Here is a 55172-nt window from a genome sequence, read left to right as displayed (position 1 = left end):
ATGCGCTGGCGGATGCCGTCGCCGGGGCGCGTCTCGCGATCGATCCGAACCCGCGGTCGGGCATGCTCAGCGACCGCGCCGAGTTCGTCCGCGGCTTCGAGCGGCTGGCCGCGGATGCCGAGATCGTGAAGGTCGGCGGTGACGACGCCGGGCTGCTCTACGACGGCGACCTGGATGCGCTCCGAGAACGCCTGCGGGGGTTCGGCGTCGGCGCCGTGCTCGCCACAGCCGGCGCCGACGGCGCGACGTTGGAATCGGGTGCCGGGGCCGTGCACGCGCCGATCTCGTCACTCCCGGGGCGGGTGGTCGACACCGTCGGCGCCGGCGACGCGACGCTCGCCGCCGTGGCGGCCGGGCTGGTCGACGGGACCCCGACCGACCGAGAGGGCTGGGTCGCACTGCTCGAGCGGGCGATGGATGTCGCCGCTGCGACCGTCCGCGCCGAGGGCGGTCTGCTGCGCACGCCGGAGTCGCTGCGCGAGGGGGAGAAGGGCGTGCACGGCAGCTGACCGCTCGATTTCTCCGGCCCGCCGCATCCGGGTATGATTATGACTCGTGCCCCCGGTTGGCTGTCGAAGTCGGACGGGCGCGCAACGGCGAGTTACCCAAGCGGCCAAAGGGATCTGACTGTAAATCAGACTGCACTGCATTCGGGGGTTCGAATCCCTCACTCGCCACCACTTCGATTTGGCCCCTGACTCAGCGTTCTTCACACAGCGTCAGGGGCTCTTTCGCGTTCCTGAGGCGCGCCTAGTGGCGCGCCGAGCCTCGCGAGAGTGGCGCGGAGAAGCACGACGCTCGCGACCGCAGCGACGGACAACCCCACCGCGTCCAGCCGAGCGACGCGCTACGACTGTTTGCCAGCGTCCTTGCCGTGCCTGCTCTCGAACTCGCCTGTGGCAGCGTTGGCCCGGAGAAGATCCCGTATGCCGAGTCCGAGGCCAACGGCGAACAACGCCGCAGCAATCCATCCCCTCACATCACCGCCACTCGTGAAGAACAGCGTGACGCAGATGGCTCCGAGAACGATCGAGGAGCCGATCGTGTAGATAGCGAAGTTCCGCCGACGCTGCAGAGCCATGCGCTGTTGGACGAGGGACGGCTCGGCATCGGGTTCGCTCATGGGCAGAGCGTACTGGCAGAGCAGGGGGACGAGACGTGAATGCCGCGCTACGACCGCTTTCCGGCGCCCGGGCCGTGCTCAGCCTCGAATGCCCGGAGCTTCCTGCGAGCACTCAACAATGAGTGAACGCTCATCGCCACAACGATCACGAACAGACTGGCCAAGATCCAGGAGATCACCCCGCCGTTGTCAAGAGTTCCTCTCGCCAACCACCACGCCGCGTTGAACCCGAACACGATCAAGAAGATGATCGCCAGGTTCCTCTGTCGATCGAGCGCCATCCGCTGCTGGATCAGCGAAGGGGTCGGCTCAGCCGCGGGTTCACCCATGCGCTGGCGCAGCTGGCGCACGTCGTCGTCGTTCTGGCCGGACATGCGGACAGCGTATCCCGCCCCGTGATCCGACGGGAAGGAGCTGCCGATGCCTGAACCGAAGGAGTGGATCACTGCGAAAACTGCCGCGCTTATCGGCTGGCACGTCTCGCCGCTGACACGCCTTGCGGCCGCCGGATCGACGCCGGACGCTCCGGCACGCGGGTCTGCTCCGAGGGAGCGGCCGGTGTCCTGTCCAAGGCTCTTCTGAGCATGGACCGCCCAGGCCGAATAGCCCGTGGCATCCTTCCGCGAACTTCTCTGCACTTTCTCGACATTCGTCGAACTTCTTTGTGACGAATCGCGCACCTCGTGCGTCCTATCTATGAGCGACACACACGCTCCCGGCGACACCCTCGGGGATCGGCCGGCCGTCGATACAGATAGGACTCGTCATGGCAACGCAGGACCAGAAGAACACCTCCACCAGCCCCGCCGAGAAGGAGCTGGCTGACACCACCGCCGCGGTCACCCCCGCGCCGCGCGTCGACCGCTCGTCGTCGTTCTCGACGTCCCGAGTCCCCGCCGACGTCAACGCCGCGGGCACCACGACGATCGCCGACGGCGTCGTCGCGAAGGTCGCCGGTATCGCAGCCCGTGAGATCCCCGGTGTGTACGCGCTCGGCGGCGGCGGAGCCCGCGCGTTCGGCGCGATCCGCGACGTGATCAACGCGACCGACCTCGCGCAGGGCGTGAAGGTCGAGGTCGGGGAGACCCAGGCCGCCGCTGACATCACCATCGTCGTCGAGTACCCGGCCCCCATCCAGGAGGTCGCGAACAACGTCCGCGCCGCTGTCGCGGGTGCGATCACCCGCCTCGTCGGTCTCGAGGTCGTCGAGGTCAACGTCGAGGTCAACGACGTGCACGTGCCCGGCGACGACAGCACCGAGAATGAGGAGTCGCGCGTCTCATGAGCCCCACGTCCACCGGCGCCCTGATCGGTGCCCTCCTCGCGCTCGCCGCGCTGGCGTTCGGCTTCTGGGGATTCCTCCTTGTGGCCGTCCTCGCCGGCATCGGCGCGCTCGTGGGGCGCATCGTCTCCGGCAAGCTCGACGTCCGCAGCCTCGCCGACGTCTTCACGGGGCGGCGAACCTCCTGATGAGCGTCGACCAGAACGTCATCGCCGGTGGCGGCCCCTCGGGGCCGGCCACCGGCGGGGAGGCCGTCTCCGGCCGCGTCACCGTGCGGGAACGCGCGTATCGCACCGTCGTGGAGCAGGCCTCCGCGTCGATGATCGGCGTCTCCCGCGGTGATGTGAAGGCCGATGTCATCGAGCGGGCCGCGGGGATCTCCCTCCGCATCTCCAGCCCGCTCCCCGTCCCCGATCTCGACGACACCGTCGCGATCTCCCAGACCACCCCCGTCCTCGACCGCGCCAGAGAGCTGCAGGAGCAGCTGCAGCACCGCCTCACCGGCATCCTCGGGCGCGAGGTCAGCCGGATCGCGCTGACCATCACCGGAGCGACCATCCCCGAGAGGAGACGAGTGCGATGACCAGCCCGGCACTGCGTCGCGTCGTACGACGCGAGACCCACTCACCGCGCACCGTCGCGATGTTCGTCGCGGTCATCCTCCTCATCCTCGCCCTGGCCTACATCGGTCTCGAGATCGTGCTGAGCCTCCTGGCCCAGCCCGCGCTCCTGCTCGGTCCGGCCGCGGCGGCGGGGTGGCTCATCGGACTGCCGACGGCCCAGCCCGCCGGCCTCGTCATCGCCGGCAGCGTCGTGCTCGCGATCATCGGTCTCGTCTTCCTGTGGCTGGCCGTGACGCCGGGCAGGCTCTCCCGTCACACGATCGACGCGGGCGACCGGGCCGTGGTCGTCGACAACGGCGTGATCGCGAGCGCTCTCGCCCAGCACCTCGCCGAGGAGGCCGGGCTCGCCCGCGATGACATCACCGTCGGCGTCGGACACCGCAGCGTCGACGTCACCGTGCGGCCGGGCGTCGGCATCCCCGTCGACAAGGCAGCCGTGCAGGCGGCTGCCGAGGCCGAACTCGAGACCTACCGTCTCACCCGCAGCGTCCGCACCCGCGTGCGCATCGAACGCCCGACTCAGGAGGATGACGAGCTGTGAACAACACGAATCGTGTGCTGAACCGCATCCTGCTGTTCCTCATCGGCCTCCTGTTCCTGGCGCTCGGTGCCGTGGGCGTCGCCATCATGAGCTGGCCGACGGCCTCCGACATCTGGACCGAGGCCGCCAAGAACTCCGAGTCGTGGCTCGACCAGGCGCTCGCCGCGACGACCATCGCCGGGAGCAGCGCCTCCTGGGTCGCGATCGGCGCCGTCGCCGCCATCGTCGTCGTGATCGTGCTGCTGATCCTCGCGCTCACCAGTGTCGCCGGTCGCCGCTCGAAGACCGCGCTGCGCTCCTCGGGGTCGCAGAACCCGCTGGGGCGCGTGACCGTGACCGAGTCGTTCGTGTCGGATGCCGTCAAGAACTCGCTCGCGAATCGCGACGAGATCCTGTCGACGAGCGTCACGGCGAACGACATCCTCCGCGAGCCGGTGCTGCACGTCGCGGTCACGCCTCGGCAGAACACCGACCCCCGCGACCTCGTCGACCACCTCGACCGACTGCTGACCAACCTCGCCACTCTCACCGGGCGCGAGACGGCCACCTACGTGTCGATCCACACCGGACTCCGCGCGCGGCTCGCCCACGACCAGCGCCGACTGTCCTGATCCGAGGGCTGACGCGCATTCACAGACTTATCGTCGGGTGCTCACAGGCCGACGATAAGGCGGCGAGAGAGCATCTCGCCGTCACGATCCACCACCACGAAGGGACACATCATGGGACTCGACGACAAGATCAAGAACGCCGCTCAGGACATCGCCGGCAAGGCGAAGGAGACCGTCGGCAAGCTGACCGACAACGACAAGCTCGAGGCCGAGGGCAAGGCCGACCAGATCAAGGCCGACGCCAAGAAGGCCGGCGAGAACGTCAAGGACGCGTTCAAGAACTGAGCGCTCCGAGCACGGAGAAGGGCGGGAACCGGATGACGGTTCCCGCCCTTCTCGTGCGTCAGGCCGCCAGGAACGCGAAGAACGATCGACGCGCGGCGCTGGCGTCGGCATCCTCCCGCGTGGGGTTCACGCGGTTGAGCAGGAGGACTCCGTAGTCGCCGGTGCGGGGCGAGACCGCGAAGGCGGTACCGGTGAAGCCGGTGTGGCCGACGGCATCCGCCCGTCCCATCCAGTTCGCATCGCGAACCCGCAGGCCCACCGCCTGCTCGAAGCCGTCGGCCTGCACGACGGGCTCTCTCAGCAGCCGTGCGGATTCGGGAGACAGGACGCGGCCCCCCGCGCCCACGCCGTCGTCGCGCACGACGCGGGCCAGCGCTGCCACATCGTGGACGGTACCGAAGAGCCCGGCATGCCCGGCGGGGCGTTCGAGGGCCGCAGCGAGTTCGTCGTGCACCTCTCCGCGCACGAGACCCCGGTGGGGTTGCACCTCGGTCGCCACCGCACGAGCGGCGTCGGGTGTCCAGGTCAGCCACTCCGCACCGATCCGCGCGGCGGTCTCGCCGACAAGCGCGTCGAGCCGGCGGCCGGAGACGCGTTCCAGCAGTTCACCGATCGCGATGAACCCTAGGTCCGAGTACCGGTGGGTGTCTCCTGGCCGACTCAGCAGCGCCGAGCCGAGCACCGCGTCGCGCAGTTGCTCCCCGCGCATTCCGGTGCGCCAGAGTCGTCCCTCGGCGGGGAGTCCCGAGGTGTGCGTGAGCAGATGGCGCAGCGTGATCGTCTCGGCGTCGCGCCCCGAACCGACCGGAAGCACAGACACGACCGGTCCGTCGAGATCGATCGATCCGTCGTCGACCAGTCGCAGGGCCGTCACGGTCGTGAAAATCTTGGTCAGCGAGGCGAGGTCGAACAGGTGCTCCTCGGTCAGACGAGTCGGATCGTCGTGCGCAGGGGCTCCCGCGACCACGACCTCCTCGATCCCACCGGCCGAGGTCAGCGACGCCCACGCCGAACCGGGCGCCCCGTTCACCACGGCCGGCTCACTTGCTCATGCCGGAGGTCAGGCCGTTGATGATCTGCTTCGTGGCGAGCAGGAACAGCACCACGAGCGGGATGGTCGCGATCGTCAGACCTGCGAAGAGCTGCGGCCAATCGGTCGAGTACTCGCCGAAGAAGCGGGTGAGCCCCACCGGCAGCGTGTACGACCCCCGGTCGCGCAGCAGGATCAGCGGGTAGAAGAAGTCGTTCCACACCGGCACGAATCGGAACACGATCACCGTCGCGAGCGCCGGCCGCACGAGCGGCAGCAGGATCTGCAGGAACGTGCGGAACGGCCCTGCCCCGTCGATGCGCGCGGCCTCCTCGAGCTCGATCGGCAGAGCGCGGAAGAACACCGTCAGCACGAAGGTCGTGAACGGGATGCCGAGGGCGCCGTACACGAGGATCAGGCTGAACACGTTGCTCGTCATGCGCAGCGAGTCGAGCAGGTAGAACAGCGGCAGGATCGCGAGGTGCACCGGCAGCATGAGCCCGGACAGGAACACCGCCTCGATGCCACGGAAGAACTTCGCCCGAGCGCGGGCGAAGGCGTAGGCGGCGAGCACCGACACCGCGGTCGTCACGATCACCGAGCCGACCGTCACGGTGATCGAGTTGATGAAGTACGTGTCGAAGGATGCCGTGATCCACGCGTTCTGGAAGCTGGTGAACGTCGGCTGCAGGGGAAGGCCCAGCGGCTCGGTCGCGATCTGTTGCTGCGTGCGCAGCGAGTTGTTGACCATGAGCAGCAGCGGGCCGATCGCGACGAGCGCGTAGCCCCACAGGAAGACGTTCGCGAAGATCCGCCCGACCAGCGGGGTGTCGGACGTGCGGCTGCTGCGTCGTCGGCGGGCATCCGGGCGCCGGGAGACGATGGCCTCGGTGCTCGGCTCGGTGCGCGAATCGGTGAGGAGGCTCATCAGAACAGCTTTCGCTCGGCTCGACGCATGGTCGAGGTGATGACGACGGAGATCACCATGATGAAGAGGAAGAGCACGGTCGCGAGGGCGGAGGACACCCCGATGGAGTTCGGGTTCCCCGACTCGAACGCCGTGCGGTAGAAGAGCAGCATCATCACGTCGGTCGACCCGGCAGGGGCGCCGTTCGAGCCGGCGAGCGCGAACGGGATCGCCATCGCCTCCATGCTGCCGATGAACGTGAGCACGGTGATGATGCCGATCGTCGGCGTCAGCATCGGCAGGGTGATGTAGCGGAAGCGCTTGCCGGCTGTCGCGCCGTCGAGCGACGCAGCCTCTTCGATCTCCTCGGGGATGCCGCCGAGCGCCGCTCCGTAGAGGAGGATCGGGAAGCCGATCCACTGCCAGGCGCTCACGAGCACGATGACCCAGATCGCGAGCTGCGGGTCGCCGAGCCAGGGGAGGGCGAGGCTCTCGAGCCCGACACCGCGCAGGATCGCGTTCACCGGCCCGAAGAGCGGCGACAGCATGAGCGACCACAGGTACCCGATCACCATCGGGCTGACGAGGTACGGCAGGGCGAAGATCGTCTGGAAGAACCGCTTCGTGCGCTTGCGGCGGTGCAGCAGGGTGGCGATGCCGAGGCCGAGGGAGTTCTGGAAGACCAGCGCCCCGACGAACAGCAGCAGGTTGTGCCCGAATGCGTTCCACAGCTCAGAGGCGTACGGCTCGGTGGTGAGCAGGGTGATGTAGTTGCCGAAGCCGGCGAAGCCGCCCTGCTTGGTGCCCTGCCAGTCGAACAGCGAATAGCTGAGCGCGGCGAGCATCGGGTACAGGATCAGCACCGCGAACAGCACCGCCGCGGGCAGCACGAAGAGCAGCGCGGTGGGGGTGGTGAGCGCGATGCCGGTGCGGCTGCGGCGATTCGGCGTGGTGCGCCGGAGGGGGATGGTCAGTGCCATGTCGAGTCTTTCGCTCCGAGAGGGGGCGCCGCGGACGACGCCCCCTCGGTGCGGATGGTGCGGATCAGGAACCGGGCGTGAACCAGGTGGAGACGCCGGACTGCAGGTCGGTGCCGAGCTGCTCGGGCGTCTTGTCGCCGAGGAACATCGCCTGGATGTCCGGGCCGAGCACGGCGGTGCCGGTGGGGTCGCCGTAGCGGAAGTCGACGAGCAGCAGGTACGGAGCGGGGTTCTCGGTGTACTGCTCGTTCATCTCCTGCATGAGCGGGTCGGAGTACTCCACACCCGGGAGCGCGGAGAACTGGTCGACCTCGTCGGCGACGAGCTGGCCGAACTCGGTGGTGGTCATCCAGTTGAGCAGCTCGGCCGCGGCATCCTGCTTCTCGCTGGCGGCGTTGATGCCGAAGCTCCCGTCGGCGTAGCCGGGCGTGACCGCGTGGTCGAGCGCGCTGCCGGGAGCCGGCGGCACCTCGTACACGCCCCACTCGGTGTCGGGCGCCGAGCTCTGGAACGTCGGCAGGTCGAACGAGCCGCCCGGCCACTGCGCGGCCTGACCCGAGGTGAACTGCAGCACGGCATCGGCCACGGCGATGGCGTTGACGTTCTTGTCGAGGTACTTCTGCATGTCCTTCACGGTCTGCAGCGACGCGACGTAGGCGGGGTCGGTGAAGTCGACGTCGCCCGCGAGCACCTTCTCCTCGAAGTCGGATCCGCCGTACTGGGCCGACCCCACGATGTCGTGGAACATCGGCAGCACCCAGTCCTCGCGGGCGCCGAGGGCCATGGGGGTGACGCCCTCCTCGAGCAGGGTCTCCTGCAGCTCGATGAACTCGTCCCAGTCCTTCGGCTCCTCGAGACCCATCTCGTCGAACATGGTCTTGTTGTAGAACATCTGCATGGTCTGGTACGCGAACGGGACGCCGTAGGTCGCGCCGTCGTCCTTGCCCTGCGCCGCACGGAGCACCGTGGGATCGAACTGGTCGAGGCCATCGACGATGTCGTCGATCGGCACGAGCTGCTCGGACTGGATCGCCGGCTGAATGCCGCCGTATGCGCGAAGCATCGCGAGGTCGGGTCCGTCGCTGCCCTCGAGGCCGGTGGCGAGGATCTGGTTGTACTCGGTCGGCTGGAAGCCCTCGAACTCGATCGTCACACCGGGGTGCGACTCCTCGTACTTGTCGAAGACGGCCTCCCACTTGGGAGAGGAGGACGCCTGCCACGACCAGATCTTGAGGGTGACGTTCTCACCGCCGTCTCCCTCTCCGCTGGAGGCCGCTGGCGCGCAGCCGGCCACGGCGAGGCCCGTGACGAGGATGCCGGCGGTGAGGGCGATACGTGTCGATGGGTGTCGCATGGGATTCCTCTCGGTGGTGAGAGCCGATGGGCGGCTTGCTCTGCTGTGCGACGGAGAGGCGACTGTCTCCGCACCGGGGTGCTGGTGCGGGGCCGTGCGACTGCTCTGTCGTGCTGCGGCCTCGGGGGAGTGCGGCGCGCACTAGACACTCTGGAGAATTACTTTCACAAATGCAAGAGGTTCCTGAAAATCTTTACCAAAACTCGCCGCACCTCTGTCATCATGTTCACGTGTCCAACAGCGTCGTGACCGCGATCCACCAGCGTCTGTCGGCGCTCACCCCCACCGAGCGCCGGGTCGCCGAGTACGTGCTCGCCCAACCGCAGGTCGTGGTCGATGCGTCGATCACGCAGCTCGCCGGGTCCTGCCAGACCTCGGTCGCGAGCGTCGCCCGGTTCACGAACAGCATCGGCTTCGCCGGCTACCCGGAGATGCGGATGGCGCTCGCCGCGGAGCTCAGCCGCAGCGATTCCGAGCGCGAACGGTTCCAGGTCTCGGGCGGAGACGTCGACCGCGACGACGACGCCGTCACCACGGTGCGCAAGATCGCCTTCTCCGAGGCCGCCGCGATCGAGCGCACCGCCCGCCAGCTCGACATCGACGAGCTGGAACGCTGCGTCGCTGCGCTCCGCGGTGCCAGACGCATCGACATCTACGGCACGGCGTCCAGCGGCCTGGCCGCCCTCGACCTCGAGCAGAAGCTGCACCGCGCGGGATTCTGGGCGCAGGCCCGCACCGACCTGCACCTCGCGCTCACCGGCGCGGCCCTCCTCGACGGTCGCGACGTCGCGATTGCGATCTCGCACTCCGGCCGGACGCTTGAGATCGTGCAGTCGGCGCAGACCGCCGCCAAAGCCGGTGCCGCCACCATCGCGATCACGAACAACCCGCGCTCGCCGCTCGCGCAGGTGTGCGACCTCGTGCTGGTCACCGCCGTATCGGAGTCGACCTTCCGCTCCGGCGCGATGGCGAGCCGCATCGCGCAGCTGGCCGTGCTCGACTTCCTCTTCACGCGCATCGCGCAGGCCGAGTACGACACGATCTCCGACAACCTGCAGCGCACGTTCCACGCCGTCACCGACCACAGAATCGACTGATCATGATCCTCGGCATCGACCGCCTCATCGCCCGCGACATCCCCGCAGAGCTCACCACCCGCCTGTCCGGCCAGCGGCTCGGAATGCTGACGAATGACCTCGCGCTGACGAGCGACCTCCGCCGGGGGCGCGAGTCTCTGGTCGAGGCCGGGTGGACGCTCGACCTGCTCTTCGGGCCCGAGCACGGACTCAGCGGTCGCGCGAGGGAGGGCGAGCTGGTCGGCGACGACAAAGACCCCGTCACCGGCATACCGGTGCGCAGCCTCTACGGCGAGCAGGTGCGCCCGTCGGCCGCCGACCTCGCGCGTATCGACGTGCTGCTCGTCGACCTGCCCGACGTCGGCGCGCGGTTCTACACCTATATCTGGACGCTCAGCCACGTGCTCGAGGCCTGTGCCGACGCAGGAGTGGCGGTCATCGTGCTCGACCGCCCGAACCCGATCGGCGGACGCCTCGACCAGGCCGAGGGGCCCATGCTCGACGAGAACGCCCAATCGCTCGTCGGACGCTGGACGATGCCGATCCGCCACGGACTCACGATCGGCGAGCTCGCCCGACACTGGGTGCGCACCCGCGGGATCGACGTGGAGCTGCATGTCGTCGAGGTCGCCGGGTGGAACCGCAGGCGCTCGGCGCTCGGTCGGCAGGAGCTCACCTGGATGCCCCCGTCGCCGAACCTGCCCTCGGCGGCCACGGCGCTGCTCTATCCGGGCACCTGCCTGGCCGAGGGCGTGAACGTCTCGGAGGGGCGCAGCACGGCCGTGCCGTTCCGCGTGATCGCGGCGCCGTTCATCGACGGTGAGGCGTACGCGAAGGCGATCGCTGCGGCCGACCTGCCCGGGCTGGCGGCGGTGCCGTACGGCTTCACCCCTCTGGTGCGTGACCATGCCGGGGACACGTGTGAGGGCGTCATCCTGCACGTGGCGGACCCCGACGCCTTCCGGCCCGTGCGTACCGGTGTGCGACTGCTGTCGCTGCTCGCCCAACTCCATCCCGGCGCCCTGGAGGAGCGCTCGCTCATGCCGATGCCGGGGGAATCGGACTGGACGCCGCTCGAGAAGCTGTTCGGCGTCAAGAATGCGTTCGCGCAGATCGTCGCGGGGGAGTGGGACGCGCCGGACGCGCTCGCCGTGCTCGAGTGGGCGGATGCCGTGGCATCCGACCTGCTCTACCGCTGACGCTCGCGGCTGTCAGTAGTCGGCGAGCAGCCGAAGCCGCGACGTGATCTCCGCGGTCTGCTGCTGCGGCGTCTGGTCGATCGCGACCTCGATCGCCTTCTCGTCCTCGCCCAGCGGTTCGAGCGTCGCGAACTGCGAGTCGAGCAGCGTCGTCGGCATGAAGTGTCCCTGACGGCGCAGCATCCGCTCCAGGATCAGCTCGCGGTCGCCGACGAAGTGCACGAAGGTCACCGCGTCGCGACGGAGCACGTCGCGGTAGCTCCGCTTGAGCGCCGAGCACGTGATGATCCCCGGCTCTCCGGCGGCGATGCGCTCGTCGATCCACTCCGCGATGCGGTCGAGCCACGGCCAGCGGTCGTCGTCGGTGAGCGGATCGCCCGACGCCATCTTCTTCACGTTCGCCTCGGGGTGCAGGTCGTCGCCCTCTTCGAACGTCCAGCCGAGCCGTCCCGCGAGCATCGCGGCGACCGTGGACTTGCCGGTACCGGCGACGCCCATGAGCACGAGAACGGGAGCCTGTGCAGCCATCATGGTCACACCACCATACTCAGGAGCAGCGTGCCGGCGAGGCCGGTCACCGAGATGAGGCACTCGAGCACGGTCCACGACTTCAGGGTCTGCGGGATGCTGAGGCCGAAGTACTCCTTGATGAGCCAGAACCCGGCGTCGTTCACGTGCGAGAGGAACACCGAGCCCGAACCGATGGCCAGCACGAGCAGCGCGACCATGGGCGAGTCGAGCGTCTCGGTGAGCGGCTGCAGGATGCCGGCCGCGGTGATCGTCGCGACTGTGGCCGAACCCGTCGCGATGCGGATCACGACGGCGACGAGCCAGGCGAGGATCAGCACCGACACCGAGGATCCGGACACGAACTGCGCGATGACCTCGCCGATGCCGGTGTCGACCAGCACCTGCTTGAACCCGCCTCCCGCGCCCACGATGAGCAGGATGCCGGCGATCGGCCCGAGCGACGAGCCGACGATGTCGTTGACCCTGTCGCGCGTGAATCCTGCGCCGCGACCGAGGATGAAGAAACCGGCGATGACCGCGATGAGCAGCGCGATGACGGGCGTGCCGAGGAAGTCGAGGGCGACCTTCCACGGCGCGTCGGACCCGGCGGCGGTGATGTCGGCGATGGCCTTGGTGAGCATGAGGAACACCGGCAGCAGGATGCTGGTGAGCGTGGCGCCGAACGACGGCCGGCGCTTCCGCTCGTCGCCGGAGTCCTCCGCCGAGACGAACAGCTCGGGCACGGGCACGTCGACCCAGCGGGCGGCGAACCGCGCGAAGAGCGGACCGGAGATGATCACGGCAGGGATGGCCACGATGACGCCGAATGCGAGGGTCAGGCCGAGGTTCGCGCCGAGGGCATCGATGGCGGCGAGGGGGCCGGGGTGCGGGGGCACCAGGCCGTGCATGGCGGAGAGACCGGCGAGGGTCGGGATCGCGATGCGCATGAGCGACTGTCCCGAGCGGCGGGCGACGAGGATGATGACGGGCACCAGCAGCACGAGTCCGACCTCGAAGAACATCGGCAGTCCGATGACGGCGCCGATCAGGCCCATGACCCAGGGGAGCGACCGGGCGCCGGCACGGGACACCAGCGTGTCGACGATGCGGTCGGCGCCGCCGGAGTCGGCGAGTAGCTTGCCGTAGATCGCGCCGAGGGCGATGAGGATTCCGACGCCGCCCATGGTGGAGCCGAATCCGGCGGAGAAGCTCGTCACCGAGGCGCCGATGTCCATGCCCGCGATCGCACCGGTCGCGAGGGCGCCGATGGTGAGGGACAGGAACGGGTGCAGTTTCACCCAGGTGATGAGGATGACGATGACGGCGATGCCGAGGACGGCGGCGGCGATGAGCTGGCCCGCCGGGCGGTCGGTCGGAGCGGCGTCGGAGACGGCGGCCGCGAGCGTGCTGAGGTACGGGGTGGGTGCCATGAGCTTCCTTGATCCGGGCGAACGGCTTTACGTCGTACATAATAAGCACGTTTGGGGGTCATGGTGGTCATGATCTGCGCCAGGTGGTAGTGATGTGCTGCGTGACGCCACCGTGCCGGGCATACTCGACCTATGACTGCTCCGCGCAACGGCAGCCCGCTGCATGATTCCCTCGTCGACGAGCTCGGTCGCGCCATCGTCGACGGCGTGCACGCTCCCGGTTCGCGGATGCTGACCGTCGAGATCGCCGAACGACGAGGCGTCTCCCGATCGGCCGCACGTGAGGCGGTGCGCGTCCTCGAGTCGTTCGGACTCGTGTGGGTGCGACGCAAGTCGGGGGTCGAGGTGCGGCCGCGCGCCGACTGGAACGTCTACGCACCAGAGGTGATCGCCTGGCGACTCGACGGCCCGGGCCGCGACGAACAGCTTCGCGAGCTCAGCCAGCTTCGATCCGCCATCGAGCCCCTGGCCGCGCGGCTCGCGGCCGGCGGCGCCACCGCGGCGCAGAAGGTCGACCTCGTCTCGCTGGTGGTGGAGATGGCGCAGGAGGATCACGAGGCCGACCGCGAGCGCTACCTCGCGGCGGACGTGCGCTTCCACCGACTGCTGCTCGAGGCATCGGGCAACGCGATGCTCGCAGCGCTCGGCGAGACGGTCGAGGCTGTGCTCCGCGGTCGCACCGAGCACGACCTCATGCCCCACGTCGCCGACCAGAACGCCGTGCAGTGGCACCGCGACGTCGCCTTCGCGGTCGCGAGCGGCGACGCAGACGCAGCGGCCGCCGCCATGCGCGACATCGTCTCGGAGGCGGATCAGGCGATGCAGCGCGCGGCGCGCTGACCAGCCGGATGCCACGGCATCCGGCGTCCCCGCCGAGGGCGCTGCTGCGCCTTATCCGCCAGGCGGAGCTCGATCGGGTGCGCGGAGCCGCCACCCGATGGTCTGCCTAGACTGGGCGGATGCGAGCGCTCACCGAGGCAGACGTCCGTGCGTCCTTCGTCAACGCCGATCCCGATGAACTGCGCGTCATGGAGATGCCGCACGATTTCCTGCTGATCGACTGGGACTACCTCGACTTCTTCGCCTGGCGCGATCCGGGCGCGGGGCGCCGCGGGTACGTGCTCGTGCAGCACGAAGGGGCCGTCGCAGGCATCGTGCTGCGCGTCTCGGAGCCGGGCCGCGCACGCTCCGGCATGTGCAACATCTGTCACACGATGCAGCCGGGCAACCAGGTGTCCCTGTTCTCCGCACGGCGCACGGGTGAGGCGGGTGCGCGAGGCGACTCGGTCGGCACCTACATCTGCGCCGATCTGTCGTGCCACGACAACGTGCGACTCGCGCATCCGCTCGCGCCGAACGAGATCCGCGCCGCCGGGCAGGTGGACTTCCGCCTTGACGGCACGCGTCGCCGCATGGAGGCGTTCACGGCGCGCGTGTGGGCCGATTCCTGATCGCGGTTAGCCTGGTGGCATACGTCCTGTGCTCGAAGGAGAAGCCATGAGCGATGTCATCCTGTCCACCGTCGACGAAGGGCTCGCTCGGCTCACTCTCAATCGCCCGGAGCGGCTGAACGCCTTCAACGCCGAGCTGGCGCACGCCTGGCGCGACGCCACGGCAGAGGCTGTCGCGCGCGACGACGTGAGGGCGATCCTCATCGATGCGGCAGGGCCGTCGTTCTGCGCGGGGGGCGACGTCATCGAGATGGCGACGACGTCGGGCGCCGGCACCGACATCACGGCTCTCGCCGAGGTCATCAACAGCGGCATCCGCTCGCTCACCGAGTCCGCGGTGCCGGTGGTGGTCGCGGCGCACGGCACCACGGCGGGCGGCGGTCTCGGCATCCTGCTCAGCAGCGATTACGCGGTGATCGGATCGCGGTCGCGCCTCGGCAGCCTGTACGCGAACATCGGTCTGACCCCCGACCTCTCCGTGTCGGCGCAGCTCGCGCGGGCTGTCGGTCAGCGCCGCGCCCTGCAGCTCGTGCTGCAGGATCGGCTTCTCACGGCTGAGGAGGCGGTCGACTGGGGGCTCGTCGCCGAGGCCGTTCGGGGAGAGGATGCCGCGGGCGAAGTCGAGCTCGTTCGCTCCCGCGCCGAGGAGATCGCGCGCTTCTGGCTCGCCGGAGCGGCGGAGGCATACGGGCAGGCGAAGCGCCTGGTGCGGTCGCAGCCGGAGCGCACCTTCGCCGAGCAGCTAAGCGAGGAGGCGCGATCGATCGGCGCGGCGATGGCCACGCCCGACGCGCAGGCACGCATCGCCGCGTTCGCCGCCGCATCGTCGCGCTCGGCCCGCTGACTACTCCTGCACCGATCGGCGATCGGGGGTGATTCCTCCCGCATCGCGTCCGGCCGCCGCGCATCCGACGGGCCACGTGCAAGGATGAACGCAACGCCGCACAACGAGAGGAACGCGATGTCCCAGCCGGAGATCGCCCAGCCGCCGCAGCCGCTGGCCGAGAAGAAGAACCTGTCCCTCCTCATCCGGGGAGCGATCTGGATCGCGATCGGCGCTCTGATCGCGGCAGCGCTCGTGTGCGTCATCTGGGTGCTGGTCGGAGACCAGGACGGGCTGATCGGTCGCGCGTTCCTCACGATCCTGCTGCTCGCGGGTTTCGCGGGCATCGCGATCCTCGAGGCGAGCCTCGCGCCGAACCGCCCGGACTGGCTCGCGTTGGCCAGCATGGTGACCTGGATCATCGCCCTGCTCGTCGGAGCGGTCAAGATCTGGCTGCCGGAGGACGACGCCTACTTCACCGGCGCTGAGCGGTTCTTCCAGCTGCTGCTCGTGGTCGGCATCCTGCAGTTGGCACTGCTGCACGTCCGGCTGTTCACTCCGGCGGCCCAGCGCCACCGCACGACCTTCACGCGCATCATCTACATCGCGACGCTGGTGTTCCTCGCCGGACTGGTCGGGATGCTGGTGTTCTTCCTCACCTTCCCGCACACGTTCGACTACGGCGAGCTGTACTGGCGTATCGTCGTCGCACTGACGATCCTCGCGGCGGTCGGCACCACGCTCATCCCGCTTCTCAATGCCCTCTTCGCACCGAAGAAGGCGCGCGCGCCGCAGCCGCTCACGTCCGCACCGGCGTGGCCCACGTACGCCGACGGTGTGACGCCGCTGCCTGTGCTGCCCGACGGCTCGCCGGACTGGAACGCCTACTACACGGGTCACCCGTCGGTGATGCCCCAGGCGCAGCTGCCGCAGCAGGCTCCGCTCGCCGCCGCGGCTCCGCAGCCCTTCCCCGTGGCGAGCTTCCCGCCCGCTCCCGAGGCGGGCAGGCCCACGCACTCGCCTACGCCTCCGCCGCCTGCTCCTGCGCCGCCTGCTCCTGCCGGTCAGGCCCCTGGCGTGCCGCCGGTTCCCCCGGCTCCCGAAGCGCCCGGTGCGTACCCGCCCGCTCCACCGATGCCGCCGCAGTGATCACCGAGATCGACCTGCGCGACCTCGCATCGGAGATCGCGAAAGAGGCCGGCGAGCTGGCACGGCGACGCCGAGCGGAGGGTGTGCATCTCGCCGCGACCAAGTCGTCGATCGCCGACATCGTCACCGAGGCCGACCGCGAGGTCGAAGCGCTCATCCGTGATCGACTCCGCGAGGCACGGCCCGGCGACGGATTCCTCGGGGAGGAGTCGGAGCCGACGTCGGGGGAGACGGGGATCACCTGGGTGGTCGACCCCATCGACGGCACCGTGAACTACGCCTACGGCAGCCCGATGTATGCGGTGAGCATCGCCGCCGTGCAGGGCAGCGCCGACCCGGAATCGTGGAAGGCGCTCGCCGGTGCGGTGTACTCGTCCGCCGCGGACGAGCTCTTCACCGCCGCGCGCGGTCACGGCGCCCGGCTCGGCGACCAGCGGCTCTCGGTCAACGAGTCGACGCCCGCGGGAGCTCTGCTCGGTACCGGATTCGGCTACGACCCGGCGACGCACGACGGCGACCTCGCCACGACCCGCAGCGTCATGACGATGGCACGCGATCTGCGCCGGTCGGGATCGGCCGCCCTCGACCTCTCGTACGTCGCGGCGGGACGCCTCGACGGGTACTTCGAGCGCGGTCTCAAGCCGTGGGATTTCGCCGCCGGCGCGCTGCTCGTCGTCGAGGCCGGGGGCCGCGTGTCGCGCCTCGACGTCGCCACGCCGAGACCCATGCTCATCTCCGGTGGAACTGCGGTCCATGACCGGATCTGTGACATCATCGGAAAGGAAACGTGAGCGATTCATGGCATTCCCAGCCTCCTCGGGCTAGGGTTTATCCGATCGTTACTTTCATCGCCCCGAACGATGAGAGCCCGAACGCCCCCCAGCGTGACGTCTAACCCGAGAGAATTCGTTTTGCCCTTCGAGAACCCCCAGGCTGCCTCTGCGCCCACGCGCCGGTCCAGCCGACTCCGCACCGAGCCCATCGTGGCCACCGCGGCAGAGGTACAGGCAGCCGACTCCGAAGACACTTTCCCCGTCTCCGCCGCACCGCTGTCTCGCCGCGCCGCCCGTGAACGACTGACCACCGCAGAGGTGTTCGTCGCCGCAACGGCCGTCGCCGCCGCGACCGCAGCATCCGAGTCCACCGACCTCGAGGTCGCAGACTCCGACGCCGCCGCCCCGGTCGAGGTCGCCGGGAGCGAAGACACGGCGGCCGCCGCCGTGCCGCTCGCCGCAGAACAGCTCGTCGCCGAGCAGCCCGTCGCAGAGCAGCTTGCCGCCGAGCAGGCTGCCGCCGAGGCGTCGATCCCTGACGCGGCCGATTTCGACGCCGATCCATTCACGACCGCATCCCGCGTCTTCCGTGCCGTCGCGACCGGCCCGACTCCGACTGCGTCTGCTGAGGAGCCGGTTGCCGAGCCCGAGACGGCTCCGGACGATGAGGCCCCGGCCGCCACCCACGTGGCACGCCGTCGCCCTCCGGTGCGCAAGTTCCTCGCCGTCGGCGCGACCGTCGGCGTCATGAGCCTCGCCGGTCTGCTCGCCGTGGGCATGACGCTTCCCGCGGAGGCCGTCGCCGCCGTGCAGGGTGGCCAGCCGCTGTCGGCCACGTCGCTGGTCGCCGCCTCCGGCGCTGGCGCCACCGGCGGCAAGAACGATGAGATCCAGGCGTTCGTCACGTCGTCCGATGTGCAGAACGAGTCGCTCGCCCGCTCTGACAGCTTCTCGACGATGTCCCTCGTCGAGGTGGCATCCGAAGAGGGCATCAACTACTCCAACGAGGTCTTCACGAACGACCCCGAGGCCGCGATCCAGTGGCCGTTCAAGGTCGGCGTGGGCATGAGCTCCGGTTTCGGCATGCGCTGGGGCCGTCTGCACGAGGGCATCGACTTCGTGCCTGGCGAGGGCGCCCCGATCCAGGCCGTCGCCGACGGCGTGGTGCGCATCGCCACCGAGCAGGGCGGCGCCTACGGCGTGACCGTCTACATCGACCACGTCATCGACGGCCAGGTCGTCACAAGCCACTACTCGCACATGCAGTACGGCTCGCTCCAGGTCAAGCCCGGTCAGAGCGTGAAGGTCGGCGACGTCGTCGGTCACACCGGCAACACCGGCCGTTCCTACGGCGCGCACCTGCATTTCGAGATCATCGTCAACGGCGCGAAGATCGATCCGCTGCCGTGGCTCCGTGAGAACGCGGGTCGGTACTCGTACTGACCCGCCTCGATTTCATGAGGACGCCACAGTGATGGTATTCTCGTGTGGTTGCCCCGCGAGGGGCAGCACGCCCCGATAGCTCAGTGGCAGAGCACTTCCATGGTAAGGAAGGGGTCGTCAGTTCAATCCTGACTCGGGGCTCGCAGTATTCGCATCTGCAGTGCGGATGCCGTGCGGCAGGGTAGCTCAGTTGGTGAGAGCGCACGACTCATAATCGTGAGGTCGCGGGTTCAAGCCCCGCTCCTGCTACAGAACGAAAGCCCCGGATGATCCGGGGCTTTTGGCGTACTCGGGCGTGTTCTGCGCGGGCCGCCGCCGGAGGTGCCTCGCGTGCTCCGTCCTGAACAGGTGCGCATCGTGGGCGCTCGACTTCGGCTCCGCCCGCTCGGGTGTCCTCGTCCGGTCCCTTCGCGTTCACCGGCCGGTCACCTCGCGGCGGTTCTCTCGCGTCAAGGGAGGTCATCCGAGCCTTCCGCCGGCTCCCCTCAGGGTGCCGATCGCGTCTCTGGAAGGAACATCGCAGACATGTCCTCGTCTCCCGCCCCCGGATCGCGCCGACGCCGGCGTGTCCCATTGCTCGCGGCAGCCCTCGCTGCGGGCGTGCTCGTCGTATCGCCACTGATGGGTGCGGCTCCGGCCGCGGCCGCCGCGGCATCCGAGATCACCCTCTCGACCGCTGAAGTGGCGCCGGGCGCGAACCTCACCGTCGACTTCGTCACCGATCGCCCGAGCACGAAGAACTGGGTCGCGATCTACCCGGCATCAAAGCCCGAGCCCTGCGACGCGTGCGGCATGGCGTGGGCATATGCACCCGGCGCCTCTGGCTCGGTGCAGCTGCCCGCGAAGGACCGATCGGGCAACCCGCTTCCCGCCGGCGACTACCGCGTCGAGTATCTCTACAACGACGGCTACACGAGGGTGAGCGAGCCCGTCGCGTTCACGGTCGCCGAGGCGCCGTATGAGGGGCCCGCGGTCGATCCGACGAAGCCGATCGGGCTGTCGGTCGTGCAGCTCAACCTGTGGGGCAAGACCTCCGATGCGACGATGCTCACCGAGATCGGCGCCGACCTGATCTTCGTCGAGGAGGCCCAGAGCGGTGCGGCGGCGATCGCGCGCGACCTCGGGTTCGACTACCACTCCACCGGCGGCAGCGCCGGCGTCATCTCGCGCTACCCGATCGTCGACGCGGGCGTCGTGAGCGTCCCCGGGACGCAGGGCGGATGGATGAAGGCGATCGTCCAGGTGGGCGACACGCAGATCGCGGCCTACGGCGGCCACCTCGAGTACCGCTATTACGCGACCTACCTGCCCCGCGGCTACGCCGGCGACGTGCTCGCGGCCGGCTTCCCGACCGAGTGGCGCGGGTGGAACAAGCTCAGCGCCCCGGTGACAGACGTCCCGCAGATCCTGGCGGCCAACGAGGCCTCCGGCCGGCCCGCCGCCGCGACCGCGCTGACCGCCGACATGGCGACCGAGCGTGCAGCAGGACGCCTCACGATGATGGGCGCCGACATGAACGAGCCGTCGACCCTCGACTGGACCGAGGCGACCGCGGACCTTTACGACCACAACGGCGTCGTCGCGCCCTGGCAGACCACCAGCATCCTGCGCGACGGCGGCCTCGTCGACGCGTACCGGGCGGTCTATCCCGACCCCGTCACCCACCCCGGGTTCACATGGCCCGCCGACACCCCGAACGTCAGCGTCTCCCAGCTGGCCTGGGCACCGGAAGCCGACGAGCGCGATCGGATCGACTACATCTTCTTCGCGCCGGACGAGCGCCTGACGCTCGAGAGCACCCGGATCGTCGGACCGAAGGGCGACATCGTCCGTGGCGCACGCGCGCTGCCGGTCTCGGACGAGGAGATCTTCACACCGCAGACGTTGTGGACCAGCGATCACAAGGGGTTGCAGGCCGAGTTCGTGGTCTGCGGCGACGCATGTCAGGCGGCCGCAGAGCCGGGCGACCTCGTCGTCGGCACCCCGTCGATCACCGGCACCGCGAAGGTCGGTGCGACGGTCACCGCGCAGCCGGGGGAGTGGACCGCGGGAACCGGGTTCGCCTACCAGTGGCTGCTCGACGGCGCGGCGATCGAGGGCGCGACCTCCGCGACCTTCTCCATCCCGGCCTCGCTGGCCGGGCACTCTCTCTCCGTGCGGGTCAGCGGCTCGCTCGACGGCTACGCTCCGGCCCAGGCGGCCAGCGCCGCGGTGACGATCGGGGCGGATGAGCCTGTGGCCGAGACCGCGACCATCGTGCCCGGTTCGCAGACCGTCGTCGCAGGCGGGTCGCTGCGCGTCTCCGGAAGCGGCTTCGCGGCCGGCGCACAGCTGCGGCTGGAGCTCCACTCCACGCCCGTCAACCTGGGCACGGTCACCGCGACGGCCGCGGGTGAGTTCGCGACCACCGTGAGGATCCCGGCATCCGTCTCGGCGGGTGTGCACACGCTTGTCGTAGTCCTTCCCGACGGCACGCAGGTGCGAGCCGCTGTGACGGTGACCGCCGCGCAGGAAGCGGCGAGCGACGGCCTTGCGCAGACCGGCGGCGAGCTGCCGTTCGCCGCCGTATGGATCGCGCTCGCGGCACTCGGTCTCGGAGGCGCGCTGCTCGCGCGACGCCGTCTGCGTCAGCAGTAGCACTCGGATCCTTCGCGCGGCCGCCCCGATCTCGATCGGGGCGGCCGCGTCGGTTTCGCCCTCGGCCCGCGGATGTCAGGGGTCGGTGCGACGATTCTCCCGATCGGATGCCGAAGGGAGGCGTGATGCGCGACGAGGCGACCGTGCTGCACGCCGACCTCGACGCGTTCTACGCCTCGGTCGAGCAGCGAGATGCACCCGCGCTTCGCGGGCGACCCGTGATCGTCGGGGGAGGGGTCGTGCTCGCGGCGAGCTACGAGGCCAAGGCTCGCGGCGTGCGAACGGCGATGGGCGGGCGACAGGCGCGCGAGCTGTGTCCGGATGCCGTCGTTGTGCCGCCCCGGATGGACGTGTACTCCCAGGCGAGCCGCGATGTGTTCGCGATCTTCCGCGACACCACCCCGCTCGTCGAGGGCATCTCGATCGACGAGGCGTTCCTCGAGGTCGGCGGTCTCCGCCGCCTCGCCGGCAGCCCGGAGCAGATCGCGGTGCGTCTGCGCGAGCGCGTGCGAACTGAGGTGGGTCTGGCGATCTCCGTCGGGGTCGCGCGCACGAAGTTCCTCGCCAAGGTCGCGAGTGCCGTGAGCAAGCCGGACGGCCTGTTGATCGTGGAACCGGAACGGGAGCACGCGTTCCTCCTTCCCCTCCCCGTCGAACGCCTCTGGGGTGTCGGGGCGGCGACCGCGGAGAAGCTCCACGGCCTCGGTATCCACACCGTGGGCGAGCTCGCTGAGCTCGAGGAGGCGACGGCGGAGCGGCTGCTCGGAAAGGCGAGCGGCGCGCACCTGCACGCGCTGGCCCGCCTGCGCGATCCTCGGCCGGTCGACACCGCGAGGCGCCGGGCATCGATCGGCTCGCAGCGCGCGCTCGGGTCGCGGCCCCGTTCGGAGGTGGAGCTCGACGTCATTCTGACGCAGATCGTCGACGGGCTGGCGCGGCGGCTGCGCGAGCGAGACCGCGTCTGCCGCACCGTGGTGCTTCGACTGCGATACGGCGATTTCGCCAAGGCGACGCGGTCGCGAACCCTGCGCACCCCGACGGGCCGCACGACGGTGCTGCTCGCGCTCGCCCGCGGGCTCCTCGCCGACGCGCAGCCGGAGATCGAGCACCGGGGCATCACCCTGATCGGCATCTCACTCTCTCAGCTCGGCAGCACCGACCGCGCGCCCGCGGAGCTGCCGTTCGACGACGAGGGAGGGCAGCAGCTGGACTCGGTGCTCGATTCGGTGCGCGAGCGCTTCGGGTCGGCGTCGCTCTCGCGTGCGACCCAGGTCGGCCGGGATCCCGGATGGTCGACCCCGGTGCTGCCCGAGCACGAGTGAGGGCGAGGAGATCAGGCAGCGGGTGTCAGGCGGAAGGTGGCGGGCTCCAGGGCTCGCCGGGCCCGACGGCGGTCGCGATGCGGCGGCTGATCTCGCCGAGCTGACGCGCCTGAGTGGCCGTGAGCGCGTCGAAGACGAGCTCGCGCACGAGCGCCTGGTGACCGGGGGTCGAGGCGACGACCGCGCGATGACCGGCATCCGTGAGCACTCCGAGCGTGAATCGTCCGTCCGTCGGATCGACCCTGCGCTGCACCCAGCCCTTCTTCTCGAGGCGGGAGACCGCGCGGGACAGCCGTGACAGGGTGCAGCTCGCATAGGCGGCGATCGTGCTGAGGCGCAGAGTGCGTGCGGGGGCCAGGTCGAGCGCCTGCAGGATGCCGTGCTCGAAGTGCGTGAGTCCGCTGTCGCGCTGCAGCTGCGCGTCGAGAGCGGCAGGCAGGCGCTCCAGCAGGGACGCAAGCGATGCCCAGATCGCCAGTTCGTCGGGCGTCAGGGAGGCTTTCTGCGGCTCGGTCATGACGACAGCGTATGCCGCGTTGACTTGCTCAATCAACTCAACGACACGTAGGTTTACTTGCGCAAGCAAGTCATGGAGGCGCGCAGGCGTCGGAAGAGGAGGCAGCGATGGATCTGCGGCTGCAGGGCAAGAGGGCGTTCATCAGCGGATCGAGTCAGGGGATCGGCTTCGCCGTGGCGGCGTCTCTCGCGTCGGAGGGCGCGGAGGTCGTGCTCAACGGCCGCGACGCGGGACGACTCGACTCGGCAGTGGAGCGGCTCCGGGCCGAGCGTCCCGGTGCGACGGTGTCGGGGATCGAGGCGGACTTCGCCGATTCCGCGGCGGTCGCGCGTCTGATCGACGATCTCGGCGACGTCGACATCCTCGTCAACAACGTCGGACTGTTCGGGCTCGCCGACTTCGCGACGATCGACGACGAGGAGTGGTCTCGCTACCTGGAGGTGAACCTGATGAGCGGCGTCCGCCTGTCGCGCGCGCTGCTCGACGGGATGCTGCGGCGAGGGTGGGGTCGCGTCGTCTTCGTCAGCAGCGAGTCCGGCGTGAACGTCCCGGGAGACATGGTGCACTACGGGGTGACGAAAGCGGCGATGATCGCGCTCGGCAACGGTCTCGCGAAGCTCACGCGCGGCACCGCCGTCACCGTCAACACGGTGCTCGGAGGTCCGACCTACTCCGAGGGCGTCGCGGCGTCGGTCGAAGCGATCGCTCGAACTCAGGCGATGACAGCTGACGAGATGCGCGACGCAATCATCGGTCAGAACCGCACCACCCTGCTGGAGCGTTTCATCGATCCCGTCGAGATCGCGCACCTCGTGGCGTATCTCGCGAGTCCGGTCGCGTCGGCGACGAACGGCGCCGCGCTGCGAGCCGACGGGGGCGTGCTCACCGGCATCCTCTGACCGTCTGTCAAGGGGATCGCCGGGATCATTCTTCGCAGCGAGACTGGGATTCCTGTCCGCAGCAGAGATCGGAGTGATCATGTCAGACCCTCAGATGCCACCCGGTGACGAGGCCGAGGTCGACGCGACCGGCGTGGACGCCGACTTCGTGACGAACGACCGTGATCCGGAACCCGACGAGGCGACGCCCGGGGAGGGGCAGACCTCCGGCGGCGACGACGACGTCGACGTGGCCGACTTGCCCTGACAGGCGACCGGATGACAGAAGGGCCCGGAACTCCGCGGAGTTTCGGGCCCTTCTGCATGCTCACCGCTCGCGCGGATCCTCGATCTCGGCGCGGGGTGCCCCTCCGGGACGGCTGCGCTGCTCGGCCTCGAGGCGCTCGGCTTCTTCGCCGCTGATCGCCTCGCCGCGGGCGACGAGTCCGGCCTGGTCGGAGAGCGGAATCTGCTTCAAGAAGAGCGAGAGCAGGAGCGCCACCACGATGAACGGCACGAGGTACCAGAAGACCGGTGCGAGAGCATCCGCGTAGGCGGTGACGATGCCGTCGCGCACCTCGTCGGGGAGCGCGCTGAGGGTCGCGGGGTCGATCGTCGACGCGGCCTGCGAGGCCTCTTCGGGGGAGGCGCCGGCGCCGCCGAAGACTCCCCGCAGGTTCTCGGTGAGACGGGTCGTGAAGAGGGTGCCGAAGACCGCGGTGCCGAGCGATGCCCCCACTTCGCGGAAGTAGTTGTTCGTGCTCGTCGCAGTGCCGATCTCGCCGGCGGGTACCGCGTTCTGCACGACGAGCACTACGACCTGCATGATCAGCCCGAGGCCTGCGCCGAAGAAGAACAGGAATACGCAGATCAACCAGATCGGCGTCGAGGCCGACAGTGTCGTGAAGGCGACCATCGCGAGTCCGGTGATGACCGTGCCGACGATCGGGTAGACCTTGTACTTTCCGGTCTTCGAGATCGCGATTCCCGAGAAGATCGAGGTGCCCATGAGGCCCACCATCATCGGGATCATCAGGAGTCCGGATGCCGCAGCAGACGTGCCGGACGACATCTGCAGGAAGGTCGGGACGAAGCCGATCGCGGCGAACATGCCGATGCCGAGCACGAGGCCGATCGCCGTCGCGTTCACGAAGATCGGATTGCGGAACAGGCTCAGCGGGATGATCGGGTCCTGCACCCGCGACTCGGTGACGATGAACGCCGCGGCGGCGACGACGAGCCCGGCACCCCAGGCCCAGGTGGCAGCCGAGTCCCAGCCGAACTCGGCGTCGCCGCCGAAGTCGGTGAAGAAGATCAGGCAGGTGGTGGCGATGGACAGGAAGATGACGCCGAAGACGTCGATCGGCTTCTCGGCCTTCTTGCTCGGCAGTTGCAGCGCGACGACGGCGATGATGAACGCCGCGATGCCCACCGGGATGTTGATGTAGAACGCCCACTGCCAGGTCAGGTGGTCGACGAAGAACCCGCCGAGCAGAGGGCCGGCGACGGCCGACAGTCCGAACACCGCGCCGAGCGGGCCCATGTACTTGCCGCGCTCGTTGGCGGGCACGATGTCGGCGATGATCGCCTGCGAGAGGATCATCAGTCCGCCGCCGCCGAGTCCCTGCAGGGCGCGGAAGACCACGAACATCCAGAAGTCGGTGGCGAACGCACAGCCGACCGACGCGAGGGTGAAGAGGGCGATGGCGACGAGGAAGAGATTGCGTCGCCCGAGCACGTCGCCGAACTTGCCGTAGATCGGCATCACGATCGTGGTGGCGAGCAGGTACGCGGTCGTGATCCAGACCTGGTGGTCGACTCCGCCGAGCTGTCCGACGATCGTCGGCATTGCCGTGGAGACGATCGTCTGGTCGAGGCTCGCGAGCAGCATGCCCGCGATGAGGGCGCTGAAGATGATCCAGATGCGCCGCTTGGTGAGCAGGAACGGCGCGTCCTTGGTGGCGGTGGCGGACATCAGTCGGCTTTCTGTGCGAAGACGGTACGGGCGGCGTCGAGACGGCGGGCGATGAGGTCGCCGAACGGCTCGGTGGAGTGGTGGTGCAGCAGCTGATCCATGCTCAGGCGCACGAGCGCACCGACGGTGTGGACCATGACCTCGGCCCGCAGGGCGGCATTCTCCGAGTCGCCGGTGCGCTCGAGGATGAGGTCCATGTCTCGTCGCTCGTTCTTGGCGAGCTGCTCGAACGCGGCCTTGAGCAGGCGCGGCTCCTGCTCGATCACGGCGAACATCGCTGGCGCGTCGTCCAGGGGGTTGAGTAGAGCGAAACGATCCACCGTGAGGCGGAGGAAGTCGTCGAGGAGGTCGCCGTCGGCGCCGACGAACACCCTCTCGAGAGCCTCCTGACGCAGATCGACCGCGGTGACCCCGAACACCGCGTTCTCCTTGCTCTCGAAGTAGTTGAAGAACGTGCGACGCGAGACCCCCGCTTCGGTGCAGAGCTGTTCGACCGTGAACCCGGCGAAGCCGTGCTCGACGGTCAGCCGCCGAGCGGCATCGGTGAGGGCGCGAGCGGTCTCGCGCTTGCGCTGCTCGCGGGTCGACTCTGCACTCTTGTCCATAGAGTGCAATTATGCACAATCAACCGGATAGTGCAACTTTCGAGAACTTTGTGACGTTTCAGGGGTGGGGTGCGTCTTACAGATGTCGCGACACTGCGACCCGTGCTGAGGGTTGTCGTGGGGACGACGACCCTCAGCGCGTTCGCGGTGCTGAGGCAGGGACTCCGCCGAGAGGCGGGAAGGGATTCACGATGGGCAGCGCAGGCGATCGATGAAGGCCGATCCGGTGCGCATTCTGCTCCGAATCCCCACTGGGGGAAAGAACGAGGGGATGGACATATGGCGACGGGCCCTTTTCGCGGAGCTCTCGAACTCGCCGACGATCGGATCGTCGCGGGCCGAGCGATCGACGGGGATGTCGCTGCCTTCGCCGTACTCGTCCGGCGGTACACGCCGATGATGCGCGCGTACACGCAGCGGATGCTGAATGCCTCGGCCGATGTCGATGACATCGTGCAGGAGACGTTCGTCACCGCGTGGCAGCGGTTCTCCGAGCTCGAGGACCCGGGAAAGGTCAAGAGCTGGCTGATGCGCATCGTGAGCAGGAAGGCGGTCGACCGCATCCGAGCGCTCCGTCCGACGGTCGACGTCGACGAGATCGAGCAGCCGGCACCGTCTCACGCCGGCCCCGATCACGTGGCGGAGGCTCGGGCAGGTATCGCGGCGCTGGGGGCGGCTCTGCAGGAGCTGCCGGCGGCACAGAGGGAGTGCTGGGTGCTCCGGGAGATGGGCGGCTACTCGTACGACGAGATCGCCGAGGAGCTCGACATACCGGTCTCGACGGCGCGCGGCCTTCTCTCGCGCGCGAGGAAGTACATGATCGTTCGAATGGAGGAGTGGCGATGAGCGACGATCAGGGAGCGCCCGAGGTGCGCCGGCTCGGACTCGAGCCGGACGACCTCGACGGGCACACGCTCGACGAGCTCGCCGACTATCTCGAGGCGGGGAGGGTGCCGCGCGACCCCTCGATCGAGGGATCGCCGGGTTGTCAGCTCGCGCTCGACGCACTCGCGCGACTCCACGGGCTGGGCGGCCAGCTCATCGACGCTGATGCCGCGGCGATGCCGCCGGTCGAGGACAGCTGGGTCGACCGCATCCTGAGCGGCATCGCGCTGGATGCTCGAGCGGGACGAAGGGTGCCACTCGACGAGCAGGATCCCACCGCGGACTTCGGCATCACCGAGGGTGCTCTGCGCGGGCTCATCCGCTCGGCGGAGAATGCGGTCCCCGGGGTCCTCGTCGGACGCACGGCGCTCGAGGGAGAAGTGACGACGATCGGCATGCCCGTGGCGATCGGCATCGAGGTGAGCATGCTCTACGGTGAACCCATCCCGGAGGCGGTGTCGCAGCTGCGTGCGGAGGTCGCCGATCGCGTCCGCCGGCACACCGACCTGCGGGTGACCTCGATCGACGTCACCGTGCGCGACATCCAGAGGATCGAGAACTGGACGGAGGGACGATCATGACCGACATCACCCCCGTGCTGGTGGAGCGCGTCGAGGCGGCGGTGCGGGCGACGCCCGGTGTGCGTGACCTGTATCGCTCGGGGTCGCTCGTGTCGAATCTCGTCGGAGCGGGTGCGGTGGCTCTGGGGCTGCGTGCCGGCGGCGAGCCGGTCGTGGTGGTCTCGCCCGAGGGGTCGGGCGTGCGCGTCGAGGCCTCGCTCGGCATCGACTTCCTGCCCGGAGCACGGGAGACCCTGCGGGCGGTTCGCGCCGCGGTCGTCGAGGCGCTGAGCGAGGAGGGGATCACGCTCTCCTCGATCGCGCTCACGGTGGCGTACGTGCATTCCCGCGAGAACTCCGCCTGAGGCGGGCCTGTTTGCCCACGGGCTTCGCGAGGGCGCCGGAGCATCCGGCGCCCTCACACCGTCGGATCGGTTCAGGCGATCGCGCGCAGACCGTCGACCAGCGGCGTCGTCGGACGGCCGATCAGTCGAGCCAGCGTGCCGTCCGTGTCAGCGAGTGCGCCGCCCGCGATTCCGGCATCCAGAGCGACGACGAAGCCGACGGTCCCCTCATCGAGACCGGCCGCGCGCAGTGCCTCGGCCTGCTCGGCCGGTGCGAGCCGCCGGTACTCGACGTCTCGGCCCGTGATCTCGGCGATGGCTGCGGCGAGATCGTCGTAGCTCCACGCGATGTCGCCGCCCAGCTCGTAGACCTGACCGAGGTGACCGTCTTCGAGGAGCACGGCCGCTGCGGCATCCGCGAAGTCCTTGCGGCTCGCCGACGCCACCCGTCCGTCGCCGGCGCCGGCGGCGACGACCCCGGTCTCGGCGGCGCGAGCGAGGTCGGCAGCGTAGTTCTCGGTGTACCAGTTGTTGCGGAGGATCACGGCCGGGAGGCCGGCTTCGCTGATCGCCTCCTCCGTGGCCTTGTGCTCCGGTGCGAGGACGAGGTCGCTGGTCGTCGCCTTCGGAGCGCTCGTGTACACGAACTTCGTCACCCCGGCAGCCTTTGCGGCGTCGATCACAGCCTGATGCTGCTGCGCGCGTCGGCCCACCTCCGATCCCGAGATGAGGAGGACGGTGTCAACGCCGTCGAGCGCCGCGGCGATCGAGGAGGGGTCCGTGTAGTCGAGGCGGGCGACGCGAACGCCCAGATCGGCGGCCTTGGCGGTGTCGCGGGCTCCTGCGACGATCGACTGCGGGTCTGCGCCGCGCTCGAGCAGGCTCTGGATGACGAGGCGGCCGAGCTGGCCGGTCGCTCCTGTGACGAGAATGGTCATGGGGTGTCCTTTCGTTGCTGACATCTCGCTCAACCGAGCCCGCGCCACCGAACATTCCGCATCGCGGGTACCCACTTTGAAGTAAGGTACCTACATGACGGTGAGTTATGCGCAGATCCGCGAGTCGATCCCTCAGGTCTTCGAGCCGGGATGCAGCACGCGCGTGATCCTCGACCACGTCATGAGCAAGTGGGGCGTGCTCGTGCTGTCGAGCCTCTCCGACGGCACCCGGCGCTGGGGCGAGCTGCGCCGCGAGGTCGGGGGCATCAGCGAGAAGATGCTCGCGTCGACCCTGCGCACGCTCGCAGATGACGGCCTCGTGCACCGCGAATCGTTCCCCACGGTCCCACCCCACGTCGAGTACAGCCTCACTCCGCTGGGACGCGACCTCATGCAGCGCATGCTGCCACTCGTCGCGTGGGTCGCCGACCATGCTGACGGAATGCTCGACCGCGACTGAACCGACGGATTCCGTCGTCATGGCGCACAGAAGGCCGCGAAATCCCTCGGTGAAAGAAAACGATTGACGCGATATGCGTGGAAGTCGTATCTTCTGAACATGTCAGCAACGACGCCCATCCATCTCGAACGACCCGACGGCAAGGGGCTCGCCAGCGGCTCCCTGGGACTGTGGGGGTCGACCGTCATCGGGCTGGCCTCGACCGCGCCCGTGTATTCGCTCGTCGCGACGCTCGGGTTCGTCGTGCTCGCCGTCGGCGCCCAGGCCCCGATCGCGTTCATCGTCGCGTTCATCCCGATGCTGCTCATCGCGTTCGCGTACCGAGAGCTGAACAACGCGGTGCCTGACTGCGGCACCACGTTCACGTGGGGGACCAAGGCGTTCGGGCCCTGGGTGGGCTGGATGGGCGGCTGGGGCGTCGCGGTCGCCGGCATGGTCGTGCTCGCCAACCTCGCGCAGATCGCCTCGGTCTACTTCTGGTCGCTGATCGGTTTCGACCTCGAGAACAACGACTGGCGCATCATCCTCGTCGCGGTGTTCTTCATCGCGGCCATGACGTGGGTGAGCTGGCGCGGCGTCGAGATCGGCGAGCGCATTCAGAACGTCCTGCTGGGGATCCAGTACCTCGCCCTCGCGATCTTCATCGTCGCCGCGCTCTGGCAGTTCTTCGCCGGCACCGCGCCGAACCCGACGCCGTTCGACATCGCCTGGCTGAACCCCTTCGCCTTCACGGACTACTCCGGATTCATCGAGGCGATCCTGCTCGCGCTCTTCATCTACTGGGGGTGGGACACCTGTCTCGCGCTCAACGAGGAGACGAAGGACCCGAAGCGCATCCCGGGCCGCGCCGCCCTGTTGACCACGATCATTCTGCTGTTCACGTACGTCGCCGTCACGATCGCCGCGATGATGTATGCGGGCCTCGGGGAGGACGGCACGGGTCTCGGAAACGAGGCGAACGCCGATGACTTCTTCCTCGCGATCAAGGACGGACTGCTCGGCCCGTTCGGCTGGGTGCTCGTGGTCTCGGTGATCATCTCCGCGATCTCGTCCACGCAGACGACGATCCTGCCGACCGCCCGAGGCACCCTCGCGATGGGCGTGTACCGCGCCCTGCCCGCGAAGTTCAAGGACGTGCACCCCACGTACAAGACGCCCTCGTTCTCCACGATCGTCATGGGTGTCGTGGCTTCGGCCTACTACGTCGGCATGACGCTGATCAGCGACAACATCCTGCAGGACTCGATCCTGTCGCTCGGGCTCGCGATCGCCTTCTACTACGCGATCACCGGCTTCGCGTGCGTCTGGTACTTCCGGAAGGACCTGCGGAACTCCGCGCGCGACTTCTTCTTCAAGGGCCTCTTCCCGCTCGTCGGCGGCCTCATGCTCACCTACGCGTTCGTGCAGTCGGCGATCGACATGTGGGATGTCGACTACGGCTACACGGTGCTCTTCGGCATCGGCGGCACGTTCGTGATCGGCATCGGGTCGCTCGCGTTCGGGCTGGTGCTGATGTTCCTCTGGTACCTGTTCCCGCGGTCGAAGCGGTTCTTCCGGGGCGAGAGCCTCAACCGCGACACGCAGGTGATGGTGCCCGACGAGCCGAACGTGACGATCCGGTCGATCGACGGAGGCATCTGAGCCTCCGGCCCTAGGCTGGTGTGGTGCGCATCCGGCTCGACATCGCCTACGACGGCACTCATTTCCGCGGGTGGGCCAAGCAGCCCTCCCTCCGGACGGTTCAGGGGACACTCGAGGCGGCTCTCGCCCGCATCGTCGGCTCCGAGGTGCAGTTCGTCGTCGCGGGGAGGACGGATGCCGGGGTGCACGCCGCCGGACAGGTGGCGCATGTCGACCTCGACGACGAGCAGTGGGCGCGCATCGAATCGCGCCACGGCCGCGCCGCGAACGACCCGGCAGGCTCCATCGCAGGGCGCATGCGCGGCGTGCTCGGCGCCTACCCGGATGTGACGGTCACGCGCTCGTCGCTCGCCCCGGAGGGCTTCGACGCGCGCTTCTCGGCCGTCTGGCGCCGATACCGGTACCGGCTCGCGGACGAGGCGTCGGGGTACGATCCGCTGCGCCGGCTGGACACCACGACGCATCGCGGCACGCTCGACGGTGAGGCGATGGATGCTGCGGCGCGCACCCTCATCGGACTCCACGACTTCGCGGCCTACTGCAAGCCGCGCGAGGAGGCGACGACGATCCGCACGCTTCTCGACTACCGGTGGCGGCGGGATGCCGACGGCGTGCTCGTCGCGGAGGTGAAGGCCGACGCGTTCTGCCACAGCATGGTGCGCGCTCTCGTCGGTGCGTGCGCCGCGGTGGGCGAGGGGCGCCTCGGGGTCGGCGACCTCGTCGTGCTGCGGGACGCCCTCGTCCGCACCAGCGAGTTCAAGGTTCTCGCCGCGCGCGGTCTCACTCTCACCGAGGTCGGATATCCGGCAGACGAGCTGCTGTCGGCCCGGGCGGAGCAGACGCGAGCGAGACGCCAGGTCGAGGGAGATTGATGCGAGAGCCGGATGCCGTGTTCATCGAGGTTCGGTCGTCGGGATGGGCCCTGTGGCGCACGCTCCTCGACACCTGTGTCGGGCTGATCGTCGGCGTGCTCTACGCCTTCCTGGCGATCCTCGTATGCGGCATCGTCGGGGAGGAAGCGCTGTCGACCCTGTACTGGCGGGTCGATCTCGACCCGCTCTTCCGCGCGAGCATGGGCGTGATTCTGCTCGTCGGCGCGATTCTCGCGGTGACCGTGCCGTTCGTGCTCGTCGCCGAGCGCGCGGCCGCGCTGCGGCTCGTCGAGAAGCTCGCGGAGAAGAACCCGTCGGCAGTGCCCCCGCAGCGCATCCGCGCCGAGCTCCAGACGTCTCCGGGACAGTATCTGCGACGCACTGGGCTCGCAGTCTTCTGGTCGATCGTCGGCGTCGGGAGTCTGTTCGCTCTGATGGTGGTGTTCACGGACGAGTTCCGCGAGGACCCCGTGATGTGGGGTGCCCTGGGGATCGTCGCGGTGCTCGCGGTCGCAGCCGGGCTCGTGGTCAGCGCCGGTGGACGACTCATGCTGCGCGATGCGCCGCGGGTCGCCGCCCTGCAGGCGCGGTGGAAGGCGCAGGTGCCCCGGGCGGAAGATACGGACCGCCGTAGGCGTGAGGCCGCACCGCGGACAGTGCTCCCTCGCTGGCTCGTCGTGCCGTCCGCCCGCGTCGTCGCACGGATCGCCGCGGTCCTCACCACCGCGACGCTCGCGTCTCTGGGAGCCTTCATGCTCTCCGTCTACATGAGGCAGCAGTGCCGCACCTGCGATCCGGTGTACTGGGACGAACCGATCGAGAACGGCATCGACGTGCTGAGCCTCGGCAGCGGGGCCGCCATCGCGCTCTGCGCGGTTCTCGGCGTCGTGGCATGGACCGGCGGGGTGGTGCTGCAGGCCTCGCGGGAGGTCGCGGTGACGCGGTGGGTCGCGACCGGCGATATCCGCATGGTCGACCCCGAGCTGATCGCGCCGCTGCTCTCGGGCAACCGCGCGCTGGTGCGTCTGCAGCTGGGCCTCAGCACACTCGGCGCGGCCGGGATCGTCTTCGCGACCGGCGCCGTCTGGGCCGAGTGGACCGTCGTCGACGTCGGTCCGGTGCTCGGAGTGGCGGTGGGCCTCGTTCTCGTAGGGGTCGTTTTGGGCCTGATCGATTCCCCGCGCGCCCGGCGGGAGCGCCAGGCGGTGCGCGATGCGCTGCACCCCGGTGAGGCGATGCCCCGACAGACCCCGCTCAAGACGGCCAGGGCAGCCGCCGGCGCCCGCTCCGACGACTGAGGCGGGCGCCGTCGGGTCAGATCGCCGAACCTCCGTCGCCGAGTACGACGCGGGAACGGAGCCGGAGCACAGCCACGGACGGTAACGTTGCCGGAGTCATGAAGGTCATCTCGTACAACCTGCGCAAGCACCGGGCTGCCGGGGAACTGGTCGCGCTCGCGACCACGCACGACCCCGACCTTTTGTGCCTCCAGGAGTGCGATGTCGCGCACCTGCCGGAGCGGATCGGCGATCTCGCCCTGGCCGACGCCACCCAGGGAAACCGGCTCGGGCTGGCCATGTACTACCGCGAGAGCGCGTTCCATCTGCAGGGGATCCGCACCATCGGGCTGAAGAAGTCCCTCCACGATCGCATCGCGAAGCCCGCCCACGAGCGCGTGCTCGGTGCGCGGCTGCGCGACATCGACGCCGGCCGCGAGTTCATCGCCGCCTCGTTCCACGCCGCCCCGTTGACGGCCTTGAACTCACTGCGGCGGCACCAGATCCGTGCGGCGCTCACCGAGCTCGCCACCCTCGGCGAGGGGCTCCCGCAGCTCATGGTGGGGGACTACAACTACCCCGTGTTCAAGGAGAACCTCGGTCACGCGGTGCGCGAGCACGGCTACGCGCTCACCCTGAGTGACGATCACACCTACACGCGGTATCGCGTCTTCCGCGGGCACTACGACTTCGCGACCTCCGCCGGATTCGAGATCGAGCGCGTCACCACGCTGCCGCAGGGATCGAGCGACCACCGGCCGATCCTCGTCACGGCGCGTCTCGACTGACCTCCGATCGAAGGCCCGCGAGCTGGCCGCTTGCTCGCCGGTTTGGGGGATCGCCCCGCATGACGTAAGCTGTCTCTTTGGTACTCGACTGCCGGGTGCCGCGAACGTGAGCCCTCCACTGGCGTGTTCCCCCTCCTGCGCATCGCGCGACAGGTCGGAACCACCCCGGAGTGGGATTCACGAACCTCTCCGTTCGAACAAGAAAGCAGCATTATCGTGACGCGCACTTTCACTCCCAAGGCTGGCGAAGTCCAGCGCGACTGGGTCGTCATCGACGCCACCGACGTCGTTCTCGGCCGCCTGGCCTCGCACGCCGCAGCGCTCCTGCGCGGCAAGCACAAGCCGACCTTCGCCAACCACATCGACTCGGGTGACTTCGTCATCATCGTGAACGCCGACAAGGTTGCGCTCACCGGTCAGAAGCTCCAGAAGAAGATCGCCTACCGTCACTCGGGCTACCCGGGTGGTCTCAAGGCCGTCAACTACGCCGAGCTGCTCGAGAAGAACCCGGTCCGCGCTGTGGAGAAGGCCATCCGTGGCATGCTCCCCAAGAACAGCCTCGGCCGTCAGCAGCTGTCGAAGCTCAAGGTGTACACGGGTGGCGAGCACCCGCACGCCGCGCAGCAGCCCCAGCCGTACACCCTCGACCAGGTCGCCCAGTAAGCGCCGTACAGACTAAGGACATACTCGTGGCTGACATCCAGGACTCCACCGAAAACCTCCAGAACTTCTCGACCTCGACCCCCGAGAGCGACGCTGTCGAGGCGGCCCCCCGCCCCGTGCTCAGCGTTCCGGGTGCCGCTGTCGGCCGTCGCAAGCAGGCCATCGCCCGCGTGCGCCTCGTCCCCGGCTCGGGAACGATCACGGTCAACGGCCGCACGCTCGAGGACTACTTCCCGAACAAGCTGCACCAGCAGCTGATCAACGACCCGTTCACCGTCCTCAACCTCGCGGGCGGCTACGACGTCATCGCACGCATCTCGGGTGGTGGCCCCTCGGGTCAGGCCGGCGCGCTGCGCCTCGGCATCGCCCGTGCCCTCAACGGCATCGACGTCGAGAACAACCGTCCGACCCTGAAGAAGGCCGGCTTCCTGTCGCGCGACGCTCGCGTCAAGGAGCGCAAGAAGGCCGGACTCAAGAAGGCCCGTAAGGCGCCTCAGTACTCCAAGCGTTAAGGTCCACTGCTCCGATGCCGATCTTTGGCACGGACGGCGTGCGAGGACTTGCCAACGGCATCCTCACCGCCGACCTGGCGCTCACCCTGGCCCAGGCGACTGCTGTCGTCCTGGGCCAGGGCCGTACTGCGGAGGCTCGCAAAGCCGAAGGCAAGCGACTCACCGCAGTCGTCGCCCGCGACCCCCGGGTCTCGGGTCACTTCCTCGAGGCCGCGGTGTCCGCGGGTCTCGCGTCCTCGGGCGTCGACGTCCTCGAGGCCGGAGTCATCCCGACCCCGGCGCTCGCCTTCCTCGTCGCCGACCGTGACGCGGACTTCGGTGTGATGATCTCGGCGTCGCACAACGCAGCGCCCGACAACGGCATCAAGATCTTCGCCCGCGGCGGACGCAAGCTCCCCGACGTGGTCGAGCAGCGCATCGAGGCGGCCATGGCCGGTGAGATGCTGCGCCCGACCGGTGCGGGCGTCGGCCGCATCATCCGCTTCTCCGATGCGGAAGACCGCTACGTCGTCCATCTGCTCGGCTCGCTGCCGAACCGTCTGAACGGCATCAAGGTCGTGCTCGACTGCGCCCACGGCGCGGCATCCGGCGTCTCGCCGGAGACGTTCCGCGATGCGGGTGCCGAGGTCACCGTCATCGGCGCCGACCCCGACGGCTGGAACATCAATGACGGCGTCGGCTCCACGCACCTCGAGAACCTCGCGGAGGCGGTCGTCCGGCTCGGAGCCGACATCGGCATCGCGCACGACGGTGACGCCGACCGGTGCCTCGCGGTCGACGCGCAGGGCAACGTCATCGACGGCGATCAGATCATGGCCATCCTCGCCGTGTCGATGAAGGAGCGCGGTCACCTGACCGACGACACCCTCGTCGCGACGGTCATGAGCAACCTCGGTCTGCACCTCGCGATGCGCGAGCACGGCATCACCGTCCGTCAGACGGCAGTGGGCGACCGCTACGTGCTCGAGGACATGAACGAGGGCGGCTACGCCCTCGGCGGCGAGCAGTCCGGACACGTCATCATGAGCGAGTTCGCGACGACGGGCGACGGCCTGCTCACGGGCCTGCACCTCGTCGCCGAGATGGCCCGACAGAACAAGAGCATCGCCGAACTGGCGAGCGTCATGACGGTGTACCCACAGGTGCTCATCAACGTGCGCGACGTCGACAAGGACGCCGTCGGCTCCGACGATGTCGTGCAGGCGGCGATCCGCGAGGTCGAGGCCGAGCTCGGGGACACCGGCCGCGTCCTGCTTCGCAAGTCCGGCACGGAGCCCCTCGTGCGAGTCATGGTCGAAGCGGCCGACGCCGAATCGGCGCAGGCCTACGCCGATCGTCTCGCCGACGTGGTGCGCGAACGCCTCGCTCTCTGACTGCAGTCCCGACGACTCGACGTCCCTGCGCGCTCGCCGCACAGGGGCGTCGATTCTGCATATCGGTATACGGGAATAAAGGCTGAGCCACGCCCCTCCGCCCGTAGATGCGAGATCGGCGGTCGGCCAGTATGGGCATCGAGTCCGCGACTGCGCTCGCCGCCAGCGCATCTGATCGGTGCTGATCCTGCGCGCAGCCGACGGCACGATCAGAAAGGCTCTCCGTGGCATCTCAGCCGATCGCACCGACGCAGAATCGCAGAATCCAGCGGGTTCTCCGAAAGGGTTCGACCGCCGGAACGGTCATCGCTATGACCGTGCTCGGCCTGGTCGCGCCGCAGGCCGCCTTCGCCGCCGAGCCCGGTGTCCACAGCGTCACCGTCGCGCTGGCTCTGGGCACCACCAACCCGATCACAGCGTCGCCCGAGCAGCTGATGTCGCAGGCGCAGGCACAGATACAGGCACTCAGCGAGTACTGGTCGATGCAATCCGACGGCTACGTGAAGATCCAGCCGGCGGAGATCCGCTGGCTCGATGTGAACCAGGACGGCGCCACCGATCAGTACTCGTGCAGTCCCACCGGGGCACAGATGCGCGCGAGGCAGGCCGAGGCGCAACAGGCGCTGGGATGGACCAGCGGTCCGAACAAGAACTTCATGGTGCTGGTCGTCGCCGGTTGCCGCTTCGGCGGAGTCGGCACACAGACGACGGCTCAGGACGACGGGGCGTCGGCCTATCTGGAGCAGGGGGGCACAGCGCCGGTCTACAACCCGCTGCTGGCCCACGAGTTCGGTCACAATCTGTCCCTCGGGCACGCGGGACTGCTGCAGTGTCCGGGCGGGGTGTCGGACGGCGAAGACTGCCCGTGGTCCGAGTACAGCGACGGTATCTCGGTCATGGGCTCCACCATCTACGATTCCGTGAAAGATATGAACACGCCGATGGCGATCCGTCTCGGTTGGCTCCAGTCCTCCGACTACGTGAACGTCGACGGGAGCGGCTCGCAGACGGTGCGGGTGGCCCCGTTCAACGAGCACGCGGGGGTGCGTTCGGTGCAGGTGGTCGATCCGATAACAGGCAGGATCTATTGGTTCGAGTACGCGACCAAGACCCGCAATCAGACGACCAACTGGACTTCGACCTCGCAGTCGACCGGGCCGGATGGCGCGGTGTATCAGGGCGCGTACGGGGTGCGTGTGCTGAAGGAACCGCCGAGGAACAAGGTGTGGCGCAACGGTACTGTGATCATCCCGATGCCGGCATTGGGCACCGCCCCGCGCTCGACGGCGTGGCCGGTCGGTTCCACGTTCACCTCGGCGTCCGGCGGGATCACGATGACGGTCGCGGCGCAGGATGCCGGGGGCGCGACGCTGAACATCGTCACCAGGTCCGACCTCGCTGCGCCCGCCGCTCCGGCCGGTCTCGCCTCCCGCGGCACGACGGTGGTCGGTTCTGCCGAGCCAGGGGCGACGATCGCCGTGACCGATGTGAATGGTGCTGAGATCGGAACCGCCACCGCCGACGCCGAGGGATTCTTCCGTGCGACGCTGACCTCCCCGCAACCGGACGGCGCGGTTCTCACCCTGGTTGCGACCGATGCGTCGGGCAATGCGTCGGCGCCGGCTGCCGTCACCGTCGACGAGCCGTCCCTCGAGGCGACAGTGAGCGATGATGTCCTCGCTGCGGGGGAGACGCTGACGGCGACGGCGACCGGATTCGCACCGGGGGAGTCCGTGACGGGCGCTCTCTCCGGGGGGATCGACCTCGGCACGCAGCTCGCCGACCAGAACGGCACGGTGACATTCGCGTGGACCGTGCCGGTCGGCACAGCTCCAGGCGAGGTGACCGCCGCCTTCACAGGCGTCGACTCCGGGGAGGTCACCGCCGGGTTCGCGATCGGCGGCTCGCCCGTCGCCGTTGTGCCGACGGACCCGGGAACCGCTGTCGCCGCGCCGCGAGGCGCCGGCGGCGTGGGCCCCGAAGCGCCCGGCGACCGCGACACCCTCGCCGCCACCGGCGCGACGGCTGCCTCCGGTGGGCTGATCGCGGGTGTCCTGCTGCTCGTCGGTGGGGGCGTGTGCCTGTGGGCGCGCCGCAAACTGCGGACGGAGTGAGCCCAGGCGACGCTCGAACGAGGATCAGGCGCGGGCACCGCTCTGCGTGAGCTGCTCGATGTACCTGAGCAGCACGCCCTCGCGGAGCGCCCACGGCGAGACCTCGAGCTCGTCGACCTCCAAGGCCGACATCGCCGCGTGCAGCGACACCGCTGCCGCGACGATCTGGAAAGTGCGATCCGCGGTGATGCCCGGCAGCTCCTGACGTGCGGATGCCGGCAGGCGGGCGAGCCGCGGGATCCATGACCCGAGGGCGGCGCGCGGCAGCAGCATCCGCTCGGTGCCGGACCAACCGGGGACCGGGTAGCCGACGAGCTTGGCGAGCGAGCGGATCGCCTTCGACGATCCGACCACGTGGTCGGCGCGGGGGAGCCCGGCGAACCGGGGGAGCACGGCATCCAGGGTCGCTGCGGCATGCGTGCGCAGTCTCTCGACATCGTCTTCGCCCGGCGGATCGCTCGGCAGGAACTGCACCGTCATGCGCCCGGCCCCCAGCGGGACGGATGCCGCGGCGTCCGGCAGCTCCTCGCCGCCCGCGGCGATCTCGAGCGATCCGCCGCCGATGTCGAGCAGCAGGATCTGTCCGGCCGACCACCCGAACCAGCGACGCACCGCGAGGAAGGTGAGTTCGGCCTCGGTCTCGCCATCGAGAACCTGCAGCGGCTGGCCGAGCGCCTCCTCGATGCGCGCGATCACCTCGACGCCGTTCGTCGCGTCCCGCACCGCGCTCGTCGCTGTCGCGAGAAGCTCGTCGACGCGCTCCTGCTCGGCGACACGGCGAGCCTGGCGCACCGCGTCCACGAGTGCGCGGACGCCGTCATCGGAGATCGCCCCGTCGTCGGTGAGGTAGCGCATGAGGCGCAGCACCGTCCGGTCGCTAGTCGCGGCGAGCGGGCGTCCCCCCGCGCGCACGTCGGCCGCCAGCATGTGGACGGTGTTGGATCCGATGTCGAGGACTCCCAGGCGCACGGCAAGAGACTACCGGGGCCCCGCTACGATGATCCGGTGACCACCGTCGACCCCGCGCTTCCGCTGTCTCCGTACCGTGAGATCGGGCGCCGGGAGTGGGCCCGGCTCGCCGCGGACCTCGATCAGCCGCTCACCGAGACCGAGGTCGTGGAGCTCCGCGGCATCGGTGATCGTCTCGACCTCACCGAGGTCAGCGAGGTGTACCTGCCGCTGAGCCGTCTGCTCAGCCTCTACGCCACGGCCACCAAGCGGCTGGGGGCTGCGACGAGCGACTTCCTCCAGGAGGACGACTCGACCACTCCCTTCGTGGTCGGCGTCGCCGGGTCGGTCGCTGTGGGCAAGTCGACGATCGCACGCCTGCTGCGCGAGCTCATGAGCCGGTGGCCGGGAACGCCGCGCGTCGAGCTCGTGACCACCGACGGCTTCCTCTACCCGAACGCCGAACTCGAACGACGCGGCCTCATGGACCGCAAGGGCTTCCCCGAGTCCTACGACCGTCGCTCGCTCATCGAGTTCCTCACCGAGGTCAAGAGCGGGGCCGCAGAGGTTCGCGCTCCGTTCTACTCGCACATGCGGTACGACATCGTCCCGGACGCCCACGTCGTGGTGCGGCGGCCGGACGTCGTCATCGTCGAGGGGCTGAATGTGCTGCAGCCGCCGCCCGCCCCGAACGACGTCGCGGTGAGCGACCTGTTCGACTTCTCGATCTTCGTGGACGCCGACACGTCGCACATCGAGAAGTGGTACGTCGACCGCTTCCTCGCCCTGCGGCAAGGGGCGTTCTCGAATCCGTCGTCGTACTTCAACGTCTTCGCGCACCTCACCGACGACGAGGCGATCACGACGGCTCTCGGCTACTGGAACGAGATCAACATGCCGAACCTCGTCGAGAACGTCATGCCGACCAGGCACCGGGCCCGCCTCGTGCTGAACAAGGGTTCGGATCACAGCGTCGAGAGCGTGCTCCTCCGCAAGCTCTGATCGTCGTCATCCGCGTGGTGACGCGGCTGCGCGGTTCGTTCGGAACCTTCGCAAAATCCGGCGCTTACTCTGTACCTCATGTGTGGAATCGTCGGATACGTGGGCCCGCGGCCCAGCCAGGACATCCTTCTCGCAGGCCTCGCCCGCCTCGAGTACCGCGGCTACGACTCGGCCGGCGTCGCCGTCATCGATGAGGACGGTTCGCTCGGCATGCGCAAGAAGGCCGGCAAGCTCTCGGCCCTGCGCGACTCGCTCGCCGACGCCGCCCTGCCCGACGGCAGCACCGGCATCGGCCACACCCGATGGGCGACTCACGGCGGTCCGACTGACGTCAACGCCCACCCGCACCTCGCGGACGACGATCGCCTCGCCCTCATCCACAACGGGATCATCGAGAACTTCGCGACTCTCCGCGACGAGCTCGCGGCGGACGGGGTGTCGTTCCGCAGCGAGACCGACACCGAGGTGGCCGCGGCCCTGCTCGGCCGCGAGTACCGCGGCAACGGCGGAGATCTGCAGCTCGCCTTCCGCAACGTCGTGAACCGCCTCGAGGGCGCGTTCACCCTCCTCGCGATGCACCAGGACCACCCCGGGCTCGTCGTCGGCGCTCGTCGCAACTCGCCGCTCGTGATCGGCCTCGGCGAGGGCGAGAACTTCCTCGGGTCCGACGTCGCCGCGTTCGTCGAGCACACGCGCAAGGCGCTCGCGATCGGCCAGGACCAGATCGTCTCGATCACGCCGGATGCCGTCACCGTCACCGACTTCGCCGGAATGCCCGTCGAGGCGGAGCCCTTCGACGTGTCGTGGGATGCCGCAGCCGCCGAGAAGGGCGGATGGTCGAGCTTCATGGCCAAGGAGGTCGCCGAGCAGCCGGAGGCAGTCGCGAACACGATCCGTGGCCGCATCCAGGGCGATCAGGTGGTCATCCCGGAGCTCGACGGACTCGACGATCTGTTCACCGGGATCAACCGCGTGATCATCACCGCCTGCGGCACCGCCTCGTACGCGGCGCTCGTCGGCAAGTACGCGATCGAGCAGTGGGCGCGCGTACCGGTCGACGTCGAGCTCGCGCACGAGTTCCGGTACCGCGACCCGGTCATCGGCGACGACACGCTCGTCGTGTCGATCAGCCAGTCGGGCGAGACCATGGACACGCTCATGGCCGTGAAGTACGCGCGGGAGCGCGGCGCCCGCACGCTCTCCATCTGCAACACGCAGGGCGCGACGATCCCGCGCGAGTCGGATGCTGTTGTTTACACCCACGCCGGCCCCGAGGTCGCCGTCGCCTCGACCAAGGCGTTCTCGGCGCAGATCACCGCTCTGCTGCTGCTCGGTCTGCACATGGGGCGCGTCCGCGGTTCGGTGACGGACGCGTCGGTCGACGTCGCGGAGCTCACCGCCCTCCCGGAGAAGATCGCCAAGGTGCTCGAGACCGAGAACGACCACGTGTCGCAGCTCGCCGGCTGGATGGCCGACACCCGCTCTGTGCTGTTCCTCGGGCGCCACGTCGGCTACCCGATCGCTCTCGAGGGGGCGCTCAAGCTCAAGGAGATCTCCTACATCCATGCCGAGGGCTTCGCCGCGGGCGAGCTCAAGCACGGTCCGATCGCGCTGATCGAGCCGGGGCAGCCGGTCTTCGTGCTCGTCCCGTCGCCTCGGCATTCCGCCCTGGTGCACTCCAAGGTCGTGTCGAACATCCAGGAGATCCGCGCACGTGGAGCTCGCGTGATCGTCGTCGCCGAAGAGGGCGACGCGGCCGTGCTGCCGTTCGCCGACGAGGTGATCCGCATCCCGCTCGCCGGTCCGATGTTCGAGCCGCTACTCGCCGTCGTGCCGCTGCAGGTCTTCGCGATGGCGCTCGCCACGGCGAAGGGCCTCGACGTCGACCAGCCCCGCAACCTCGCGAAGTCGGTCACGGTCGAGTAACCGTCCGGCCGCGCCGCCCTGTATGCCGGGAACACAGATGCATGCCGACACCCTGGTGTCTGGGCATGCATCTGTGTTCTCGGCCTGCATCCTGGTCGCCCGGCGTCAGGCCCGTGCCCGGGCGAGGGCCGGAATGATCGCGCGGACAACGGCATCCCAGTCGTGCACGACCATCGCGTAGTCGAACCTCAACGTCTCGTAGCCGCGTGCTGATGCAGCGGCATCGCGCGCGAGATCATGATGACGACGTTCGGCCCCCGCATGATTCGCTCGCCCGTCGACCTCGAGGATCAGCCGCTTCTCGATCACGAAGTCCACTCGCCCGACTCCGTCGATGCGCACTTGGCACTCGAGACGGATGCCGAGCAGATGCAGTCGCAGGCGCAGCAGCGACTCGAGGCCACTCTCCGCGTCCGCACGGGCGAGATCAAGAAGCCACCGTGCGGATGTCGGCAGCTCACGTCTGATGCGCGCCTGATCAGCTGCCGACAGCAGACGCCGATTCCACGCCGACTCGTACGCGGCGAAGAACGCTTCGACGCCCAGGCATCGGTACACATGAATGAGGACGACAGGGAGCGGTGCGAGGCCGACCGCCGCGGTGCCGGGGGAGTAGTGCACGCGACACGCGCAATCCGGATGTGGGTGCGCGCGCCCTGATCCCCCCAGCCAGACGTGCACGGCGTCGTCGAAGACGGGCAGGGCCCATACGCCATGAGCGCGCAACGCCGCGGCGCAAGTGAGCGCGCCCCCGTGGGCGGCGGCCGCGATGATCAGAGGGTCGGTGCCGGGGAGCGCGAACACCCCCGGACGCACGCGGGTCAGCGCACCTGTCCCGACCGCGTGGCGTAGGTGCCCGCGTGTGACTCCGTGATCCTGGAGAAGAGTCCCACGCGCGATGCCGCCGATTCGGCTGAGGAGGTCTGCAGGTGCAAGCATCCTGCGATCCTCGGACATTCACCGCGCCCACGGTGACGATTTCCCGGGCGAACCGGTCGAATGCGACGGATGGGGTCCTGTGCAGAAGGAGTCGCACGACCGACCTGCATGCCGGAAGCACGGATGCATGCCGACCCTCGGTGTCTGGGCATGCACCCGTGTTCCCCGCATGCAGACTGGCGGCAGGGGAGGGCGGCGCGCGGACCCGGACGGGTGGGCCCGCGCGACTAGGCTGAACTGGTGATCATCGGGACCGGAATCGACCTCGTCGACATCCCGCGGTTCGAGCGCACTCTGGAGCGCACCCCGCGGCTGCGCGAGCGCCTGTTCGCCCCGGCCGAGCGGCCGCTTCGCCTGCCCTCGCTGGCCGCGCGCTACGCCGCGAAGGAGGCTCTGATCAAGACGCTCGGCGGCTCCGACGGCGTGCACTGGACCGAGATCGAGATCGCCTCGGAGGAATCAGGCCGTCCGCACTTCGTGCTCTCGGGCACCACGGCCGAGGTCGTGGCGGAGCGCGGAATCAGCCGTCTGCACCTGACCCTGACGCACGACGCGGGTCTCGCCGCGGCGTTCGTCGTCGCGGAAGGAGACCCGCTGTGAGCGCACCGTTCCGCGAGGCCAGGATCGAGCTGGATGCCATCAGCGACAACGTCCGGCACTTCCGCCGCCTCACGGGGGTGCAGGTCATCGCCGTCGTCAAGGCGAACGGCTACGGACACGGCGCGGCGGCAGCAGCCGTCGCCGCGCTGGCCGGAGGGGCGACGCGTCTCGGCGTGGCCGAGATCCCCGAGGCGTTGGAACTGCGGCGCCAGGGCATCACGGCCCCGATCATGGCGTGGCTGCACGCGCCGGGGGAGCGGTTCGAGCACGCGGCCGAGCAGGACATCGAGCTCGGCATCTCGTCGTTCGACCAGCTCGAGGCTGCGGCGGCCGCGGCGAGCGTCGACCGTCCCGTCAGCGTGCACCTGAAGTTCGAGACCGGGCTGTCGCGCAACGGCATCGCCCCGGCCGACTGGCGCCGGGTTCTCGCGGAAGCCGCGCGGCTCGAGCGCATCGGGCGACTGCGCATCGTCGGCCTGTTCAGCCACCTCTCCAACACCTCTCCGCAGGACGACCGTGAGGCACTGGCGCGCTTCGAGGAGGGTGTCGCGCTCGCCGCATCGTTCGGCATCCATCCTGAGATCCGACACATCGCCGCGACCGCCGCGGCCATCGACCTCCCCGAGATGCGACTCGACGCCGTGCGCATCGGAGTCGGCATTTACGGACTGTCGCCCTTCGAGGACCGGTCGTCGGCGCAGCTCGGCCTCCGCCCCGCGATGACCCTGCGCGGTGCGGTCGCCGCCGTGCGCCGCGTGCCGGCCGGAGCCGGGGTCTCCTACGGCTACGACCACCGCGCCCCGCGCGACACCACCCTCGCGCTCGTTCCTCTCGGGTATGCCGACGGGGTGCCGCGGCACGCGTCCGGGCGTCTGCCGGTGTCGATCAACGGACGCCGCTACACGAACGTCGGCCGCATCGCGATGGATCAGTTCGTCGTCGACGTCGGCGACTCCCCGGTGTCGATAGGCGACGAGGTCGTGCTGTTCGGCGATCCGACTCTGGGCGTGCCGTCGGCCGCGGAGTGGGCGAACGCGGCATCCACCATCAACTACGAGATCGTCACCCGCATCGGTGCGCGGGTGCCGCGGAGGTCTGCGTGAGCGTCGATCCAGCGGTCCTCGGGCGCCATGACATCGAGACCTCCGACGCCATGGAGCAGTTGGGCCGCCGCATCGGCGAGCGGCTCGAGGCGGGCGATCTGCTGATCCTCACCGGCCCGCTCGGAGCGGGGAAGACGACGTTCACCCGGGGCCTCGCCGAGGGGCTGGGGGTGCGGGGTCCGGTGCAGAGCCCGACCTTCGTCATCGCCCGCACGCATCCGTCCCTCGTCGGTGGGGCTCCGCTCGTGCACGTCGACGCCTACCGGCTCGGATCGGGCGCCGAGCTCGAGGACCTCGACCTGGACCTCGTCCGTTCCGTCGTCGTCATCGAGTGGGGGCGAGGCATGGCCGAGGAGCTCGCGGACAGCTGGTGGGACATCGAGCTCGAGCGGCCCGTCGGAGCCGACGGCGAGGACGACCTCGACCCGTCGGAGCTCGACGCGGATGCCCCGCGACACGTGACGATCACCCGTGCCTCGCGCTCAGGGACGGTCGACGGAGGGGCGACTACCCTGGAAGGGTGATCCTCGCCGTCGACACCTCCCTGGGCACTGCCGTCGCGATCGTCGGCGACGACGGCGTCGGCTCCGAGGCGTCGACAGCCGATCCGCTCGGCCACGCCGAGGTCATCGGCGACCTGCTGCACCGCGTGATCGACCAGACCGGCGCGGGTCCGGTCACGCACGTCGTCGCCGGCATGGGTCCCGGGCCCTTCACAGGCCTCCGCATCGGAATCGCCGCCGCGCGCACTTTCGCGCTCGGCCGCGGCATCCCGGTCGTCCCCGTCCCGAGCCATTTCGCCCCGGCGCTGCACGCGATCGAGACGGATGCCGTGACCGGCCCCTTCGCGATCGTTACCGATGCGCGGCGCCGCGAGGTGGCGGTCACGGTCTTCGACGGGACGGATGCCGACGGCATCCCGCGCATCGTCGCCGACACCGTTCTGGTGCCTCGCGTCGAGCTCGACTCCACGCTCGACGGTGTGCGCGCGATGGAGGTCGCGACGCTGTCGGCCGCAGACCTCGCCGTCGTCGCGGGGCGGGCTCTGCGCGCCGGTCGCACCCTCGCGGGAGAGGAGCCGCTGTACATGCGGCATCCCGATGTCACTATGCCCGGGGCGCCGAAGAAGGTCGGCCTGTGACTCTCCGCACGGCGACGCCCGACGACCTCGACGCCATCATGGCGATAGAGCACCGCTCGTTCCCGACGGACGCGTGGAGCTCCGAGGCGATGGCGCTCGAGCTGTCGAGCCCGCACGGGCGCTATCTCGTGGACGAGCACGAGGGCACCGTGATCGGCTACGGCGGGGTGCGGGCGCTGCGCGGCTCGGCCGACGCCGACATCCAGACCATCGCGTTCGACGCCGAATACCGGGGCGCTGGGCGCGGACGCGCACTGCTGCGGGCGCTGCTCGACACAGCCGCCGAACGGGGAGCCCGGGAGGTGTTCCTCGAGGTCCGCGCCGACAATCCGGGTGCCGAGGGCCTCTACCGCTCGGAGGGGTTCGAGGAGATCGGGCGACGCCCCCGCTACTACCAGCCCGACGACGTGGATGCGATCGTGATGCGTCTCGTGCTGCAGCACGCGCGAGGCGCGACGACGGATGCCGCAGAGGAGGCCACCGCATGACCGAGCCCCTGGTGCTGGGCATCGAGACCAGCTGCGACGAGACCGGCATCGGGATCGTCCGTGGACGCACCCTGCTGTCGAACACGATCGCGTCGAGCATGGACGAGCACGCTCGCTACGGCGGCGTCGTGCCGGAGGTCGCCGCGAGAGCGCACCTCGAGGCGCTGCAGCCGTCGATCGATGCGGCCCTCGCCGAGGCCGGCGTGTCGCTGCAGGATCTCGACGCCGTCGCTGTCACGAGCGGCCCCGGTCTCGCGGGTGCGCTCATGGTCGGGGTGGGCGCTGCGAAGGGGCTGGCGGTGTCGCTCGACAAGCCGCTGTATGCGGTCAACCACCTCGTCGGACATATCGCCGCCGACATCCTCACCCCGGAGTCCGAGCCCCTCGAGTACCCGACCATCGCGCTGCTCGTCTCCGGCGGGCACACCTCGCTGCTGCACGTGCGCGACCTCACGACCGACGTCGAGATGCTGGGTGAGACCATGGACGACGCCGCGGGGGAGGCGTTCGACAAGGTCGCCAGGCTCCTGTCGCTCCCGTATCCCGGTGGTCCGGAGATCGACCGGGCGGCCGCGGACGGCGATCCGGACGCGATCCGCTTCCCGCGCGGGCTGTCGCGGGCCTCTGACATGGCGAAGCACCGTTACGACTTCTCGTTCTCGGGGCTGAAGACCGCGGTCGCGCGGTGGGTCGAGCGGTGCGAGGCCGACGGCGCCCCGGTGCCCGTGGCGGATGTGGCAGCGAGCTTCCGCGAGGCCGTCGTCGACGTGCTCGTGACGAAGGCCCTCGCGTCCTGCGCCGACCTCGGCGTCCCTCGGCTGCTGCTCGGAGGCGGCGTGATCGCCAACCGGCGGCTGCGCGAGGTGGCGCTGACGCGCGCCGAGGCGGCAGGGGTGACGGTGCGCATCCCCCCGCTGGCGCTGTGCACCGACAACGGGGCCATGATCGCCGCGCTCGCCGCGGAGCTCATCTCGTCGGGACGCCGTCCGTCGACGCTCGCCTTCGGCGCGGATTCGACGCTGCCGGTCACCGAGATCCAGGTGGCTGAGCGCGTGCCGGTGTCGTCATGACCGACGCATCACGCCCGGCGCCCGACGGACCGTCAGATCCCTCCTCCCGCGAACGACCCGTTCCCCGCACGACGGTCGAAGGGCCGAGCGGCGAGGTCGAGCACCCGGCAGGCTCCGCACGTCTGCCGGGTGCGCGCCGTGACGGCTACGCGAAGCTCCCCACCGGACCCGTGACCGTGGAACCGGTGGTCGCGACGGGTCCGATCGCCGATGACACCCGACACGACGACTGGCAGCCCGCGGCAGACGCCTCCGCCGGCGACGACACCCGGCTGGCCCCGTGGGCGCTCACCGCGTCCATCGTCGCACTCGGCGCGTCGTTCTTCGTGGGCTGGGGCATCCCGATCGCCGTGGTCGCTGTGATCGCCGCGATCATGTCGCTGCGTCGCCCCGTCGAGAGTCGTGCGATCGCCCGCTGGGCTCTGGTGCTGGGCCTCGCGGCCACGGTCTACAGCCTCGGATGGCTCGTCTGGGCGGGCATGCAGTTCGAGAGGCTCGGATAGCGGATGCTGCACGCCGACGAAGTCGAGGAGCTGCGCGCCCTGCGGGCGCGCGCCTATGGTCGCGGCGGCGGGCTCACCGCTGCCGACGCCGATCGCCTTCGACAGCTCGAGGAGACGCGCAGGCCGGTGCCTCTCTCCGAGCCGGATGTCGATCAGCCATCGGATGCCGACCGCGAGCCCCTCATCGACGCGGTACCGCTGCAGGCCGCTCCGCTCGACGACACCCGGGACTCAGCCGGTCAGCGCCCTACTCCCGCGTCGGGCAGTGACGAGGTCCACGGAGAAGATGTCCCTGCGCGCCCCGCGCTCGCCGCCGCCGTGCGCTCCCACGTGAAAGTCGTCGTTGCGGCATCCGCTGCTCTCATCCTCACCGGGGTGGCCGCGGGATGGGCGTTGTTCGGTGGCGGGGGCGTCGAATCGGCACTCACCGCCGGTCAGCAGGAACGACGTCTCGAGCTGCAGGCCGAGGGGAAGTACGACGACGGCTCCGTACGCCTCGTCACGGAGGATGAGGACGCGGTCGTCTGGTACGCGACGCGCGACGGTTCCGACGAGACGTGTGTGATCCTCGACGTCGGCGAGGCATCGCAAGAGCAGTGCCGGCCGACCGACGGCCTCGACGACATGGCGCTGAGCGTGTCGGTGTCGGTGCCCGTCGACGACCCCGATGACCCGGCTGACGCGTACGGCGCGTCCGTGTCGGCGGTGCTCGCGCGCGCCACCACCGGAGAGCCGCTCGCATGGGTGCAGAGATGGGAGCCGCAGGACTCGATGCTCGGCCAGTTCGACGGTCCGGATCGTGAACGTGCAGAAGAGCTCGTCGACCAGGGCTACCTCCCGAGCCTGTCGATCGTGGGGTACTTCCATGACCAGCCGGTCTGGGTGGCGGAGAAGCCCGCCGACGGCACGCAGAGCGGAGGGATGCTGCGCTGCATGATCGTCGACGCCACCGACGAGGCGGCTGCATGTCAGGCGTCGCAGGACAGCACTGCCGAGATCCGCGCGCTGAGCGTCGAGGCGGGCGCGGACGGCACCACCGTGACGTGGTCGCTGCACGTCCGGTTCACGAACTGGATGAACCCGTACCTGACCATCGAGCAGGGGCTGCCGCAGGACGCGGAGGGGGCGTCGATCGAGCTCGGCGGCGAGTACGGAGATCCGATCCTCGTCGAGATCCCCAGTGAAGGAGCGGGCTGAGCTAGTCGGCAGCGGGTACGCGGTCGGCGAGGATAGCGCGGCGCTGATCTCCGATGCGGGTGAGGATGAGCGTGGCGGAGGCATCGCCGCGCAGCGTGAGCTTCTTCCTGAAGGCGGCCGGATCGACGTCCATGCCGCGCTTCTTGATCTCGACGGCGCCGATGCCCTGAGCGCGGAGCACGGCGTTTATCGCCTTCGCGTTCGCCGGCATGGTCTCGCGCACCCGGAACGACTGCACGAACGGGCTGGTCAGTGCGGCGTCGGAGGTCAGGTACGCGATGCGCTGGTCGAGCATGCCGGCTTCCAGGCTCCGGGCGACGTCGCCGATCAGTCGAGCGCGGATGACGGCGCCGTCGGGCTCGTGCAGGAATGCGCCGAGCTCGCGCTCGGGGGCGTCCTCAGCATCCGCTCCGGCGGTCAGCTCGTGGGAGCGCTCGCCGCGGATGACCAGGGCCGCGCGACGCACGCCCTCGCGGGCGAGAGCGTTGCTCCAGAGCACGAGCTCCACGACGCTGCCGTCGGCGCTGACCCACTGCGCCTCGGCGTCGGCGGGCAGCGCGTCGCGGTCGTGCCCGGGGCCGAGCTTGATGCCGGTCGGGCGCTCCGCCGCGACCGCGAAAGCCCAGTCGAGCGAGGGAGAGTAGTCGTCGGCGGTCACCCGCCTCGTCTCGCTGTGACCGGAGGTGCGCCGAGCCGGATCCATCCAGACGGCGAATCCGTCGGCTGTCGCGGGCAGGCTCTCCTCCGCCGTTCCGTGCTCGACGTGCGCGGAGTCACCGAAGGGTGCGAGGTTGTAGGCGGCGATCGCGGCGGTGACCTCGTCGGCGTCGACGGCGTGGACGTCGAGGCCCGCGCCGGCGAACGCGAGAGCGTCGCCGCCGATCCCGCAACCGAGGTCGGCGACGGACGTCATACCCGCGCGGCGCAGACGCTGGGCGTGCCGCGCGGCGACGCCGAGACGCGTCGCCTGCTCCAGCCCTGAGCGGGTGAACAGCATCCGCTCCGCGAACTCGCCGAACTTGGCGTGTGCCTTGGCGCGCAGCCGCGCCTGCCCGACGACCGCGGAGACGAGATCGGGGGAGTGGCCGGCCGATCGCAGGCGGGAGACCGTCCGCGCGACGTCGGCCACCTGGTCGACGGGGCCCAGATCGTCGAGGAGCCCGAGCCCTTCCGGGGTGAGCAGTGCGCGCAACTCCGACATCTCCACGCCCTCAGCTTAGGCGACGGATCTCGACGGGCCGCGCGGCGCCGTTGGCACTCGCATTGCATGAGTGCCAGCGGACCGCCTACACTTGCAGTTAGCACTCTCGGGTTGAGAGTGCGAACAAGTCTTTCGTGTCAGCGTCAAGAAAGAAGAGGTAGACCGTGTCGGTTTCCATCAAGCCGCTCGAGGACCGCATCGTCATCAAGCAGGTCGAGGCCGAGCAGACCACCGCTAGTGGCCTGGTCATCCCCGACACCGCCAAGGAGAAGCCCCAGGAGGGCGAGGTCGTGGCGGTCGGCCCCGGCCGCATCGACGACAACGGCAACCGCGTTCCGCTCGACGTCGCCGTCGGCGACCGCGTGCTCTACAGCAAGTACGGCGGCACCGAGGTGAAGTTCGGCGCAGACGAGTTCCTCGTCCTGTCGGCTCGCGACGTTCTGGCGGTCGTCGTCCGCTGAGACGACGTCTCTCGGAAGGGCCCGGATGCATCACGCATCCGGGCTCTTTCTGCATTCGCCACAGCGCGTTCGAATCCTGTCATTCTCGTGAGGCGGCCGAGCAACGAGCAGGGGGCCCGCTCGGCCGGGACTAGGGTTGTGCGGTGACCTCCGAGATCTCCGCCCCGCGCTCCACTCAGACAGCGGGGGTCGCATACGCGGGCGGAGCGTATCTCCTCTGGGGCGTGCTGCCGCTCTACTTCCTGGTGCTCGCCCCGACCGGACCGTGGGAGGTCGTCGCCTGGCGAGTCCTGTTGTCGCTCGTCTTCTGCGTCATCCTGCTCACGGTGACGCGCGGGTGGAAGGCGTTCGGCGTCATTCTGCGGCAGCCTCGGCTGCTCGGCTGGACCGCCGTCGCCGGGCTCCTGATCTACGTCAACTGGCAGGTGTTCCTCATCGGCACGCTGTCGGAGAATGTCATCGAGACGAGCCTCGGCTACTTCATCAACCCGATCACGACGGTCCTGCTCGGGGTCTTCGTGCTGAAGGAGCGCATTCGACGCCTGCAGTGGACCGCGATCGGCATCGCGGCGGTCGCGGTCGTCGTGATCGTCGTTCTCTACGGCCACTTCCCCTGGATCGCGCTCTCGCTCACCGCCTCCTTCGGGTTGTACGGCCTCATCAAGAAGAAGATCGGGCCGGCGGTGGATGCCGTGAGCGGCCTCACGCTGGAGTCGTTCTGGCTGATCCCCATCGCCGTCGTGCAGCTCGTGCTCGTCGCGACGACCCCCGAGGGGCTCACCTTCGGCCAGAACGGAGCCTGGCACGCCGTCCTTCTCGCGTTCGCCGGAGTCGCGACCGCCGTGCCGCTGCTGCTGTTCGCCGCGGGAGCGCGGCGCATCGACCTGGCCGTGATCGGCATGATCCAGTTCATCACCCCGGTGATGCAGTTCGTCATCGGCGCCGTCGTGCTGGGCGAGCCGATGCCCATCGAACGCTGGATCGGATTCGTGCTGGTCTGGGTCGCGATCACGGTGTTCGTGATCGACCTGCTGCTGGCCGCGCGGCGCGGACGCCGGACGCCCGTCGCGCCGGTCTGAGACTGCCAGACCGCCCCCGCTGTGCGCCTCGGAAGCGTGCGAGCGGATCGTTAACGCACCGAAACACTACCGACCCCTCCCGGAAGCGTTCTGCACCTAATGTGTAGATCATCCGACCGTGGTCCACAGTCCACGGCCAGTCACGCAAGGGAGCATCATGACCGTATTCACGCGCTCGCGCAGCGCCAAGATCATCGCAGGGGTCGCGCTCGTCAGCGCCTCGGCGCTGGTCATCTCGGGCTGCAGCAGCTCGCCGTCGGAGGAGCCCTCGGGCGGCGGCGACAAGCCGGCCCAGGACCTCACCCTCAAGCTCGGCTCGCTGCTGCCGCAGACCGGATCGCTCGCGTTCCTCGGCCCGCCCATGGAGTCGGGCGTCGGCCTGGCCGTGAAGGAGATCAACGACGCGGGCGCCGGCATCACCATCGACCTCACCGCCGAGGACGAGGGCGACACCGACACCAAGGCGTACGAGACCTCGATCACCAAGCTCCAGAGCGCGGGCGTCTCCGCGATCGTCGGCGCCGCGGCGTCCGGTGTCTCGAAGCTCATCCTCGACGGAAACGTCAGCGCCGGCATCCTGCAGATCTCGGCGTCGAACACCTCGCCCGACTTCACCACCTGGGACGATGACGGACTGTACTTCCGCACCGCACCGAGCGACCTGCTGCAGGGCGAGGTGCTCGGCAACCTGATCGCCGAGGACGGCGCGAAGTCGCTGGGGATCATCTACCAGAACGACGCGTACGGCACCGGACTCGACGCTGCGATCAAGGAGACCTTCGAGGGCACCGGCGGCGAGGTCGTCGCCGAGGCGTCCTTCAACGTCGGCGACGCGCAGTTCGACGCCCAGGTCGAGACGATCAAGGCTCAGAACCCCGACGCCGTCGCGATCGTCTCGTTCGACCAGTTCAAGACCATCGCGCCGCTGCTGGTGAACGCCGGCATCTCGGCCGACAAGTTCTACATGGTCGACGGAAACCTCTCGGACTACGGTGACGAGATCCCCGTCTCGCTCGAGGGCGCTCAGGGCACCAAGGCCGGTCCGGCGCTCGAGGACGACTTCACCGACCGCCTCCAGACGTACTGGACCGGTGAGGGCAACTCCGAGGTGAAGGACTTCACCTACGCGGCCGAGGCCTACGACGCCGTCGTGCTCGTGGCTCTGGCCTCGCTCGCGGCAGGCTCCACGGAGGGCGCGGACATCGCGGCCAAGATGGAGGAGATCTCGGGCGGCTCCGGTGACGGGGAGAAGTGCACCACGTTCGCGGACTGCGCCAAGATCATCAACGACGGCGGCACGGCCGACTACGACGGCTACTCCGGCGAGGTCACGTTCGACGAGAACGGCGACCCGCAGGGCGCCACGATCGGCATCTACAAGTACGGTGCGGACAACATGATCGAGCGCACCAACTGATCGCACCAGCACACGCTGACTGATCGCACGAAGGCCCCGGATGCAGCATCCGGGGCCTTCGTCATGCGCGAGGTGTGCGGAGGGGCGTGCGGCGCGTTTCGTCTTGCTTCGCTCGCTCGACGACCCGAGGGAACGGCGCTCGCTCGACGACCCGGGGAACGCCGCTCGCTCGACGACCCGGGGAACGGCGCTCGCAGGCACGAGAGAGGGGCGGATGCCGCAGCATCCGCCCCTCTCGTCGCATGGTCGTCAGGCGGCGTCCGTGCCCAGGGTGCCCAGGTACAGGCCGATGACCTTCGGGTCGTTCAGCAGGTCGCGACCGGTGCCCTCGTAGGCGTCGCGGCCCTGATCGAGCACGTAGCCGCGGTCGCAGATCTGCAGGCAGCGGCGGGCGTTCTGCTCGACCATGATGGTCGTCACTCCGGCCTTGTTGATGTCGGAGACGCGGATGAACGCGTCGTCCTGACGCACGGGGGAGAGCCCGGCGGACGGCTCGTCGAGCAGCAGCACCGACGGGTCCATCATGAGAGCGCGCGACATCGCGACCATCTGGCGCTCACCGCCGGACAGCGATCCGGCGCGCTGTTTGAGGCGCTTGCCGAGTTCAGCGAAGATGCCGGTGACGAACTCGAGCCGCTCGGCGTATGCCTTGGGGTTCTGGTAGAGCCCCATCTGCAGGTTCTCCTCGATCGACAGCGAGGGGAAGACGTTGTTCGTCTGCGGTACGAACGCCACCCCGCGCTTGACGAGCTTGTCGGCCTTGAGGCCGACGATGCTCTCGCCCTTCACGGTGATGTCGCCGTCTCGCACGTTCACGAGTCCGAAGATCGCCTTGAGCAGCGTCGACTTCCCGGCGCCGTTCGGGCCGATGATGCCGATCAGCTCGCCCTGTCTGGCGATGAGGTTCGCGCCGTTGAGGATGTTCACGCCGGGCAGGTAGCCGGCGTGCACGTCCTTCAGCTCGACGACCACGTCATCGTTCGCAGGGCCTGTCCCGTTCACGGATGCCGCATCGCTCATGCGCGTCCCTCCTCTGCCTCTTCGGCGGCCAGCTCTGCGTCGGCCTCCGCCTCGATCTGCTCGCGCAGTTTCACGGCCGCGGTGTCGGCGAGCACCGGGATGCGCCCGGTGACGGCGCCGAGATCG

General features: G+C 69.2%; 61 protein-coding genes and 3 tRNA genes (2 of these 64 cut by a window edge). 47 read left to right on the top strand and 17 right to left on the bottom strand.

The window, feature by feature from the left end:
- Positions 1-509: the 3' portion of a carbohydrate kinase family protein gene (locus tag AUC47_RS06265; RefSeq protein ID WP_096714351.1), read on the top strand. Its footprint begins 415 nt before the window's first position; 509 of the gene's 924 nt are visible here — the last part of the coding sequence; the start codon falls outside the window, past its left edge; its stop codon occupies positions 507-509.
- Between the two features lie 86 nt (positions 510-595).
- Positions 596-680 (top strand) — tRNA-Tyr (locus tag AUC47_RS06260).
- Positions 681-847: 167 nt separating this feature from the next.
- On the opposite strand, the gene AUC47_RS06255 is transcribed toward AUC47_RS06260, so the two are convergent.
- The gene (locus AUC47_RS06255; protein WP_096714350.1) at positions 848-1123 is read right to left on the bottom strand and encodes a hypothetical protein; all 276 of its coding nucleotides are present in this window, start codon (positions 1121-1123) and stop codon (positions 848-850) included.
- Positions 1124-1170: 47 nt separating this feature from the next.
- A complete protein-coding gene (locus AUC47_RS06250) occupies positions 1171-1497 on the bottom strand; it encodes a hypothetical protein (RefSeq protein ID WP_096714349.1) in 327 nt (108 codons plus the stop codon).
- A gap of 392 nt (positions 1498-1889) precedes the next feature.
- Here AUC47_RS06250 and AUC47_RS06245 point away from each other — a divergent pair, with 392 nt between their 5' ends.
- The 6 genes from AUC47_RS06245 (at position 1890) to AUC47_RS06220 (ending at position 4465) form a co-directional block, all read left to right on the top strand.
- Positions 1890-2408 (top strand): Asp23/Gls24 family envelope stress response protein, encoded by a 519-nt coding sequence (locus AUC47_RS06245; RefSeq protein ID WP_179297540.1) that lies wholly within the window; start codon positions 1890-1892, stop codon positions 2406-2408.
- Positions 2405-2593: a DUF2273 domain-containing protein gene (locus AUC47_RS06240; protein WP_096714348.1), complete on the top strand. Its 189-nt coding sequence runs from the start codon at positions 2405-2407 to the stop codon at positions 2591-2593. The genes AUC47_RS06245 and AUC47_RS06240 overlap by 4 nt, the downstream gene beginning before the upstream one ends.
- Positions 2593-2988, top strand: coding sequence for a hypothetical protein (locus AUC47_RS06235; protein WP_096714347.1), 396 nt, complete (start codon positions 2593-2595; stop codon positions 2986-2988). The genes AUC47_RS06240 and AUC47_RS06235 overlap by 1 nt, the downstream gene beginning before the upstream one ends.
- The gene (locus AUC47_RS06230; protein ID WP_096714346.1) at positions 2985-3569 is read left to right on the top strand and encodes a DUF6286 domain-containing protein; all 585 of its coding nucleotides are present in this window, start codon (positions 2985-2987) and stop codon (positions 3567-3569) included. The genes AUC47_RS06235 and AUC47_RS06230 overlap by 4 nt, the downstream gene beginning before the upstream one ends.
- Positions 3566-4180 carry a hypothetical protein gene (locus tag AUC47_RS06225; protein WP_096714345.1) on the top strand — a complete coding sequence of 205 codons (615 nt, stop codon included), beginning with the start codon at positions 3566-3568 and terminating at the stop codon, positions 4178-4180. Before AUC47_RS06230 ends, AUC47_RS06225 begins: the two co-directional genes overlap by 4 nt.
- A gap of 111 nt (positions 4181-4291) precedes the next feature.
- The gene (locus AUC47_RS06220) at positions 4292-4465 is read left to right on the top strand and encodes a CsbD family protein (protein ID WP_096714344.1); all 174 of its coding nucleotides are present in this window, start codon (positions 4292-4294) and stop codon (positions 4463-4465) included.
- Positions 4466-4523: 58 nt separating this feature from the next.
- Here AUC47_RS06220 and AUC47_RS06215 read toward each other — a convergent pair whose 3' ends face one another.
- The 4 genes from AUC47_RS06215 to AUC47_RS06200 all read right to left on the bottom strand — a co-directional run bounded on the left by AUC47_RS06215 (position 4524) and on the right by AUC47_RS06200 (position 8736).
- The gene (locus tag AUC47_RS06215) at positions 4524-5495 is read right to left on the bottom strand and encodes a serine hydrolase domain-containing protein (protein WP_256999467.1); all 972 of its coding nucleotides are present in this window, start codon (positions 5493-5495) and stop codon (positions 4524-4526) included.
- A 10-nt stretch (positions 5496-5505) separates the two neighbouring features.
- Positions 5506-6423: a carbohydrate ABC transporter permease gene (locus AUC47_RS06210; RefSeq protein ID WP_096714342.1), complete on the bottom strand. Its 918-nt coding sequence runs from the start codon at positions 6421-6423 to the stop codon at positions 5506-5508.
- The gene (locus AUC47_RS06205) at positions 6423-7382 is read right to left on the bottom strand and encodes a carbohydrate ABC transporter permease (RefSeq protein ID WP_096714341.1); all 960 of its coding nucleotides are present in this window, start codon (positions 7380-7382) and stop codon (positions 6423-6425) included. The genes AUC47_RS06210 and AUC47_RS06205 overlap by 1 nt, the downstream gene beginning before the upstream one ends.
- Before the next feature lie 64 nt (positions 7383-7446).
- Positions 7447-8736, bottom strand: a complete 1290-nt coding sequence (locus tag AUC47_RS06200) for an ABC transporter substrate-binding protein (RefSeq protein ID WP_096714340.1) — start codon at positions 8734-8736, stop codon at positions 7447-7449.
- 230 nt (positions 8737-8966) lie between these two features.
- On the opposite strand from AUC47_RS06200, the gene AUC47_RS06195 reads away from it, so the two are divergent.
- On the top strand, positions 8967-9833 hold the full coding sequence (locus tag AUC47_RS06195) for a MurR/RpiR family transcriptional regulator (protein ID WP_096714339.1): 867 nt from the start codon (positions 8967-8969) through the stop codon (positions 9831-9833).
- Between the two features lie 2 nt (positions 9834-9835).
- Positions 9836-11011, top strand: coding sequence for an exo-beta-N-acetylmuramidase NamZ family protein (locus AUC47_RS06190; RefSeq protein WP_096714338.1), 1176 nt, complete (start codon positions 9836-9838; stop codon positions 11009-11011).
- A gap of 12 nt (positions 11012-11023) precedes the next feature.
- Here AUC47_RS06190 and AUC47_RS06185 read toward each other — a convergent pair whose 3' ends face one another.
- Both AUC47_RS06185 and AUC47_RS06180 read right to left on the bottom strand, forming a co-directional pair.
- The gene (locus AUC47_RS06185) at positions 11024-11539 is read right to left on the bottom strand and encodes a gluconokinase (RefSeq protein WP_218838206.1); all 516 of its coding nucleotides are present in this window, start codon (positions 11537-11539) and stop codon (positions 11024-11026) included.
- Positions 11540-11544: 5 nt separating this feature from the next.
- Positions 11545-12951 carry a GntP family permease gene (locus AUC47_RS06180; protein ID WP_096714336.1) on the bottom strand — a complete coding sequence of 469 codons (1407 nt, stop codon included), beginning with the start codon at positions 12949-12951 and terminating at the stop codon, positions 11545-11547.
- Positions 12952-13083: 132 nt separating this feature from the next.
- Between AUC47_RS06180 and AUC47_RS06175 the strand changes: the two genes are divergently transcribed.
- The 10 genes from AUC47_RS06175 (at position 13084) to dinB (ending at position 22549) form a co-directional block, all read left to right on the top strand.
- Positions 13084-13791 carry a FadR/GntR family transcriptional regulator gene (locus AUC47_RS06175; protein ID WP_096714335.1) on the top strand — a complete coding sequence of 236 codons (708 nt, stop codon included), beginning with the start codon at positions 13084-13086 and terminating at the stop codon, positions 13789-13791.
- A 119-nt stretch (positions 13792-13910) separates the two neighbouring features.
- The gene (locus tag AUC47_RS06170; RefSeq protein WP_096714334.1) at positions 13911-14402 is read left to right on the top strand and encodes an FBP domain-containing protein; all 492 of its coding nucleotides are present in this window, start codon (positions 13911-13913) and stop codon (positions 14400-14402) included.
- Positions 14403-14448: 46 nt separating this feature from the next.
- On the top strand, positions 14449-15246 hold the full coding sequence (locus tag AUC47_RS06165; protein WP_096714333.1) for an enoyl-CoA hydratase/isomerase family protein: 798 nt from the start codon (positions 14449-14451) through the stop codon (positions 15244-15246).
- 117 nt (positions 15247-15363) lie between these two features.
- Positions 15364-16374, top strand: a complete 1011-nt coding sequence (locus tag AUC47_RS06160; protein WP_096714332.1) for a hypothetical protein — start codon at positions 15364-15366, stop codon at positions 16372-16374.
- Positions 16374-17165, top strand: coding sequence for an inositol monophosphatase family protein (locus tag AUC47_RS06155; protein ID WP_373557851.1), 792 nt, complete (start codon positions 16374-16376; stop codon positions 17163-17165). The genes AUC47_RS06160 and AUC47_RS06155 overlap by 1 nt, the downstream gene beginning before the upstream one ends.
- A 192-nt stretch (positions 17166-17357) precedes the next feature.
- Positions 17358-18590, top strand: a complete 1233-nt coding sequence (locus tag AUC47_RS06150) for a M23 family metallopeptidase (RefSeq protein ID WP_256999466.1) — start codon at positions 17358-17360, stop codon at positions 18588-18590.
- 69 nt (positions 18591-18659) lie between these two features.
- A tRNA-Thr gene (locus AUC47_RS06145) sits at positions 18660-18731 on the top strand.
- A gap of 34 nt (positions 18732-18765) precedes the next feature.
- A tRNA-Met gene (locus AUC47_RS06140) sits at positions 18766-18839 on the top strand.
- Between the two features lie 276 nt (positions 18840-19115).
- The gene (locus tag AUC47_RS16705; protein WP_256999465.1) at positions 19116-21227 is read left to right on the top strand and encodes an endonuclease/exonuclease/phosphatase family protein; all 2112 of its coding nucleotides are present in this window, start codon (positions 19116-19118) and stop codon (positions 21225-21227) included.
- A gap of 125 nt (positions 21228-21352) precedes the next feature.
- Entirely contained in the window at positions 21353-22549 is a 1197-nt protein-coding gene (dinB, locus tag AUC47_RS06130) for a DNA polymerase IV (RefSeq protein WP_096714370.1), read from the top strand.
- 25 nt (positions 22550-22574) lie between these two features.
- On the opposite strand, the gene AUC47_RS06125 is transcribed toward dinB, so the two are convergent.
- The gene (locus tag AUC47_RS06125; protein WP_096714329.1) at positions 22575-23066 is read right to left on the bottom strand and encodes a MarR family winged helix-turn-helix transcriptional regulator; all 492 of its coding nucleotides are present in this window, start codon (positions 23064-23066) and stop codon (positions 22575-22577) included.
- A gap of 107 nt (positions 23067-23173) precedes the next feature.
- Between AUC47_RS06125 and AUC47_RS06120 the strand changes: the two genes are divergently transcribed.
- Entirely contained in the window at positions 23174-23965 is a 792-nt protein-coding gene (locus tag AUC47_RS06120) for an SDR family NAD(P)-dependent oxidoreductase (RefSeq protein ID WP_096714328.1), read from the top strand.
- Positions 23966-24044: 79 nt separating this feature from the next.
- Complete coding sequence (locus AUC47_RS16700; RefSeq protein ID WP_179297539.1) at positions 24045-24212, top strand: hypothetical protein; 168 nt, start codon at positions 24045-24047, stop codon at positions 24210-24212.
- 60 nt (positions 24213-24272) lie between these two features.
- Here the strand turns inward: AUC47_RS16700 and AUC47_RS06115 are convergent, their stop codons facing one another.
- Positions 24273-25919 (bottom strand): MDR family MFS transporter, encoded by a 1647-nt coding sequence (locus tag AUC47_RS06115; RefSeq protein ID WP_096714327.1) that lies wholly within the window; start codon positions 25917-25919, stop codon positions 24273-24275.
- Complete coding sequence (locus AUC47_RS06110) at positions 25919-26524, bottom strand: TetR/AcrR family transcriptional regulator (protein WP_096714326.1); 606 nt, start codon at positions 26522-26524, stop codon at positions 25919-25921. The genes AUC47_RS06115 and AUC47_RS06110 overlap by 1 nt, the downstream gene beginning before the upstream one ends.
- Positions 26525-26803: 279 nt before the next feature.
- Between AUC47_RS06110 and AUC47_RS06105 the strand changes: the two genes are divergently transcribed.
- From AUC47_RS06105 to AUC47_RS06095, 3 genes are read left to right on the top strand one after another with little or no spacing between them, the layout of a single operon-like run.
- A complete protein-coding gene (locus AUC47_RS06105; RefSeq protein WP_096714325.1) occupies positions 26804-27370 on the top strand; it encodes an RNA polymerase sigma factor in 567 nt (188 codons plus the stop codon).
- Positions 27367-27990: an Asp23/Gls24 family envelope stress response protein gene (locus AUC47_RS06100; RefSeq protein ID WP_096714324.1), complete on the top strand. Its 624-nt coding sequence runs from the start codon at positions 27367-27369 to the stop codon at positions 27988-27990. Before AUC47_RS06105 ends, AUC47_RS06100 begins: the two co-directional genes overlap by 4 nt.
- Positions 27987-28334, top strand: a complete 348-nt coding sequence (locus AUC47_RS06095) for a hypothetical protein (RefSeq protein ID WP_096714323.1) — start codon at positions 27987-27989, stop codon at positions 28332-28334. Before AUC47_RS06100 ends, AUC47_RS06095 begins: the two co-directional genes overlap by 4 nt.
- 71 nt (positions 28335-28405) lie before the next feature.
- Here the strand turns inward: AUC47_RS06095 and AUC47_RS06090 are convergent, their stop codons facing one another.
- Positions 28406-29251: an SDR family oxidoreductase gene (locus tag AUC47_RS06090; protein WP_096714322.1), complete on the bottom strand. Its 846-nt coding sequence runs from the start codon at positions 29249-29251 to the stop codon at positions 28406-28408.
- A 94-nt stretch (positions 29252-29345) separates the two neighbouring features.
- Here AUC47_RS06090 and AUC47_RS06085 point away from each other — a divergent pair, with 94 nt between their 5' ends.
- From AUC47_RS06085 to AUC47_RS06045, 9 genes are all read left to right on the top strand, one after another.
- On the top strand, positions 29346-29711 hold the full coding sequence (locus AUC47_RS06085; protein ID WP_096714321.1) for a winged helix-turn-helix transcriptional regulator: 366 nt from the start codon (positions 29346-29348) through the stop codon (positions 29709-29711).
- A 99-nt stretch (positions 29712-29810) separates the two neighbouring features.
- Positions 29811-31352, top strand: coding sequence for an APC family permease (locus AUC47_RS06080; RefSeq protein ID WP_096714320.1), 1542 nt, complete (start codon positions 29811-29813; stop codon positions 31350-31352).
- Between the two features lie 23 nt (positions 31353-31375).
- Entirely contained in the window at positions 31376-32224 is an 849-nt protein-coding gene (gene truA / locus AUC47_RS06075) for a tRNA pseudouridine(38-40) synthase TruA (protein WP_096714369.1), read from the top strand.
- Positions 32224-33522 carry a hypothetical protein gene (locus tag AUC47_RS06070; RefSeq protein WP_096714319.1) on the top strand — a complete coding sequence of 433 codons (1299 nt, stop codon included), beginning with the start codon at positions 32224-32226 and terminating at the stop codon, positions 33520-33522. Before truA ends, AUC47_RS06070 begins: the two co-directional genes overlap by 1 nt.
- A 98-nt stretch (positions 33523-33620) precedes the next feature.
- On the top strand, positions 33621-34289 hold the full coding sequence (locus tag AUC47_RS06065) for an endonuclease/exonuclease/phosphatase family protein (RefSeq protein ID WP_096714318.1): 669 nt from the start codon (positions 33621-33623) through the stop codon (positions 34287-34289).
- A gap of 216 nt (positions 34290-34505) precedes the next feature.
- Positions 34506-34952, top strand: coding sequence for a 50S ribosomal protein L13 (gene rplM, locus AUC47_RS06060; protein ID WP_096714317.1), 447 nt, complete (start codon positions 34506-34508; stop codon positions 34950-34952).
- Between the two features lie 26 nt (positions 34953-34978).
- Positions 34979-35464, top strand: coding sequence for a 30S ribosomal protein S9 (gene rpsI / locus AUC47_RS06055; RefSeq protein ID WP_096714316.1), 486 nt, complete (start codon positions 34979-34981; stop codon positions 35462-35464).
- A 14-nt stretch (positions 35465-35478) separates the two neighbouring features.
- Entirely contained in the window at positions 35479-36837 is a 1359-nt protein-coding gene (gene glmM / locus AUC47_RS06050) for a phosphoglucosamine mutase (protein WP_096714315.1), read from the top strand.
- A gap of 311 nt (positions 36838-37148) precedes the next feature.
- The gene (locus AUC47_RS06045) at positions 37149-38951 is read left to right on the top strand and encodes an Ig-like domain-containing protein (protein WP_096714314.1); all 1803 of its coding nucleotides are present in this window, start codon (positions 37149-37151) and stop codon (positions 38949-38951) included.
- Positions 38952-38975: 24 nt separating this feature from the next.
- Here AUC47_RS06045 and AUC47_RS06040 read toward each other — a convergent pair whose 3' ends face one another.
- Positions 38976-39920 (bottom strand): Ppx/GppA phosphatase family protein, encoded by a 945-nt coding sequence (locus AUC47_RS06040; protein WP_096714313.1) that lies wholly within the window; start codon positions 39918-39920, stop codon positions 38976-38978.
- A gap of 36 nt (positions 39921-39956) precedes the next feature.
- Here AUC47_RS06040 and coaA point away from each other — a divergent pair, with 36 nt between their 5' ends.
- Together coaA and glmS are read left to right on the top strand one after the other, a co-directional pair.
- Complete coding sequence (coaA, locus tag AUC47_RS06035) at positions 39957-40901, top strand: type I pantothenate kinase (protein ID WP_096714312.1); 945 nt, start codon at positions 39957-39959, stop codon at positions 40899-40901.
- A gap of 78 nt (positions 40902-40979) precedes the next feature.
- A complete protein-coding gene (gene glmS / locus AUC47_RS06030) occupies positions 40980-42827 on the top strand; it encodes a glutamine--fructose-6-phosphate transaminase (isomerizing) (RefSeq protein ID WP_096714311.1) in 1848 nt (615 codons plus the stop codon).
- A gap of 105 nt (positions 42828-42932) precedes the next feature.
- On the opposite strand, the gene AUC47_RS06025 is transcribed toward glmS, so the two are convergent.
- The gene (locus AUC47_RS06025; protein ID WP_096714310.1) at positions 42933-43766 is read right to left on the bottom strand and encodes an endonuclease domain-containing protein; all 834 of its coding nucleotides are present in this window, start codon (positions 43764-43766) and stop codon (positions 42933-42935) included.
- A 240-nt stretch (positions 43767-44006) separates the two neighbouring features.
- On the opposite strand from AUC47_RS06025, the gene AUC47_RS06020 reads away from it, so the two are divergent.
- The 8 genes from AUC47_RS06020 to AUC47_RS05985 are packed head-to-tail and all read left to right on the top strand — an operon-like array spanning position 44007 to position 49868.
- Positions 44007-44366: a holo-ACP synthase gene (locus AUC47_RS06020; protein ID WP_096714309.1), complete on the top strand. Its 360-nt coding sequence runs from the start codon at positions 44007-44009 to the stop codon at positions 44364-44366.
- Positions 44363-45469, top strand: coding sequence for an alanine racemase (alr, locus tag AUC47_RS06015; RefSeq protein ID WP_096714308.1), 1107 nt, complete (start codon positions 44363-44365; stop codon positions 45467-45469). The genes AUC47_RS06020 and alr overlap by 4 nt, the downstream gene beginning before the upstream one ends.
- Complete coding sequence (tsaE, locus tag AUC47_RS06010; protein WP_373557849.1) at positions 45466-45993, top strand: tRNA (adenosine(37)-N6)-threonylcarbamoyltransferase complex ATPase subunit type 1 TsaE; 528 nt, start codon at positions 45466-45468, stop codon at positions 45991-45993. Before alr ends, tsaE begins: the two co-directional genes overlap by 4 nt.
- A complete protein-coding gene (gene tsaB / locus AUC47_RS06005; protein ID WP_096714307.1) occupies positions 45990-46610 on the top strand; it encodes a tRNA (adenosine(37)-N6)-threonylcarbamoyltransferase complex dimerization subunit type 1 TsaB in 621 nt (206 codons plus the stop codon). Before tsaE ends, tsaB begins: the two co-directional genes overlap by 4 nt.
- A complete protein-coding gene (gene rimI / locus AUC47_RS06000; protein WP_096714306.1) occupies positions 46607-47098 on the top strand; it encodes a ribosomal protein S18-alanine N-acetyltransferase in 492 nt (163 codons plus the stop codon). Before tsaB ends, rimI begins: the two co-directional genes overlap by 4 nt.
- Positions 47095-48168: a tRNA (adenosine(37)-N6)-threonylcarbamoyltransferase complex transferase subunit TsaD gene (gene tsaD, locus AUC47_RS05995; protein WP_096714305.1), complete on the top strand. Its 1074-nt coding sequence runs from the start codon at positions 47095-47097 to the stop codon at positions 48166-48168. Before rimI ends, tsaD begins: the two co-directional genes overlap by 4 nt.
- Positions 48165-48671: a hypothetical protein gene (locus AUC47_RS05990; protein ID WP_096714304.1), complete on the top strand. Its 507-nt coding sequence runs from the start codon at positions 48165-48167 to the stop codon at positions 48669-48671. The genes tsaD and AUC47_RS05990 overlap by 4 nt, the downstream gene beginning before the upstream one ends.
- Before the next feature lie 3 nt (positions 48672-48674).
- On the top strand, positions 48675-49868 hold the full coding sequence (locus AUC47_RS05985) for a hypothetical protein (RefSeq protein WP_096714303.1): 1194 nt from the start codon (positions 48675-48677) through the stop codon (positions 49866-49868).
- A 1-nt stretch (position 49869) separates the two neighbouring features.
- On the opposite strand, the gene AUC47_RS05980 is transcribed toward AUC47_RS05985, so the two are convergent.
- On the bottom strand, positions 49870-51075 hold the full coding sequence (locus tag AUC47_RS05980; protein ID WP_096714302.1) for a class I SAM-dependent methyltransferase: 1206 nt from the start codon (positions 51073-51075) through the stop codon (positions 49870-49872).
- 158 nt (positions 51076-51233) lie between these two features.
- On the opposite strand from AUC47_RS05980, the gene groES reads away from it, so the two are divergent.
- From groES to AUC47_RS05965, 3 genes are all read left to right on the top strand, one after another.
- Positions 51234-51530, top strand: coding sequence for a co-chaperone GroES (gene groES, locus AUC47_RS05975; RefSeq protein ID WP_017203655.1), 297 nt, complete (start codon positions 51234-51236; stop codon positions 51528-51530).
- A 143-nt stretch (positions 51531-51673) separates the two neighbouring features.
- Positions 51674-52609: an EamA family transporter RarD gene (gene rarD, locus AUC47_RS05970; protein ID WP_256999464.1), complete on the top strand. Its 936-nt coding sequence runs from the start codon at positions 51674-51676 to the stop codon at positions 52607-52609.
- 157 nt (positions 52610-52766) lie between these two features.
- On the top strand, positions 52767-54026 hold the full coding sequence (locus AUC47_RS05965; protein WP_096714301.1) for an ABC transporter substrate-binding protein: 1260 nt from the start codon (positions 52767-52769) through the stop codon (positions 54024-54026).
- A gap of 249 nt (positions 54027-54275) precedes the next feature.
- Here AUC47_RS05965 and AUC47_RS05960 read toward each other — a convergent pair whose 3' ends face one another.
- On the bottom strand, positions 54276-55046 hold the full coding sequence (locus AUC47_RS05960; protein WP_096714300.1) for an ABC transporter ATP-binding protein: 771 nt from the start codon (positions 55044-55046) through the stop codon (positions 54276-54278).
- Positions 55043-55172: the 3' end of an ABC transporter ATP-binding protein gene (locus tag AUC47_RS05955; protein ID WP_096714366.1), read on the bottom strand. Its footprint extends 869 nt past the window's final position; only the last 130 of its 999 coding nucleotides appear in the window; the start codon falls outside the window, past its right edge; its stop codon occupies positions 55043-55045. The genes AUC47_RS05960 and AUC47_RS05955 overlap by 4 nt, the downstream gene beginning before the upstream one ends.

It is taken from the genome of Microbacterium sp. SZ1, assembly GCF_002362255.1.
GTDB lineage: Bacteria > Actinomycetota > Actinomycetes > Actinomycetales > Microbacteriaceae > Microbacterium.
Note: the sequence above shows the minus strand (reverse complement) of the source record. Positions and strands in the feature narration are given on the sequence as shown.

Coding starts and splice junctions, on each gene's coding strand:
- AUC47_RS06080 (WP_096714320.1), top strand. CDS start 29,811: ATGTCAGCAACGACGCCCATCCATCTCGAACGACCCGACGGCAAGGGG.
- dinB (WP_096714370.1), top strand. CDS start 21,353: ATGCGCGACGAGGCGACCGTGCTGCACGCCGACCTCGACGCGTTCTAC.
- AUC47_RS06175 (WP_096714335.1), top strand. CDS start 13,084: ATGACTGCTCCGCGCAACGGCAGCCCGCTGCATGATTCCCTCGTCGAC.
- glmM (WP_096714315.1), top strand. CDS start 35,479: ATGCCGATCTTTGGCACGGACGGCGTGCGAGGACTTGCCAACGGCATC.
- AUC47_RS06120 (WP_096714328.1), top strand. CDS start 23,174: ATGGATCTGCGGCTGCAGGGCAAGAGGGCGTTCATCAGCGGATCGAGT.
- AUC47_RS05965 (WP_096714301.1), top strand. CDS start 52,767: ATGACCGTATTCACGCGCTCGCGCAGCGCCAAGATCATCGCAGGGGTC.
- AUC47_RS06200 (WP_096714340.1), bottom strand. CDS start 8,736: ATGCGACACCCATCGACACGTATCGCCCTCACCGCCGGCATCCTCGTC.
- AUC47_RS06085 (WP_096714321.1), top strand. CDS start 29,346: ATGACGGTGAGTTATGCGCAGATCCGCGAGTCGATCCCTCAGGTCTTC.
- AUC47_RS06090 (WP_096714322.1), bottom strand. CDS start 29,251: ATGACCATTCTCGTCACAGGAGCGACCGGCCAGCTCGGCCGCCTCGTC.
- AUC47_RS06095 (WP_096714323.1), top strand. CDS start 27,987: ATGACCGACATCACCCCCGTGCTGGTGGAGCGCGTCGAGGCGGCGGTG.
- AUC47_RS06230 (WP_096714346.1), top strand. CDS start 2,985: ATGACCAGCCCGGCACTGCGTCGCGTCGTACGACGCGAGACCCACTCA.
- glmS (WP_096714311.1), top strand. CDS start 40,980: ATGTGTGGAATCGTCGGATACGTGGGCCCGCGGCCCAGCCAGGACATC.
- AUC47_RS06065 (WP_096714318.1), top strand. CDS start 33,621: ATGAAGGTCATCTCGTACAACCTGCGCAAGCACCGGGCTGCCGGGGAA.
- AUC47_RS06115 (WP_096714327.1), bottom strand. CDS start 25,919: ATGTCCGCCACCGCCACCAAGGACGCGCCGTTCCTGCTCACCAAGCGG.
- AUC47_RS06125 (WP_096714329.1), bottom strand. CDS start 23,066: ATGACCGAGCCGCAGAAAGCCTCCCTGACGCCCGACGAACTGGCGATC.
- AUC47_RS06190 (WP_096714338.1), top strand. CDS start 9,836: ATGATCCTCGGCATCGACCGCCTCATCGCCCGCGACATCCCCGCAGAG.
- AUC47_RS06180 (WP_096714336.1), bottom strand. CDS start 12,951: ATGGCACCCACCCCGTACCTCAGCACGCTCGCGGCCGCCGTCTCCGAC.
- AUC47_RS05990 (WP_096714304.1), top strand. CDS start 48,165: ATGACCGACGCATCACGCCCGGCGCCCGACGGACCGTCAGATCCCTCC.
- AUC47_RS06100 (WP_096714324.1), top strand. CDS start 27,367: ATGAGCGACGATCAGGGAGCGCCCGAGGTGCGCCGGCTCGGACTCGAG.
- AUC47_RS06185 (WP_218838206.1), bottom strand. CDS start 11,539: ATGGCTGCACAGGCTCCCGTTCTCGTGCTCATGGGCGTCGCCGGTACC.
- AUC47_RS06070 (WP_096714319.1), top strand. CDS start 32,224: ATGCGAGAGCCGGATGCCGTGTTCATCGAGGTTCGGTCGTCGGGATGG.
- AUC47_RS16705 (WP_256999465.1), top strand. CDS start 19,116: ATGTCCTCGTCTCCCGCCCCCGGATCGCGCCGACGCCGGCGTGTCCCA.
- AUC47_RS06205 (WP_096714341.1), bottom strand. CDS start 7,382: ATGGCACTGACCATCCCCCTCCGGCGCACCACGCCGAATCGCCGCAGC.
- AUC47_RS06250 (WP_096714349.1), bottom strand. CDS start 1,497: ATGTCCGGCCAGAACGACGACGACGTGCGCCAGCTGCGCCAGCGCATG.
- AUC47_RS06220 (WP_096714344.1), top strand. CDS start 4,292: ATGGGACTCGACGACAAGATCAAGAACGCCGCTCAGGACATCGCCGGC.
- AUC47_RS06245 (WP_179297540.1), top strand. CDS start 1,890: ATGGCAACGCAGGACCAGAAGAACACCTCCACCAGCCCCGCCGAGAAG.
- AUC47_RS06165 (WP_096714333.1), top strand. CDS start 14,449: ATGAGCGATGTCATCCTGTCCACCGTCGACGAAGGGCTCGCTCGGCTC.
- AUC47_RS06170 (WP_096714334.1), top strand. CDS start 13,911: ATGCGAGCGCTCACCGAGGCAGACGTCCGTGCGTCCTTCGTCAACGCC.
- AUC47_RS16700 (WP_179297539.1), top strand. CDS start 24,045: ATGTCAGACCCTCAGATGCCACCCGGTGACGAGGCCGAGGTCGACGCG.
- AUC47_RS05960 (WP_096714300.1), bottom strand. CDS start 55,046: ATGAGCGATGCGGCATCCGTGAACGGGACAGGCCCTGCGAACGATGAC.
- AUC47_RS06210 (WP_096714342.1), bottom strand. CDS start 6,423: ATGAGCCTCCTCACCGATTCGCGCACCGAGCCGAGCACCGAGGCCATC.
- AUC47_RS06045 (WP_096714314.1), top strand. CDS start 37,149: ATGACCGTGCTCGGCCTGGTCGCGCCGCAGGCCGCCTTCGCCGCCGAG.
- AUC47_RS05985 (WP_096714303.1), top strand. CDS start 48,675: ATGCTGCACGCCGACGAAGTCGAGGAGCTGCGCGCCCTGCGGGCGCGC.
- AUC47_RS06240 (WP_096714348.1), top strand. CDS start 2,405: ATGAGCCCCACGTCCACCGGCGCCCTGATCGGTGCCCTCCTCGCGCTC.
- AUC47_RS06105 (WP_096714325.1), top strand. CDS start 26,804: ATGGCGACGGGCCCTTTTCGCGGAGCTCTCGAACTCGCCGACGATCGG.
- AUC47_RS06025 (WP_096714310.1), bottom strand. CDS start 43,766: ATGCTTGCACCTGCAGACCTCCTCAGCCGAATCGGCGGCATCGCGCGT.
- AUC47_RS06160 (WP_096714332.1), top strand. CDS start 15,364: ATGTCCCAGCCGGAGATCGCCCAGCCGCCGCAGCCGCTGGCCGAGAAG.
- tsaD (WP_096714305.1), top strand. CDS start 47,095: ATGACCGAGCCCCTGGTGCTGGGCATCGAGACCAGCTGCGACGAGACC.
- AUC47_RS06255 (WP_096714350.1), bottom strand. CDS start 1,123: ATGAGCGAACCCGATGCCGAGCCGTCCCTCGTCCAACAGCGCATGGCT.
- AUC47_RS06110 (WP_096714326.1), bottom strand. CDS start 26,524: ATGGACAAGAGTGCAGAGTCGACCCGCGAGCAGCGCAAGCGCGAGACC.
- AUC47_RS06235 (WP_096714347.1), top strand. CDS start 2,593: ATGAGCGTCGACCAGAACGTCATCGCCGGTGGCGGCCCCTCGGGGCCG.